Here is a 57,671-nt window from a genome sequence, read left to right as displayed (position 1 = left end):
AGGATGTCGATGAAGACCACCAGGCCTGCGGTCAGGAGCGCGCCGCGGGCGATGGGCAGTTGCACGCTCCACGCCGCCCCGGCTGGGCTTCGCCCCAGGCTGCGGGCGGCCTGCACCATTGAAGGTCCCACCCGCGACAGGCCCGCATCGATCGGCTCCAGGGCGGCCGCCATGAGGCGGGCCGCATAGGCATAGACCAGCATGATCAGTCCCGCGCCAAACCCCTGCGCGGCGCCCGGCGCCAGACGCCAAACCAGGGCGGCCGGCACGAGAAGGCCGATGGCCATCACGGCGCCCGGCGTGGCGTAGCCCAGGCTGGCCAGCCGCGCGAGGCCGGGCGTGCACGCCGAGCCGAGGGCCAGGGCGCCGGCCAGGATGACGGTCACGCCGGCCCCCAGCAGGGCCAGGGTCAGGGAGTTGGCGCCGGCCTGGAGAAGTCGCGGCCAGTCCGGCGTCACGTCGAGGAAGGCGATCGCCAGCCAGCCCACCGGGACCAGCAGGCCAAAGGCGATCAGCCCCAGACAAAAAAGGCTGGCCAATGCGGCCCGCGCGCCTGTGAGCCCGGCCACAGTCAGCGGACGCCAGCGGGCGTTGGCGCTCTCATAGCCGCGCCCGCCCCGCCCCCACCGCTCGATCCACAGCAACAGGGCCGCAGCCCCCAGCAGCGGCAGGGCGAACTGGGCGGCCGAGGTCAGCGAGCCGAACACGAACCAGGCCCGCACCACCCCGGTGGTCAGGGTCTGCACGCTGAGAAACTGCACGGCGCCGAAATCGGCCAGGGTCTCCATCACCGCCAGGGCCACGCCGGCCGCCAGCGCTGGCCGCGCCATCGGCAGGGCGACGCGCAGGAAGGCCTGGCGCGATGTGCAGCCCAGGGCGCGGGCGGCCTCCAGGGCCTGGGCGGACTGGTTCACAAAGGCCGCGCGCATGGCCAGATAGACATAGGGATAGAAGGCGCAGGTCAGCACGAAGGCCGCGCCGGGAAGGGTTCGCATCTCGAACGGCAGGTCGAAGCCGAGGACGGCCCGCATCCAGATGCGAAGATCACCGGCCACATCGAACAGGTCGGCATAGGCGTAGGCCACCGCAAAGGCCGGCGCCGCCAACGGCAGGGCCAGGGCCCAGCTAAAGAAGTCCCGGCCAGGAAACCGGTGCATCACCACGAGCCATGCCGCCAGGGTCCCGACCAAGCCCGTCGATACGGCGACCAGGCTCGCCAGCGCAGCCGAGGTCAGGGCGTATCGGGCGATGTCGCCGGCCGGAATGGTGGCGGTTTCCCCTGTCAGGGCGGCGGCGGCGACTCCGATCAGCGGAAGGATGGCGACGATCGCCGCCAATCCCGCCAGGACTCCCAGCAGGCCCGGCCCACCCGCTGGGCGTCGGCGGCGCTCGGGCCGACCGCGGCGTCCGCCCGCGACCGTTATCGCCAACCCGCCGCAGTCATCAGGGCCTGGGCCTCAGCCTGCCGCGGACCATAGGCGGCCACCGACATGGGATGGGCCGTGAACTCGGCATAGGTCGCCGTCGGCGCCGGCACGGTGACGCCGGGATTGGCCGGATACTCGCCATTCTCCTGCGAGACCAGGGTCTGGGCTTCCGGCGAAGCCAGGAACTCCAGGAACTGGATCGCCGCTTCGCGATTGGGGGCATTGGCGGTGACGCCGCCGCCGGAGATATTCACATGAGCGCCCTGGCCGTCGAGGGAGGGGAAGGCGAGCTTGACCGTCTCGGTCACGGCGCGGTCGCCCGCGTCGTCGCCGGCCGCCATGCGCACATAGTAGTAGCTGTTGGTCAGGGCGATCTGGCAGACGCCAGCGGCGACGGCGCGGATCTGGTCGCGGTCGCCCCCTTCCGGCTGGCGGGCCAGGTTGGCCACCACGCCGCGGGCCCATTCGGCCGTCTTTTCCGGCCCCCAGGCCTCGATCAGCGCGCCCACGAGCGACAGGTTATAGACATTGTCGGACGAGCGAACGCAGAGCTGGCCACGGAAGCGGGGGCTGGCGATATCCTCATAGGTGGCGATCTCATTGGGCTGGACCCGGGCCTGGTCAAAGGCCACCACCCGCGCCCGACGCTGGAAGCCATACCACCGCCCTTCGGGGTCGCGCAGGTTCGCCGGAACCGCAGCGGTCAAGGCGTCGGACGCCACCGGCGAGAGCAGGCCCGCCTCCTGGGCGCGCCACAGGGCGCCAGCGTCGGCGGCGACGAAGACGTCGGCTGGGCTGGCGGCGCCCTCGCTCTGCATCCGGGCGATCAGTTGCGGCGCCGAGCCCTCGATCCGGTTGACCGAGATGCCGCTGGCCTCGGTGAACATCTCGTAGAGCTTCTGGTCCACGTCATAGTGGCGGGCGGAATAGACGTTCACCACGCCGCCCGTCTCGGCGTCGGCCGGCGCGCCGGAGTCCTGGCCACAGGCGGCGAGGGCGAGGGCGGCGGCAAGGCCGGCGAAGGCGGTGAGGCGTGGGGTCAAGGCCTGTTCTCCTGTGATCTGCCCCTAGGCTTAACGAGGATGAGAACCTTTCGCAATGACCGCCGGCCTTCCTTGTCCTGTAGTACGACCCCTCCGCCAGGCCGTGTCCGGAGTGACTGATGCCCCCAGATCTTGAGCGTCAGTCGGCGGTTCGACGGATTCCGTTTTCGGAGGCTTTGCGCGTGTGGGCGCGCATCGCGGCCCTGTCGTTCGGCGGCCCGGCCGGCCAGATCGCGGTGATGCACCGCATCCTGGTCGAGGAGAAGCGCTGGCTTGGGGAGCAGCGTTTCCTGCACGCCCTGAACTATTGCATGCTGCTTCCCGGCCCTGAGGCGCAGCAGCTGGCCATCTATATCGGCTGGCTGATGCACCGGACCCTGGGCGGCCTGATGGCGGGGCTGCTGTTCATCCTGCCCGGCTTCGTCGCCATCATGGGTCTCAGCATCCTCTACATGATGCTGGGCGACACCGGCCCGGTGGCCGCCTTGTTCTTTGGCCTCAAGGCCGCCGTCCTGGTGGTGGTGGTTCAGGCCGTGGTCCGCCTCGGTGGGCGCATCCTGCGACGTGGGGCGCTTTTGGCCATAGCGGGCGCCGCCTTCGTGGGGATCTTCGCCCTCAGCCTCCCCTTCCCGCTCATCATCCTTCTCGCCGGCCTCACCGGCTTCATCGGCGGGCAGATGGGACTCCGCGCCTTCGCGCCCAAGGACCTCCACGGCGCGCCGGCCGGCGGGGTCGCAGACATCGACACCGTGCTCGGCGAGGGATCGCCGCCGCATACGCGGCCCGACCTCGCCTGGGCGCTGCGCGTGGTCGGGGTCATTCTCGTCCTTTGGCTTGGGCCGGTCCTGGCGCTCGGCCTCAGCCTGGGCTGGGACCATGTGTTCACCCAGATCGCGGTCTTCTTCAGCAAGATGGCCGTGGTGACCTTCGGCGGCGCCTATGCGGTCCTGGCCTATGTGGCGCAGGAGGCGGTGCAGACCTTCGGCTGGCTGGCGCCTGGCGAGATGCTCGATGGCCTGGGCATGGCCGAGACGACGCCTGGGCCCCTGATCATGGTCACCCAGTTCGTTGGCTTCATGGGCGCGGCCCGCGGTGCCTCTGGCCTTGATCCGCTTTGGGCCGGGGTCCTGGGGGGCGTCTTGACCACCTGGGTGACCTTCACCCCCTGCTTTCTCTGGATTTTTCTCGGCGCGCCCTTTGTGGAGCGGCTCCGCGGGGCTCGGGCCCTCAATGCGGCGCTGCAGGCGATCACCGCCGCCGTGGTCGGCGTGATCCTCAACCTGGCCCTCTGGTTCGGGATGCACGTGGTGTTCAGTGAGGTTCGTGCGGTAAGCCTCGCGGGCCTGACCCTGGACCTGCCTGTTCTCAGTTCCGTGGACCTTCCGAGCCTCTTGCTGACAATCGCCGCTGCCGTCGCCGCCTTCGGATTCAAGCTGGGCGTCATCCCCCTGATGCTGGGCTGCGCCGTGGCGGGTCTGGCCCTGCATGGGGCGGGTCTTTTGACCTAATGCGCCTCGGCCAGCAGGGACGCCACGCCAGACAGGGCCTCGGCCAGCACCTCCTGCCGGCCAGGGGCGCCCAGAGAGATGCGGACGCCGTTCGCCGCCATCGGTCCCACAGCGAAGGCCTCGGCGCTGACCAGGGCGAGACCGCGCGCCCTCGCCGCCGCCCGCAGGCGCGCCGCACTCCAGTCGGCCGGCAGGGGCAGCCAGACATGGATGGCTTCAGGCGAGCCCTGCGCCGGGGGCAGGCGCGCCGCAGCCAGGGCGCGGCGGGCGGCCGCCTCGGCCCGGACGCCGGCCAGCAGGGCCTCAGCCGTCCCGTCGCGGATCCAGCTGGCGACGACGGCCGACATCAGCGGCGCAGGCATGCCGGCGAGGCTGCGCACAGCCTCCACCGCGGGCGCCCCCTGATCGCCTTCGGGCGTCACCAGGAAGGCGAGGCGCAGGCCAGGCGCCAGGCACTTGGAGAGGGTGGCGATGTGGAAGGTCCGCTCCGGCGCCAGGGCCGCAAGGGCGGCGGGAGGCTCAGCCATCAGCCGGCTATAGGGGTCATCCTCAATGATCCAGAATTCGTGCGCCCTCGCGAGCCGGGCGATCGCCTGTCGTCTGGCGAGCGGCATGGTGATCCCCGTGGGGTTCTGCATGGTCGGGATGACATAGAGGGCGGCAGGGCGCTCTTCCCGGCAGATGGCCGCCAGGGAGTCTGGCGCAAGCCCCTCGGCGTCCGTCGGGCAGGCGATCAGCCGAACCCCCAGCTGGTCGGCGATGGCGAGCATGCCGGGATAGGTCAGGGGCTCCACCACCAGGGTCCCACCGCGGCCCACCAGGCGCCAGACCAGGGCCGACAGGGCGGCCTGGGCGCCGGGACAGACCTGGACCCGCTCGGGCGCCAAATCCCCCAGGACGGGCGCAAGCCAGGCGGCCCCGGCCGCGCGCTGACCCAGCGCGCCCAGGCCAGGGTGGTAGGCCATCAGCGTCGCCGCATCGGTTCTCTGCAGCACCTCCGCGGTTGTCTCTTTGAGGCTGGCGGCGATGGACAGGCCCCGGGGCTGGGGCGGCAGGTTCATGCTGAGATCGACGAGGCCGACCTCATCCTCGACCGTGAGACGTCGGACGAAGGTGCCGCGGCCGACAGCGCCTTCCACCAGGCCCCGGCTCCGCGCCAAGCCGTAGGCCCGCGTCACTGTCGTGAGATCGACGCCCATCAGGGCGGCCACGGTCCGTTGAGGCGGCAGCTGGTCCCCCGGCTGCAACTCTCCGGTCCGGATGGCCGTTTCCACTGCCTGGGCCAGGGCCAGATAGATTGGCTCGCCGCCCCTGGGAGCATGACGGAGCCAGGGGATGTGGCGGATTGTCATGGCGGGTTGATGTCCTGAGCCGACATCCATACATTACTATGTAATTGTATGGATGCAAGCGCGCTTTGTATGGAGTCCACCCATGGCGGAGTCTTTCAATCACCCCTCCAGCCTCAGCGCCGGCCTGCGCTGCCGCTGTCCCAACTGCGGCCAGGGGAAGCTGTTCAAAGGCTATCTGACCCTCGCCGACGGCTGCGACCACTGCGGCCTCGACTATGGGTTCGCCGACCCCGCCGACGGCCCAGCCTTTTTCGTCATGAGCGGCGTGGGTGTGATCGTCACCACGCTCTGGGCCATCTGGGCGGTGATGGCCCAGCCGCCGATCTGGGCGCAGATCGCGGTGGCCTTTCCCGCCATGATCGGCGGGTGTCTGGGCTCGTTGCGGCCGGTCAAGGCCTGGCTGGTGGCCGAGCAGTTCGTCCACAAGGCCGGCGATGCGGAGTTCGTCAGCGTCGGCAAGCATGGAGAGGGCGGGTTCACCCTGGACCGCCGCAAAGCCTCAGGGGGCTAAAATCCCCACCCCAAATTAACCTGCTGTTTGGCAAAGCGCACCACGGCTCTCTCCATGGGCAGAGATGACGTGACCTTGGAAGAGCGATTCAAATCGGCGGTGCGCCGCGCCTATGAAGCAGCCGGCGTGCGCCTGCAGGAGCACCACGCCGCCTCGCTGGCCAGCGTCTATGCGGCCTGGGCCCAAGGGGCGGACGAGGGCGTCGTGGTCCGAGTGGAGAGGGCCCTGGCGGCCTCTCTGGGCGTCAGGGCCTGACCTCCCCTATCGATCGCCCCGGTCACCCTGCCCTGGCTTGACCTTGGCCTCTGCCTTCTGGCGCTGGTCGGCGGCGAGGGACTTGCCCACATCCACCACCTCCTTGAACTGGCCGTCTTCATCGCGACGGACATAGCGCTTGTCGCCGGGGGTGGGCTCGATCAGTTCCCGTTTGCTGGTCATGGCAGATCTCCTTTCTGAGGGGCGAATCCGCAAGACGCCGTCCTGGTTCCTCCGGAGGCGTATCGCGCCGTGGGCCTCAAGCCGCTAAATGGGGACGCAATGCTACGGATCTCCGAACTTAAACTTCCCCTGGACCACGCTCCGGACGCTCTTCCGGCGGCCATCGCCCAGCGCCTGGGGGTCAGCGCAGGCGACCTTCTAGGCTGGTCGGTGTGGAAACGGGCCCATGACGCCCGGCGCAAGTCGGCGATCCTCAAGGTCTACATCGTCGATGTCGAAGTTCGGGACGAAGCGGTGGTCCGCCAGCGCCTGGCCGGCGATCCGCACCTGCGGCCGACGCCGGACACCGCCTATCGGTTGGTGGCGACATCACCGCCGCCCGGACGGCGTCGGCCGGTGGTCATCGGGGCAGGCCCCTGCGGCCTGTTCGCCGGCCTGATCCTCGCGGAGATGGGGTTTCGCCCGATCATCCTCGATCGCGGCAAGGTGGTGCGGGAGCGGACCAAGGACACCTGGGCCCTGTGGCGCCGGAGCGAGCTGAACCCGGAGTCCAACGTCCAGTATGGCGAAGGCGGGGCTGGCACCTTTTCCGACGGCAAGCTCTACAGCCAGATCAAGGACCCGCGTTTCCTGGGCCGAAAGGTGCTGACCGAGTTCGTCGCCGCCGGCGCTCCGCCCGAGATCCTGACCGAGGCCCATCCCCACATCGGCACCTTCCGCCTGGTGACCATGGTCGAGGCCATGCGGGCCAAGATCGAGGCCTTGGGCGGGGAATACCGGTTCCAGCAGCGGGTCACCGATCTGGAGCTGGACCGCGGCCCGGACGGCGGCCACCGGCTGCGCGGCGTCCACCTGCACACCGGCGAATTCCTGGAGGCCGACCAGGTGGTCCTGGCCATCGGCCACTCCTCCCGTGACACCTTCCAGGCGCTCTACGACCGGGGCGTCCATATCGAGGCCAAGCCCTTCTCCATCGGCTTCCGCATCGAGCACCCGCAGTCCTGGATCGACCAGGCCATGTTCGGCCCCTGCGCGGGCCATCCGGACCTGGGCGCGGCGGCCTATTCCCTGTCCCACCCCTGCGCCAATGGGCGGACGGCCTATTCCTTCTGCATGTGTCCAGGCGGCACGGTGGTGGCGGCGGCCTCCGAGCCGGGGCGGCTGGTGACCAACGGCATGAGCCAGTATTCGCGCAATGAGCGCAACGCCAACGCCGGCTTTGTGGTCGGCGTCTCGCCGGCCGACTATCCCAACGACCATCCCCTGGCCGGGATCGAACTGCAGCGGGAGCTGGAAGGCCGCGCCTTCACAGCCGGCGGCGGCGACTATTTCGCGCCGGGCCAGCGGGTCGGCGACTTCCTGGCGGGCCAGGCCTCGACCACGCTAGGGGTGGTTGAGCCCAGCTACAGGCCCGGGGTCCGGCCCACCGACCTTGCGGCCCTGATGCCGGACTATGTGGTCGAGGCCATGCGCGAGGCCCTGCCCGTCTTTGGCCGCAAGATCCCGCGCTACGACGATCCCGAGGCGCTGCTGACCGGCGTCGAGACCCGCACCTCCTCGCCCATCCGCATCACCCGCGACGCCACCTTCCAGAGCCTCAACGTGCGCGGCCTGTTCCCCGCTGGCGAAGGCGCCGGCTATGCCGGGGGCATCTTCTCGGCCGCTGTCGACGGCATCAAGGTCGCTGAAGCGGTCGCCCAGGCCATGGCCCAGACGGGCGCCGCCGCGGCCTGAGCCTGAGGGTCAGGCCGGGCTCAAGTGACGTTTCCAGAAAGGCAGCCAGGAATCCCGCTCATGGGCGGGAATCTCGACGTGGCGGCCGGGATTGACGTGCAGGGTCTTCTCCGTCGAGCCGAAGGCGTCGAACAGGGCGATCCCCTGGTCGCGCTTCATCAGTTCGTCCTCCCACTGGTAGACGAACATCAGGGGGATGCGGATCTGCTCGGCCGCGGTCTTGTGGTCTTCGAGCCCAGGAAAGACGCCGAACAGGCCGAAGATGGCGCAGGAAATCCGCGGCTCCTCGGCCACGAACGGCACGCCGAACCGCGTACCCATGGAGACCCCCCAATAGCCGACCTTGTGGTCTGAACCCACGAAGTCGAGCCCCTGGGCCGCATCCAGGGTCGCCTTCCACTCGGCGGTCACCTTGGCGACGGTGTCGGGATCGCGGGAGATTTTCGGCCGCTCGCCGCCTTCGGGGCGCTTGCCTTCCTGCGCGGCGCGGCCGGCCGCCAACGCCGCCGCACGGGCTTTTTCCGCCTGCTCGCGGGTGACGCGATCGCCATGGCCCGGCGCGTCGATGGCCACGGTCGCATAGCCCAGGGTCTGGGCGTGGGTGACGGCGGCGCCGGCGATATTGGCCGCCTTCTTGTGCTGAGAGCCCCCGTGGCCCAGCAGGATCAGGGGGCGGCCGCCCTTGGCGCCTTCCGGCGCCCAGACGCAGCCGGGCACGGTGTCGCCGCCCACCTGCAGGCGGAACTCCCGCCGCGTGACGCCGTCAGCCGTCTTCTCGCCGATGAAGTCCATCTTGTTCCCTAGGTTGGCATGGTTCTGGTGAGGTCAGGCCGCGCTGGCCGGATCGGGCAGACCCAGGATGCGCTTGGATATGATGTTGTTCTGGATCTCGTAGGAGCCGGCATAGATGGTCGAGGCCTTGCCCGAGAGCCATTCGCGGGTGTTGGCCAGGGCGTCGGGATCAAAGCCCTCGCCCTCCCAGCCCAGCCCGCCCTGGCCATAAATCTCCAGCAGCAGTTCGGCGCGGGTCTGGTTCACCACCGACGAGACATTCTTCAGGATCGAGGTCGCCGCGCTCGGCCCGGCGCCCTTCGCCTCTGCCGCGGCGCGATCCATGGTCAGCCGCAGCAGCCGGCGCTCCATCAAGTGGTCGGTCAGCCGGCGGCGAAGATCTGTGTCGGCCAGGCGTCCGGAGGCGTCGACACCGAGATTTTCGACCGCAACCTCGTTCAGGGGCCGGCCCTCGCCGGGCCGCGCCGGGGCGTCCTCGCTGCGCTGGCGCTCGTACTGCAGCAGGCGCTTGCCCACCGTCCAGCCGCCGTTCAGGGGACCCAGCAGGCTTTCCTTGGGGACCTTCACATCGGTGAAGAAGGTCTCGCAAAAGGGAGACGAGCCCGAGATCAGACGGATCGGCCGCACCTCGATGCCGGGTGAGGCCATGTCGATCATCAGAAAGCTGATGCCCTCGTGCTTGCGGGTCGTGTCGGTGCGCACCAGGCAGAAGCACCAGTCGGCGTACTGCGCCCCTGAGGTCCAGATCTTCTGGCCGTTGACCACGAAGTGGTCGCCCGCGTCCTCCGCCCGCGTCTGCAGGGACGCCAAGTCCGAACCGGCGCCCGGCTCCGAATAGCCCTGGCACCAGCGGGTCTCGCCCCGGGCGATCGGCGGAATGTGCCGCTCTTTCTGCGCCTCGGTTCCGTATTCCAGCAGGGTGGGGCCAAACATCCGCACCCCCATGGACCAGCCGATGGGGTTCCAGCCGCCGGCGGCGCGGATTTCCTCGCGGACCACGCGGGCCTCGGCAGGAGTCAGTCCGCCGCCGCCATATTCCACCGGCCAGGTGGGCGCGCCCCAGCCCTGGGCGCACAGGCGGGTCTTCCAGGTTTCCAGCGCCGCGGCGTCGTCAGCCTCCCGCTGGCCCATGACCGGCGCGCGGCCGGCCAATTCCCTGGGGAAGTTGTCGGCCACCCAGGCGCGGGCGACAGCGCGCAGATCGTCGAGCTCAGTCATGACATCTTGGGTAGGTTTGATTGGTGCGATCGTCAACAATGAGGACGAACATGGCGTGGACCGGCGCCGCTGCCGCCCAGGTTGCGAACCTCTTGATCTTATGTATTGGTGTCTTCGTCAAAAGGAATATGTCCAGAGGAAACCCCATGGCCCCCTATGCCAGCGGCCGCGTCTTTCATGACGCCGACAGCCATGTGATGGAGCCCGGCGACTGGCTGGTTCCCCACGCCGAGGGCGCCCTGCTCGACCACCTGAAGGCCCGAAAGTCCGCCGAGCGGGTCGAGACTCAGGTCGCCGCCGCCCGCGCTCGGGCCGATGATCCCGAGGCCGCACGGCGGGCCGCTGAGAAGCTGGTGGACGGGCCCAAGGGCTGGATCGCCTATGGCGCCTTCGACGCCCAGGAGCGCCAGCGCGCTCTGGATGAGCTGGGCTTTTCCCGCCAGCTAGTGTTCGCCACCTCGTCCCTGGCCCACTTCCGCGGCGCGGCGGACCCCGAGGTGCTGTTCGCCGGCGCCCGGGCTCACAACAAGGCCATGGCCGCCTTCTGCGCCGATCCGCGCCTGATCGGCGTCGGCTTCGTGCCGCTGGACGATCCGCAGAGGGCCGTGGAGATTGCGCAGGAGGCCATCGAGCTGGGTTGCGGCGCCTTCTGGGTCCCCTCCACCCCGGCAGGCGACCGCTCGCCGGGCCATCCTGACCTTGACCCCTTCTGGTCGCTGCTGGCGAAGCAGCGCATCCCCTTCATGCTGCATATCGGCCAGGGCTCGCGGGTGCTGCCCAAGGCCTACAACAACAACGGCAAGCCCCGGTCGCCGGACCTGCACGGCGGGGGCGAGAACCTGCGCTTCCAGGACTTCATCGTCCTGCCCTTCTCGGCCCAGATGTTCCTGGCGGCCATGGTCTATGATGGGCTGTTCGATCGCGTACCGGACCTGCGGGGCGGGGTGATCGAGTTCGGGGCGGCCTGGGTTCCGGGCTTCCTGCGCCAGATCGACCTGGGCTATCGCAGCTTTTCCAAGACCGATCCGCAGCTCAAGGCCCTGGCCATGAAGCCGTCGGAATACCTGCGCAAGCACATCAAGTTCACCCCCTTCCCCGGCGAGGATGTGGGCCACCTGATCGCCGACGCCGGCGCCGACCTCTTCCTGTTTTCCAGCGACTACCCGCACCCCGAGGGGACCACCGACCCCATCGGCCGGTTCGAGCGGACCTTCGAAGGCCTCAGCGAGGACGACCGCGAGCGGTTCTACAGCCGCAATTTCGAAGAGATGATGGGCGCGTTCTAAAGAGCGCCTGCGACAGGAGACACGCCATGGCCGACACCCTCCAGGGCAGGATCATCGAGGGCGCGTTCCGCAGCCCCCACAACGGCTTCCAGCAGGCCCCGGGCTCGATCCACAATGACGAGGTGGCCGCCAAGCTCGGCTTCAAGGGCGGCACGGTGCCAGGCTCGGTCCATATGGACCAGTTCGCCCCCCTGCTGGTGGAGACCTATGGCGTCGACTGGTTCGCCCGCGGAAACATGTCCCTGCACTTCACCCAGGCGACGGTGGACCGCGAAGAGGTCAAGGCGGTGATGGAGGCGGCCAGCCCGCGCTCACGCCTGACCATGTTCAACCGCGAGGGCGTCCAGGTCTGTATCGGCACAGCCAGCAACGCGACCCGCGACCCGGAGTCGGAGATGACCCGGCGCATGGCCGCCCAGGCGCCGGCGGGCGCCCTGCGCATTCTCGCCGGCTACGAGGTCGGCGACGTCAATACCGACATCCCCATGCGCATCGAAGGCGAGGCGCTGGAGAAGTCACTCAGCCGCATCACCGAGCGTCTTCCCCTTTACGACGAGGGGATCCTCCCCCCCTCGCATCTCGTGCGGCTGGCCCATATCAGCCGCCCCACGGTGCTGGCCAAGGTGAACCAGTCCGTGGGCCTCTTTGGCGCGCTGGAGATCCGCATCACCGACGGGCCGCTCAAGGCCGATCGCGACTATGTCGGGCGGACCACCATGCTGAAACTCACCGAAAGTCCGAAGACCGAAAACGCCTGGTATGATGTCGATATCGCCGATGCGGCGACGGGCGAGGACGTGGCCACGGTCACCTTCATGATCCGGTTCATGAAGGCCTCCTCACCCCTCTGGGCCAAGCCGGCCTGAGGGGGTAAGCCTTGGCCCATGGCCGCCCCGCGACTCCAAGCCGAGACATCCGCCCCGCCACGTCTGACGCGGGAGGCGCTGTATGATCAGGTCTGGACGACGCCGCTGTCGACCCTGGCGGTCCAGTGGGGCATCAGCCGCAATGGGCTCGCCAAGATCTGCGACCGTCTGATGGTGCCCTATCCTGGGCGTGGCTACTGGAACGCCCAGAGAGCCGAGCGCCCTGCCCTGCCGCCGGCGCCGGCTGGCGTGGACGATGGCGTGGACCTTTCGGCCCGGGGCGGCCGCACGCGCCGGGACCGGACCCGCCTGTCGCCCGAGGCCCGGCAGGACCAGTTGATGGCCGCGGCGGCCGCCATCATCACGGCTGAGGGCCTGCATGCGGCGACCATGAAGCGCGTCGCCCGCGAGACCGGCCTGAGCGAGGCCCAGGCCCACAATCTGTTTCCCCGGCGGGCGGATCTGCTGACCGCCCTGGCCCGGCGGGAGCTGGCGGCCATGAATGACGAGCGCCAGGCCGAGATCGAGCGCGGACAGGACAATCTGACCCGGGTCACCCTCTCGACGCTGGCCTATCTGCGTCAGGTGGAGGCGCGCGGCGCCCTGATCCAGCGGCTGCTTAACAGTCCCGAGGTGCGTGCAGGCCTTCGGGCCGAGCGGGAAGCCCAGAGCGGCTATTCCCGGCGGCGCATGACCGAGCGCCTGCAGACCCGCTATGGCGTCGAGGCCGATCTGGCCCGCGGCGCGACCGTCGTCCTGACGGCCGTCTGCCTGCGGGCTGGCCGGCTGCTGGCGGAGAAGAAGATCCCCCTGTCCATGGCCGAGCGACTGAGCCTGGCCATCGTCACCGGCGGCAATCGCGAGATCGTCCGTGAGGGCCGAAGCTAGAGGTCTGGCGTCAGCGCCCGCAGGGACGAGCCGATCAGTCGCGTGGTGAGTTCGCGCCCCCGCTCTCGGGTCAGGTCGCCGGCATGAACCAGACGCCCGGCCTCCTCCGGGATGGTGGTCATCAGGCTGAGCGCCGCCACCGCCTCCTTGGGCGACAGGTGCAGGGTCAGCCGGGCCAGCCGCGTCAGTCGCCGGGCGATGCGGTCACGGATGGCGGCCCACGCGGGATCGATCCGGCCCGCCATGAAGGGATCACGCAGGACGATGTGCGCCACCGGCCCCGCCTGGGCCACCTCATCGAAATAGAGCGCCGCACAGGCCTGGGCGGCGTCGAACAGGTCTGTCCGCGCCGCCGCCGTCTCCAGGCCTGCAGTCAGCAAGGCGGCGAACCGGCGGGCCAGAAGCGCATTGGCCAGGTCGTGCTGGTTGGGAAAGTAGGCATAGATCAGCGCCTTGCTGACATGGGCGGCCCGCGCCAGGTCCTCCAGGGGCAAGGGCAAGCCCCCATGGGCCGTCAGAAGGACCTCGGCGGCGTCGAGGATCTGACCCCGCCGCACCTCAGGGGAAAGCCGGGCGCGCCCACCCCTCTGCGCCGTTTCGGACCTCATGAGGGATTTGTGGGCCGCCTCCGCAAGCCACGCAAGTTCCGCTGTGCGGAAGCCCGACGCCGCGTAGTGACATTCGCACCATTAGCGATCCATATTGCCTGAGCCGGCCATGGACGAAGACGCCATCGAGAGCGTCGAAGCCGGTTTAGGGAGGCCCTATGGCTGGACGGCTCGACGACAATTCCGCAAACGACCTGAAGGCCGCCGCCGAGCTCGGCATGGCTCCGGCCTTCTGGGCCGCCCGTCAGCCCGACAAGGTGGCCATCTTCGAGATGTCGGGGCCGACCCGCACCTTCGGGGCCCTCAACGCCAATGCGAACCGCATCGCCCGGCTGCTGCGAGCCGAGGGCCTGAAGCCGGGGGACTCGGTCGCCCTGCTCAGCCCCAACCGCGCCGAATTCGTCGATGTGCTGTTCGCCACCCAGCGCTGTGGCCTGCGCATGACGCCGGTGAACTGGCACCTGACGCCCGAAGAGATCGCCTATGTCATCGACAACTGCGAGGCCCGCGCCCTGTTCGCCGAGGCCTCGGTGGCCGGCGCGGCCCAGGCCGCCGAGCAATGCCCGCACCTGACCTTGAAGGTGGCGATCGGCGGGCCGCTGCCGGGATTCCTGGACTATGACGAGGCCCTTGGCCCCTATTCGGGCGCCGATATCGACGATCCGGTGCGCGGCCACACCATGCTCTATTCGTCGGGCACCACCGGCCGGCCCAAGGGCGTCTACAAGCCGAACGCGCCCATCCCCACCTACGACCCGGCCTATCAGGACGACGACGTCCACTTCTGCACCGGCCCGGCCTATCATGCCTCGCCCATGGCCGGAGACGTGCGCAAGGCCTTGGTGAATGGCGTCCCGACAGTGCTGCTGGATCGCTGGGACAATGAGACGGTGCTGGCCACCATCGAGGCCCGCCGGGTCACCCGCAGCCACTTCGTGCCGATCATGTTCCAGCGGCTGCTGGGTCTGCCCGAGGATGTCCGCGCCCGCTACGATCTCAGCTCCCTGCGCCGCATCTCCCACGGCGCGGCCCCCTGCCCGCCGGAGGTCAAGCACGCCATGATCGAATGGCTGGGGCCGGTTCTGTTCGAATACTATGCCGGGTCAGAGGGCGGGGTCGGCTTCTGGATCACCTCGCAGGACTGGCTGAAGAAGCCCGGCACGGTGGGCCGCCGGCCCGATCCGGAGGCGGCGAAGATCCTGGATGAGGCGGGGAACGCGCTGCCCGCCGGCCAGGCCGGCACGATCTACATGCGATTGGCCGACCAGGGCGGCTTCGAGTACTTCAAGGACAGCGCCAAGACCGACTCCGGCCGCCGCGACGGCTATTTCACCATGGGCGACGTCGGCTATTTCGACGCGGACGGCTATCTCTTCCTGACCGGCCGCAGCGCCGAGACGATCATCGTCGGCGGGGTGAACATCTATCCGCAGGAGATCGACAACGAGCTGATCAAGCATCCCGCCGTGGCCGATTCCTGCACGGTCGGCGTGCCCCACGAGGAGTATGGCGAGGAGGTTCGGGCGGTGATCGAACTGGCCGCCGGCTATGCCCCGTCCGAGGCGCTGAAGGACGAGATCCTGGCCTATGCCCGCACCGCGGTGGCCAAGTACAAGATCCCCCGCGGCGTCGACTTCGTCCCCCGACTGCCCCGCAGCGAGGCCGGCAAGATCCAGCGCAACAAGGTCCGAGCCCCCTATTGGGAAGGCCGCGCCCGGGCGATCTGATGGAAGCGGGGCCGCTCAACGGGACGCTCGCCCGCGAGTTACTTCCACCGCTCCCGACGAAATGTGATAGGCGTTAAAGTAGAGGTTGCAGCCCGAGTCATCCACGACTCCGTGTTGCAGTCTACCCGGCTGCGGCCTCGAACCCGAGCCCCTGAGATCCATGAAAGGACGGCTATGGCGGTCCACCCCGATGCGACCCAGGGGCTGGCTCTTGCGGTCGTCGCTTCCGCAACCTCGCCCCTTGTCCTGCTGGATGGGGATCTTCGTGTCCTGGGCGCCAGCACGAGCTTCTACCGCGCGTTTCATATCAAACCGGCGAGCGAGCGCGGGCAGCCCGTCTTCGACCTGGGCGATGGTGAGTGGAATATCCCACAGCTTCGCTCCCTGCTCCGGGCCACGGCTGCAGGAGACGCCGAGATCGAAGCCTATGAGATGGATCTCAAAAGCCATCATGGCGAACCGCGCCGCCTGGTCCTCAACGCCCAGAAATTGGCCTATGGCGACAAGGACCACGAGTACATCCTGCTGTCGGTGGCCGACGTCACCGACGCGCGACTGGCGGCCAAGCTGAAGGACGACCTGCTGCGGGAAAAGGCCATCCTGTTGCAGGAGGTGCAGCATCGGGTCGCCAACAGCCTGCAGATCATCGCCAGCGTCATCCTGCAGAGCGCCCGCAAGGTCAGCTCCGACGAGACCCGGCTTCACCTGACCGACGCGCACAACCGGGTGATGTCCGTCGCCGCCCTGCAGCACGAGCTTTCCGCCGCCCGGCTGGGTCAGGTGGAGCTGCGCAGCTATTTCCGGAAGCTCTGCGACAGCATCGGCGTGTCGATGATCCACGACCATGATCAACTGGTCCTGGAGGTCCAGGTGGATGACAGCACGAGCGAGGCCGACGTGTCCGTCAGCCTTGGCCTGATCGTCACCGAGCTGGTGATCAACTGCCTCAAGCACGCCTTTCCCGGCGGCCGGCTGGGCAAGATCGAGGTGGGCTACAATTCCCGCGGCCCCAACTGGACCCTGTCTGTGGCCGACAACGGGGTCGGCATGCCGAAGGACAAGGCCAGCGCCACCCCGGGCCTCGGCACCAGCATTGTCGACGCCCTGGCCCACCAGCTCGACGCCCGTGTCCAGGTGGCCAACGCCCATCCGGGCACGATCGTCTCGGTGATCCACAACCCGATCGCCGCGGTCGAAGCCGATGACGAGGCGATCCCTCAGAAGGCCGTCTAGAACGGCAGGCTCGCAGCGAGCCTCGCTCAGATTGCGCAATCTGGCGACGCGCCGAGCGCGGCGTAGGACGCTGGCGATTGTGCAGCACGGCGGCCCTTCAGGGGTTCGCCGCTGTGCAACCGCTCTTGCGACCAGCGCCTTGCAGGAGGGCGGGAGGAAAGAAACGGCAGGCGCAGAGCTTAGCCATCGGAACGAACATTGTGGGGGTCGGTTGTGGTCGCACGCCATTTCCATGAGGGACGATGACCCCCGCACCATCTTCGCGCACTGCTGCGGCGCGCATCTACTATGTTCACCCCCTCGCGTTCGACGGTGACGGCCTGGCCACAAAGGTGGCCGAAAAGGCGGCAGACCTCGGATTTGATCATCTTCTGATCGCGCCCATCTTCCAGCAGGGTGGCGATGTATTTCGCCCCCGCGATCACGACGCCTCATGCCTGCAGGGCGCCTCCACCGTCACTGCGGTCGGGGCTCTGGCGGCAGCCTGTCGGTCCCACGGGCTGCGGCTGTTGATGGACCTCGATCTCGTCCGGTTCGACGCCGAGCACCCGCTGGTGGCGGCCCAGCCGGACGCCTTCACCCTGCGGCGGGAGGCCCCCGCCGACCAACCCATCGATCCGCGACGCGACTCGCCGCCAAAGGGCGTGGCCCTGGCGCGGCTGCGGGAGCCGGCCGCCTGTGACGCCGTGGTGGACTGGATCGCCAGCCGGGCTGAATCCTGGATCGAGGCTGGCCTCGACGGGTTTCGGCTGCTGGAGCTCAAGCAGGCGCCGCCGGAGATCTGGACCCGCCTGATCGCGCGGCTTCGGACCTTCAAGCCCGACCTCATCTTCATCGCCGATACGCCGGGGATGGACCGTGAATCAGCCCTCGCCCTGGGGCCTTGCGGCTTCGACGCCCTGATTTCGTCGGTCGCCTGGTGGGACGGCCGCGCCCCGTGGCTCGCCGAGGAGCACGAGGATCTGCGCCCCATCGCGCCGCTGATCGCCCAGCCGGAAGCGCCCTTCGGGCCGCGCCTGGCTACGCGCCTGCCGGCTGAGGCCGATACCCGGTCAGGCAATGTTCGGGCGCTGCGCCTGGCGGCCGCCACCGGCTCTGGCCTGCTTCTGCCCATGGGATTCGAGTCGGCCGAGCGCGCACCGCTGGGAAGCGGGACGTCTGTCCCGGCAGAGGATACGGACCTCACCGCCGAAATCCGCTCAGCCAACCGGCTGGTCGCCGAACTGGCGCCGTTCGAGGGCGAGATGCGGATGCTGACGGGACCTGGCGCATCGGCCACGGCGCTGCTGCGGGCCAGCGGTTCCGACATGCGCACGGCCGAAGCCGCCATTCTGGCGCTGATCAACAGGTCGCTTGCCGAGACGGTCGAACTGGACCGCGCCGCGATCCTGCCCGCGGCCGGGGCGTTCGGTCCCTTCGAGGCGATGGACGGCCGCGAAGACCCGTTCGACCCCCTCGCCCCAGGAGAAGTTCGTCTCCTGGGCGCCCGGCGCAGTCCCGTCATTCGCGTCCAGAGCCGCACTGGCCGTCAGGGCGCTAAGGCTGCGGCCAAGGCGCCGCGCCTGGTGATCGAAGAGGTGTCCCCGCGGGTCAGCGGCGGCCCCTTCGCCGCCAAGCGCATTGTCGGCGAGACCGTCGAGGTCGGCGCCGCCATCTATGCAGATGGGCACGAGGAGCTCGCCGCCGAGCTCCGCTGGCGGGCCACAGATGGCGAGGACTGGTCCTCGACCCGCATGACGGAGCTGGGCAACGACCTGTGGAGCGGGCGCTTTCCGCTGGAGCGCATGGGTCGATACCAGTTCGTCATCGAGGCCTGGATCGACCGCTACGGCTCCTACCGTCACGGCCTGGAGAAGAAGGTCGAGGCGGGCGTGGTCCAGACGGTCGATCTGGACGAAGGCCGCCAGCTGATCGCCGAAGCCGCCAAGGCTGACCGCTCGGGGCAACTGGCCAGGATCGCCGCCGAACTGTCGAGCCTCGACCCCGTCGCGGCCGGCGAGCTTCTGCTCGACCCTCAAACATCGCGCCTGATGGATGAGGCCCAGGACCGGGCCTTCGCCTGCAGGAGCGAGGCGCACTGCGTCGACGCCGAGCGACGTGAAGCCCTGTTCGCCAGCTGGTACGAGCTCTTTCCCCGCTCGCAGACCGACGACCCGGCCCGCCACGGCACGTTCGACGACGTCATCGCCCGCCTGCCGGCCATCCGGGGCATGGGCTTTGACGTGCTCTACTTCCCACCGATCCATCCCATCGGACAGCGCCATCGCAAGGGCAAGAACAACAGCCTGACCGCGGGCCCCGATGATCCGGGCAGCCCCTACGCCATCGGCGCGGCCGAGGGCGGACACGACGCCATCCACCCCGAACTCGGGACCTTCGACGACTTCCGCCGACTGATCGCCGCCGCCCATGATCATGGGCTGGAGATCGCGCTGGACTTCGCCATCCAGTGCTCCCCCGACCACCCCTGGATCAAGGAACACCCCGGCTGGTTCGACTGGCGTTCGGACGGCACCATCAAGTACGCCGAGAACCCGCCCAAGAAGTACCAGGACATCGTCAATGTGGACTTCTACAGGTCCGAGGCGATCCCCGACCTGTGGCTCGCCCTGCGCGATGTGGTGCTGCTGTGGGTGCGCGAGGGCGTCCGCACCTTCCGCGTCGACAACCCCCACACCAAGCCGTTCGCCTTCTGGGAATGGATGATCCGTGAGGTGCGCACCGCCCACCCCGATGTGATCTTCCTGTCGGAGGCCTTCACCCGGCCGCGGGTCATGTACCGGCTGGCCAAGATCGGCTTCTCGCAGTCCTACACCTACTTCACCTGGCGCCACACCAAGGCGGAGTTCACCGACTATCTGACCGAGCTGACGACGACGGAGCCGAAGGAGTTCTTCCGGCCGAACTTCTTCGTCAACACGCCCGACATCAATCCCTACTTCCTGCAGACCTCGGGCCGGGCCGGCTTCCTGATCCGCGCGGCCCTGGCGGCGACCCTGTCGGGCCTGTGGGGGGTCTATTCCGGGTTTGAACTGCTGGAGGGCGAGCCCGTCCCCGGCAAGGAGGAATACAAGGACTCCGAGAAGTACGAGATCCGGCCCCGGGACTGGACCGCGCCGGGCATCATTCCGCAGATCAGTCAGCTGAACCGCCTGCGCAAGAGCCACCCGGCCCTGCAGACCCACCTGAACGTCACCTTCCTGCCGGCGACCAACGACAACATCCTGGTCTACGCCAAGACCAGCCCGGATGGCGGCGACCTGATCCTGGTGGCGGTCAACCTCGATCCCCATGGCGCCCACGAGGCCGATGTGGAGGCGCCGTTCTGGATGCTCGGTCTGGCCGATGACGCCACCGCGCAGGTGGAAAACCTGCTCACCGGCCAGAGCTTCTCCTGGCAGGGCAAGTGGCGACGCATCGCCCTTGATCCCGGCCAGCCCTATCTCATTTTTCGTATGGAGGCCCCGCGATGAGCGTCGCCTATCTCGCTGACGACCACGCGGCCGACCCCGCTCAGACCGCCAACCCCCAGTGGTACAAGGACGCGGTCATCTATCAGCTGCACGTGAAATCGTTCTTCGACGCCAACGATGACGGCGTAGGCGATTTCGCAGGGTTGTCGGCCAAGCTGGACTATATCGCCAGCCTCGGCGTCACCGCCATCTGGCTGCTGCCCTTCTACCCGTCACCGCGGCGGGACGACGGCTATGACATCGCCGACTACCGCGGGGTCCATCCGGAATACGGCGACTTCGACGATGTGAAGCGGTTCATCGACGAGGCCCACGGGCGGGGGATGCGGGTCATCACCGAGCTGGTGATCAACCACACCTCGGACCAGCACCCCTGGTTCCAGGCCGCCCGCAAGGCCCCACCGGGGTCGCCGGAGCGGGACTTCTATGTCTGGTCCGACAACGACGCCGATTACAGCGGCACGCGGATCATCTTCCTGGACACCGAGACCTCCAACTGGACCTGGGATCCGGTGGCCGGCGCCTATTACTGGCACCGCTTCTATTCCCATCAGCCGGACCTGAACTTCGACAATCCCAAGGTGCTCGAAGAGATCCTGTCGGTCATGCGCTACTGGCTGGAGGCCGGGGTCGATGGCCTGCGGCTCGACGCCATCCCCTATCTGATCGAGCGGGAGGGCACCAATAACGAGAACCTGCCCGAGACCCACGACGTCCTGAAGGCCATCCGCGCCCATCTGGACGAGCATTTCGAAGACCGCATGCTGCTGGCCGAGGCCAACCAGTGGCCGGAGGACACCCAGCAGTATTTCGGCGACGGCGACGAATGCCACATGGCGTTCCACTTCCCCCTGATGCCGCGCATGTACATGGCGATCGCCCAGGAGGACCGGTTCCCGATCACCGACATCATGCGCCAGACCCCGGACATTCCGGAGGCCTGCCAGTGGGCGATCTTCCTGCGCAACCATGACGAGCTGACCCTCGAAATGGTCACCAACAAGGAGCGCGACTACCTCTGGAGCGTCTACGCCTCGGAGAGCCGCGCGCGGATCAATCTCGGCATCCGCCGGCGCCTGGCGCCGCTGATGGAGCGGGACCGCCGCCGGGTCGAGCTGATGAACTGCATGCTGCTGACCATGCCCGGCACGCCGGTGATCTATTACGGCGACGAGCTGGGAATGGGCGACAACATCTATCTGGGCGACCGTGACGGCGTCCGCACCCCTATGCAGTGGTCGCCGGATCGCAATGGCGGCTTTTCCCGCGCCGACCCGGCCAGCCTGGTCCTGCCGGCGATCATGGATCCGCTCTATGGCTTCCAGGCGATCAATGTGGAGGCCCAGAGCCGCGACAGCCACTCGCTGCTGAACTGGCTGCGTCGGATGCTGGCGGTGCGTCAGCGCCACAGCGCCTTCGGGCGTGGCACGCTGCGCTTCCTGCGGCCGCATAACCGCAAGGTCATGGCCTATCTGCGCGAGCATGACGGCGACACCATCCTATGCGTCGCCAACCTGTCCCGCACGGCCCAGGCCGTCGAGCTCGACCTGTCGGAATTCGCTGGCTGGACGCCCATGGAGATGTCGGGCAGCACGCCCTTCCCGCCCATCGGCCATCTCACCTATCTGCTGACCCTTCCCCCCTACGGCTTCCACTGGTTCCAGCTCTGCGAAAAGACCGATGGGCCCAGCTGGAGCACGGCGCCGAGCGGCGTCCAGGCCGAGCAGCACACCTTTGTCCTCCGGGGCGACGTGGCCACCCTGGTCGAGCCGCTCCATCGGGCGGTGCTGGAGGCCGAGGTGCTGCCGAACTGGATGAGCGGCCGACGCTGGTTCCAGGGCAAGGACGCCGAGCTGATCGCCACCCGCATGAAGGGCTATTCCCCCCTGCCCGGGGCGCCGAACCAGATCCTCGCCGAGCTCGAGGTCGAGACCTCCGCCGGAACCGCCGCCTATCTCGTCCCCCTGGGGGTGGCGTGGGAAGACGATGTCGGCGACCCCTACGCCCACAGCTTCGCCATGGCGCGCGTCCGCCGTGGCGCGCGGGTCGGCGACCTGACCGACGGATTCCTCACGACGGAGTTCGTCCGCTCGGTGATGGCCGGTTTGCGGACCAACGCCAGGCTCGCTTCGCCGTTTGGCGACATCGAGTTCACCTCGGCGACCTTCGAGGCGAGCGACGACGCCGAGATCGAATGGTCATCGGCCGAGCAGAGCAACAGCTCGGTCATCATCGGCCGCGAGATCGTCTTGAAATTGCTGCGCAAGGTGACGCCCGGCATCCATCCGGAAGCCGAGATGACCCGCGTGCTCAGCGAGCGGGGCTATCCCCACGTGCCGGCCTTTGTGGGCGAGGTCCGTCGGATCGGGCCCGACGGCGAACCCCACACCCTGATGGTGGCCCAGGCCTTCATCTACAGCCAGGGCGACGGCTGGGACTGGACCCAGGACTATCTCCATCGGGTGATAGACGACCTGGTCCTGGCCAGCGATCAGAACACGGCCCCGGACTTCGCCTCCTATGCGGAGTTCGCCCGGGTCCTGGGCCGCAGCCTGGCCGAGATGCATGGCGTCCTGGCCCAGCCCTGCGACGACCCGGACTTCGCGCCTGAGATCATGGACGCCGACGCCGTCGAAGGGGTGCGCGCCAGCGTCATGGGGCAGGTCGACGGCGCCCTGGCCGTCCTGGAAAAGGGCGGTGACTGGAGCGACAGCCTCGGCCCGCTTGCCGAAATCCTTCTTCAGCGCCGCGGCGAACTGGGCGAAGCGGTAAGCCGCCTTTCCCGCGCCGCGGAAGGCCAGATGCGCACCCGCATCCATGGGGATCTTCATCTGGGTCAGGTGCTGGTCACCGGCGGCGGCGTCACCTTCATCGACTTCGAGGGTGAGCCCGCCAAGCCGCTGGACGCCCGCCGCGCCAAGGCCAGCCCCTTGCGCGACGTGGCCGGCATGCTGCGGTCCTTCGACTATGCCGCAGCGCTCGGCGCCGTCGCGGCGGCCAATGTGGCCCAGGGCGTTCAGGATCGCTCGGTCGATGTGGTGAGCCAGTTCGAGTCCGTCGCCCGCCAGGCCTTCCTGGACGGCTACGGCGAGGTGGCCGGTCCGCATTCGGGCGAGTTGCTCGACCTCTTCCTGCTGGAAAAGGCGGCCTACGAGGTCAGCTACGAGGCGGCCAATCGTCCGGCCTGGCTGGGCACGCCGCTCCGTGGTCTGGCGGCGACGGTCGATCGCCTGCTGGGTGGCGCCCAATGAGCCGCGAAGACCTGACCCTGACCCACGCCCTGACCTCCGCGCTGATGGAGGGCCGCCTGACCGATCCCTTCGTCTTCCTCGGTCCGCATGAGGCCGATGGACAGACCGTCGTCCGCACCTTCCAGCCCGGCGCGGTCGCGGTGTCGGCCCTGCAGGACGGCGCGCCCCCCTCACCCCTGCAAGAGGTCGCGCCGGGCCTGTTCGCCGGACGTCTGGCGGGCCAGGGGGGCTATCGCCTGAGCATCGACTGGGGCTCGGCGACCCAGGAAACCGAAGACCCCTATGCCTTCGGGCTTCTCCTCGGGGATCTGGACCTGCACCTCTTCATGGAGGGCGCCCACTGGGAACTCGGCCAGAAGATGGGCGCTCAGCCGCAGACCTTCGAAGGGGTCGAAGGCGTCGGCTTTTCCGTCTGGGCGCCCAACGCCCGGCGCGTCTCGGTGGTCGGCGACTTCAACAGCTGGGACGGCCGTCGTCACCCCATGCGCCTGCGTCATCCCGCCGGGGTGTGGGAGCTGTTCGTGCCCCGCCTGGGACCGGGCGAGCGCTACAAGTACGAGCTGGTCGGGGCCCATGGCGAGCTTCTGCCGCTGAAGGCCGACCCGCTGGCGCGGATGACCGAGCTTCCGCCGGGCCAGGCCTCCATCGTCGCGCCCCCTGCGGCGTTCAACTGGACGGACTCCGACTGGATGGCCGACCGGAGCCGCCGCCAGAAACCCGACGCGCCGATGTCCGTCTATGAGGTGCATGCCGCCTCCTGGCTGCGACCCGACGGCGAGGAAAGTCCCAACCTCGACTGGGACGGCCTGGCCGATCGCCTGGCCCCCTATGTGGCCGATATGGGCTTCACCCATGTGGAACTGCTGCCGATCATGGAGCATCCGTTCGGCGGCTCCTGGGGCTACCAGCCCCTGTCACAGTTCGCCCCCAGCGCGCGGTTCGGCTCGCCCGAGGGTCTGGCGCGGTTCGTCGACGCCTGCCATCGCCTTGGGGTGGGCGTGATCCTCGACTGGGTGCCGGCCCACTTCCCCACCGACACCCACGGCCTGGCCAGCTTCGATGGCACGCAGCTCTACGAGCACGCCGATCCGCGGGAGGGTTTCCATCAGGACTGGAACACCCTGATCTTCAATCTCGGGCGGCAGGAGGTGCAGGGCTTCCTGATCGCCAGCGCCCTCTACTGGCTGGAAACCTTCCACATCGACGGCCTGCGCGTCGATGCGGTGGCCTCCATGCTCTACCGCGATTACAGCCGCCAGCCCGGCGAATGGGTGCCCAATGTCCATGGCGGCCGCGAGAACTTGGAATCCATCGCCTTCCTGCGCCGCCTGAACGAGACGGTGGCCAGCCGCTGCCCCGGCGCCGTGACCATCGCCGAGGAATCCACGGCCTGGCCGGGGGTCTCCAGCCCGGTGGCCGAGGGCGGCCTCGGATTCAACTACAAGTGGAACATGGGGTGGATGCACGACACCCTGAGCTACATGCAACGCGATCCGGTCTATCGGAACTGGCACCAGAACGAGCTGACCTTCGGCCTGCTCTACGCCTTCACCGAACGGTTCGTGCTGCCCATCTCCCACGACGAGGTGGTGCACGGCAAAGGCTCACTGCTGGGTAAGATGCCCGGCGACCGGTGGCGGCAGTTTGCGAACCTGCGCGCCTATCTCGCCTTCATGTGGGCCCACCCGGGCAAGAAGCTGCTGTTCATGGGCTGTGAGCTCGCCCAGCCCACCGAATGGAACCATGACAGCGCCATCCCGTGGGAGCTGCTGCAGCAACCCGACCACGCCGGGATGCAGATGCTGGTGCGGGATCTCAACGCCATCTATGGCCGCGAAGCCGCCCTGCACCAGAGCGACGCCGATCCCGAGGGCTTCGCCTGGATCTGCACCGACGCCGAGGCCGGCGTCTTCGCCTTCCGCCGGCAGGCCGGGCGCGACGCCGCGCCGGTAATCTTCGCCGTCAACATGACCCCGGAGCCCCGGCGGGACTATCGCCTGGGCGCGCCGGCCGCCGGTGTCTGGGCCGAAGTCCTGAACACCGACGCCGGGCGCTATGGCGGCGGCAATATCGGCAACGGGGGTGAGGTTCGCACCGAGCCCGCCCGAGCCCATGGGCTCGCCCACAGCCTGAACCTGACCCTCCCCCCGCTCGGCGCCGTCATGCTGCGCCATCAAGGAACTGTAGCTTGATCCTTCTCCCGGACCGTCTCGAGGGCGGCCTGCCCTATCCCCTTGGCGCGACCTTTGATGGTCTGGGGGTGAACTTCGCCGTCTATTCGGCCCATGCGGAGAAGATCGAACTCTGCGTCTTCGAGGAGACCGGCCGACGCGAGATCGCCCGCCTGCCCCTGCCCGAATGGACGGACGAGGTCTGGCACGGCTATCTGCCGGACGCCAAACCGGGGCTGCTCTACGGGTATCGGGCCCACGGCCCTTACGCGCCCCAGGAGGGGCATCGGTTCAACCCGAACAAGCTGCTGATCGACCCCTATGCCCGCAGCCTGTCGGGGGATCTCCGCTGGACCGACGCCCTGTTCGGCTACCGGGTCAATTCCGCCAGGGCCGACCTCACCTTTGACCGCCGCGACAGCGCGCCCGCCATGCCCAAGTCCGTGGTCACCGCTGACGCCTTCGACTGGAGCGGCGACCGGCGGCCCAATACCCCCTGGGCCGACACCGTCATCTATGAGGCTCACGTCCGCGGCCTGACCATGCTGATGGAGGAGGTCCGCCCGCCGGCCCGCGGCACCTTCGCCGCCCTCACCCACCCAAAGGTGCTCGATCACCTGAAGCGTCTGGGCGTGACGGCGGTGGAGCTGCTGCCCATCCACGCCTTCGTGCAGGACCGCTTCCTGCAGGAGAAGGGGTTGGCCAACTACTGGGGCTACAGCACCCTGAACTATTTCACGCCCGAGCGGAGCTATCTGTCGGGAATCGACCAGAACGAGCTGCGGATGGCGGTGCGCCGGCTGCATGCGGCCGGTCTCGAAGTGATCATGGACGTGGTGTTCAACCACACCGCCGAGGGCAGCGAGCGCGGCCCCACCCTGTCGTTCCGGGGCCTGGACAACGCCAGCTATTACAGCCTCGTCGAGGGCGATCCGCGGTTCTGCGTCAACGACACCGGCACCGGCAATACGGTGAACATGTCCAAGGCCCGGGTGGTCCAGATGGTGGCCGACTCCCTGCGCTACTGGACGCAGTCCTACGGCATTGACGGCTTCCGCTTCGACCTGGGGGTCACCCTGGGCCGGGAAAAGCACGGCTTCGATCCCGGCGCCGGCTTCTTCGACGTGCTGCGGCAGGATCCCACGCTGCAGGGGATCAAGCTGATCTCCGAACCCTGGGACATCGGCCCCGGCGGTTATCAGCTTGGCCAGCACCCGCCCGGCTTCGCCGAGTGGAACGACAGGTTCCGCGATGACGTCCGTGGCTATTGGCGGGGCGATGAAGGCGGGCGCCCGGACCTGGCCGCCAGGCTTTCCGGATCCGGCGACATCTTCGACCGGCGGGCCCGGCGGCCCTGGGCCTCGATCAACTTCCTGGCCTCCCATGACGGCTTCACCCTGGGCGATCTGGTGAGCTACGAGGAGCGGCACAACGAGGCCAATGGCGAGGACGGTCGCGACGGCCACAGCGAGAACCTGTCGCGCAACTGGGGCGCCGAGGGCCCCACCACCGACGTCGATATCCAGCGCACCCGGGGTCGGGTGATGCGCGCCATGTTGATGACCCTGTTCGCCTCGTCTGGCACGCCGATGCTGCTGGGGGGCGACGAATTTGGCCGCACCCAGCGGGGCAACAACAACGCCTATTGCCAGGACAACGAGATCTCCTGGTTCGACTGGCGCCAGCTGGAGTCGCCCGAGGGCCAGGCCCAGATCGATTTCGTGTCCCGGCTGATCGCCCTGCGCAAGACCTATGGGACGCTGCGACCCAACCAGTTCCTGCACGGCCAGAACGGGTATGCGCCGGGCGTGCTCGACGTGGACTGGTTCGACGAGCACGGGCGGGGCCTATCCTCGGAGGATTGGCAGAACCCCCACGCCTCCGCCCTGGCCATGCGCCGCGCCGCGCCCATGGAGGACGGCCGGGTCGAACTCATCACCCTGCTGACCAACGCCAGCGACGGGGCCATGACCTTCCATCTTCCCGAACCGATGGGGGCGCCGGTCATCCTGCTCGACAGCGCCCATCCAGGCCTGGGCGAGCGGCCGTTGGCGGGCACGCAGGTCGAGGTGGGGGCGCACAGCGCCGTGCTGCTGCATTCGGTGGTGGACGGCGCCGACGGCTCTGGCCGTTGCGTCCACGAACTGCCCTTCGGCGCTACGGTCCTGGCCGAGGATCTGACGCGGTTCCGTCTGTGGGCCCCGGCCTGCGAGGCCGTGACCCTGGAGGTCGAGGGCCTGCCGGCCCAGCCCATGACCGCCGTCGACCAGGGCTGGTTCGAGGTCGAGGCGCCCTGTGGCCCTGGATCACTCTACAAGTACCGGGTGGGCGAGGATGTCTGCGTGCCAGATCCGGCGTCGCGCCGTCAGAACGGCGACGTCCACGACGCCAGCCTGGTGATCGACCCGGCCGCCTATCAGTGGCGCACCGCCGACTGGAAGGGCCGGCCCTGGGAAGAGGCGGTGATCTATGAACTTCACCCCGGCCTCATGGGCGGCTTCAGCGGGATCGCCGGCCAGCTGGCCGACCTCAAGGCCCAGGGTTTCACGGCCATCGAACTGATGCCGATCGCCGATTTCCCCGGCCAGCGAAACTGGGGCTATGACGGCGTCCTGCCCTTCGCCCCCGATGCGGCCTATGGCTCGCCCGAAGAGTTGAAGGCGATGATCGACCAGGCCCATGAGCTCGGCCTGATGGTGTTCCTGGATGTGGTCTATAATCACTTCGGACCCGACGGGAACGCGCTGGGCGCCTACGCCCCGCAGTTCTTCCGCGACGACATCCAGACTCCCTGGGGGGCGGCGATCGATTTCCGGCGGCCCGAGGTCCGGCGCTTCTTCATCGAGAACGCCGTCTACTGGATCAACGAGTACCGGTTCGATGGCCTGCGCTTCGATGCGGTGCACGCCATCAGCGAGCGCGACTGGATCGACGAGATGGGCGAGGCGGTCCGCGCCGCCGCCGGCCGCGATCGTCAAATCCATCTCATCCTGGAGAATGACGACAACGTCCCCGACCACATGAGCGGGCCGTTCGACGCCCAGTGGAACGACGACGCCCACCACGTCCTGCATGTGCTGCTGACCGGCGAGACCGAGGGCTATTACCGGGCCTATGCGGAGGCGCCCGCCGAGGCTCTGGCGCGCAGCCTGGCCGAGGGCTTCGTCTATCAGGGCCAGCCCTTCCCCTTGCGGGATGGCGCCCCGCGGGGCGGTCCCAGCGGCGGCCTGCCCCCCACCGCCTTCGTGAACTTCATCCAGAACCACGACCAGATCGGCAATCGTGCGCTTGGCGAGCGGCTGACGGCCCTGGCTGAGCCCAAGGCCCTGCGCGCGGCTACCGGCCTGATCCTGCTGGCGCCCCAGACCCCCATGGTCTTCATGGGCGAAGAGGCGGGCAGCCGTTCGCCCTTCCTCTACTTCACCGATCACAACGAGGAATTGGCGCAGGCGGTTCGCGAGGGCCGGCGGTCGGAGTTCGCCCACTTCGCGGCCTTCGCCGATCCTGATGCGCGGGCGGCCATTCCCGATCCCAACGCCCCCTCGACCTTCGAGACCTCGCGTCCGGACCCCGGCCCCGACGCCGCCGACTGGCGCCGGCTCTACCGCGACCTGCTGCAGATCCGCGCCCGCGATCTGGCTCCGCGCCTGCGCGGCGCCCGCAGCAGCGGCGCCCGCGCCCTGGGCCCCGCCGCCGTCAAGGCGAGCTGGACCCTGGGGGACGGCGCCCGCTGGACGCTGGCGCTCAACCTCGGCGCCGAGACGGTGGAAATCCGCGACGCCCCCAACAGGACGGCGACGGCCACGGTCGGCGAGGGCATGGACGAGGCCCGGCGCCTTTGCCCCTACAGCCTGGTCGCCTGGCTGGAGCCCAAGCGGTGATCGACGCCGAGCTTGAGGCCTTCGCCGCTGAGGCCGGCGTTCTGGTGGAATGGGAGGATGTGCACGGCCAGCTGCGCCGCACGCCGCCCGTGACCCTGCGCGCGGTGCTGGCCGCCCTTAGCCTGCCCGCCGCCACCCCGGCCGAACTTCAGGCCAGCCGTCAGCGCCTGTCGGCCGCGCCGCCGCCGGACTTCGTCACCGCGGAGGTGGGCCAGCCCTTCCAACCCCTCGGCCGCCCGTGTGGCGCGCACGCCCGGCTGCGGCTGGAGGGCGGCGAGGTCCTGGACATCGCTCTGGACCCTCAGACCGGCTTCACGCGCCAGGGCGTGGACCTGCCGGGCTATCACCGGCTGGAGGTCGCCGACCAGGAGGTCACCGTGGCCGTGGCCCCGGCCCAGGCCTTCGGCCTGGACGATCTGGCGCCCCATCGGCGGCTCTGGGGTCAGGCGGTGCAGCTCTATTCCCTGCGCGGGCGAGATCCGCGGCCGTTCGGCGATTTCGGCGACCTCGCCGGCTTTGCTGAGGCGGCCGGGCGTCGCGGCGCTGCGGCCCTGGCCATCAGCCCGGTCCACGCCCTGTTCGCCGCCGACGCCGAGCGGTTCAGTCCCTATGCCCCGTCCAGCCGCCTGTTCCTGAATGGCCTCTATGCCGATCCGGCCGCCGTGCTGGGCGATGAGCTCGGCGACCTGGCTCCTCAGCCGGTCGGCGGAGATCTGGTGGCCTGGTCGACCGCCATCCCACAGCGACTGGCCGCCCTGCGTCGGGTCCATGCGCGGTTCAAGGCCTCGGCCCCGGCCGATCTTAAGGCCGACCTCCAGAGCTTCGAAGACGAGGGCGGCGAGGACCTGCGCGGTCACGCCCGGTTCGAGGCGATCCATGGGACCTTCTTCGCCCGCGAGGGCGCCCGGGGCTGGCCGGACTGGCCGCAGACCTTCCATGACCCCGCCAGTCCTACGGTGGCGGCCTTCGCCACTGAGCACGGCGACGACGTCGCCTTCCACATCTTCGTCCAGTGGCTCGCCGACCGCAGCCTGGCCCGCGCCCAGGCGGCCGCCCGCGCCGCCGGCATGCCGGTGGGCCTGATCACCGATGTGGCCGTGGGCATGGATCCGGGGGGCAGCCACGCCTGGTCGCGGCCCCAGGACCTGCTGGCCGGCCTCAATATCGGCGCGCCGCCGGACGCCTTCCAGGCCAATGGCCAGGACTGGGGGGTCACCACCTTCTCGCCCCGCGCCCTGGCGGCCAGCGGCTATGAGGGGTTCCTGGCCACCCTGCGCTCAGCCATGCGCCATGCCGGCGGGGTGAGGATCGACCACATCCTGGGTCTGCGCCGGCTGTGGGTCGTGCCCCATGGGGCGGGACCCACCGAGGGCGCCTATCTCACCTATCCCATGCAGGACCTGATGCGGCTGATCGCCATCGAGTCCCACCGCCATGGCGTCCTGGTGGTCGGCGAAGACCTCGGCACCGTCCCAGCCGGCCTGCGGGAAACCCTGAACGCGGGCGGGGTACGCGGCATGCAGGTGCTGCTGTTCGAGCAGGACGAGGCGGGCGCGTTCAAGGCGCCCGAGCAGTGGTCGCCCCGGGCCTGCGCCATGACCACCACCCACGACCTGCCGCCCATCGCCGGCTGGTGGCGCGGCGCGGACATCGACTGGCGCCTCCGGCTGCAGCCTGACGCCGACGAGGATCAGGCGCTGGCCTTGCGATCCGAGCGCGAAACGCAGCGGACCGCCCTGTGGGCCGCCTTCTGCGAGGCGGGCTGCGCTGAAGGGGACCGGCCCTCGACCGAGCAGACCGGCCCGGTCGTGGACGCCGCGATCGGCTTCCTGGCCAAGACCCCCTCCGAGCTCGCCATCCTGCCTATCGAGGACCTGCTGGGCCTGGATAGGCAGCCCAACCTGCCCGGCACCACCACCGAACACCCCAATTGGCGCAGACGCCTGCCGGGTCCAGCCGAGGCGCTGTTCGACGCGTCCGGCCCGGCCGGCCGGATCGCCAGCCTGAACAAAGCGCGGCCGCGATGACCCCCACGGCGACCTACCGGCTGCAGTTCCATGCCGGCTTCACCTTCGCCGACGGCGCGGGACTGGCGGGCTATCTCCGCGACCTGGGGGTCAGCCACCTCTACGCCTCGCCCATCGCCGTGGCCCGCGCCGGCTCGACACACGGCTATGACGTGGTCGATCCCACGGCCATCAACCCGGCGCTGGGCGGCGAGGACGGCTTCCGCCAGATGGCGGCGGCGTTCCGGGCCGCGGGCCTGGGGATCATCCTCGACATCGTGCCCAACCATCTGGCGGTCGGCGGAGCGGACAACGCCTGGTGGCTGGATGTCCTGGAGAAAGGCGAGGCCAGCGCCTTTGCGCGCCTGTTCGACATCGACTGGCGGCCCCGCGATCCCGTCCTGCAGGGCAAGGTCCTGGCCCCCTTCCTGGGCGCCCCCTATGGCCAGGCCCTGGCGGGCGGCGACATTCGGCTGGAGGCCGGCCCTGACGGATCGCTGTGGGCCATGGCCTATGGCCATCACCGATTTCCCATCCGGGCGGCCGATCGGGCCGAGGTCTTCGCGCTCGGCCTCGAGGCCTACGACCCAGCCAACGAGACGGGGCTCGGGCGCCTTCACGATCTGCTGGAGCACCAGGCCTATCGCCTCGCCTGGTGGCAAACGGCCGGCGACGAGATCAACTGGCGGCGCTTCTTCGACATCACCGAACTGGCCGGCGTCCGGGTGGAAGACACAGAGGTGTTCGACCGCATCCACGCCCTGCCGCTTCGCCTCTATGCCGAGGGGCTGATCGATGGCCTGCGCATCGACCATGTTGACGGCCTGGCCGACCCGGCCGGATACCTTGTCCGCCTGCGAGGCGAACTGGCGAAGCTGGAGGCCGCCAGGCCCGCAGGCTCGCCCGCTGGTCCGGCCTATCTGGTGGTGGAGAAGATCCTCGCCGAGGGGGAAGCCCTGAGCCGCGACTGGCCCTGTGACGGGACCACCGGCTATGAATTCATGGACGGCGTCTCGGCCCTGCTCCACGCGCCGGATGGCGCCGCGCCCCTCGCCGCCCTCTGGCAGGAGGTCAGCCGGCGCGAGGGCGACTACGGGGCTGAAGAGCACGCCGCCCGGCTTGAAATTCTCACCCACGGCTTCGCCGGCCAGGTCGACGCCGTCGCCGGCGCCTTCCACGAACTGGCGCGCGACGATCTCAAGACCCGCGACCTGACGCGGGGCGCCCTGCGCCGCGCGATCATCCAGCTGCTCACGGGGTTTGCCGCCTACAGGCTCTATGGCGAGGGCGAGGCCCTTTCCCAGGGTGAGGCCGGCATCCTGGCGCAGGCCATGGCCAGGGCGCAGGCGGCCATTGCGCCCGCCGACCGTCCGGCCCTCGACCAGATCGAGGCTTGGCTGACCGGCGGTGGACCAGGCGCCCCGGACGCCCGGCGCCGGGCCCTGCAGCGGTTCCACCAGCTCAGCGCGCCGGTGGCGGCCAAATCGGCGGAAGACACCGCCTTCTACCGCTATCTGCGGCTGATCTCCCGCAACGAGGTGGGCTCCTATCCGGGCCGCCTGGCCAGCGACACGGGTGAGTTCCACGCCGCCAATCTTGCGCGGGCCGAGGCCTGGCCCGGCAGCCTGCTCACCACCGCCACCCACGACCATAAGCGGGGCGAAGACGTGCGCGCCCGCCTGGCTGTGCTCAGCGAGCGCCCGGAGGCCTGGGCGGCCCAGGTGCGCCCCTGGCTCGCCGGCGCGCCGACCGAGATCGATCCGGCCGACGCCTATCAGATGCACCAGACCCTGGCGGGCGCCCTGCCGCTTGACCTGGACATGGGCGATGCGGCGGGGGTGAAGGCCTTTGGCGAGCGAGTGGCCGGCTGGTTCACCAAGGCCCTGCGGGAGGGCAAGCTGCGGTCCTCCTGGGCGGTCCCGGACGAAGCCTACGAATCCGCCTGCCTGGCCTATCTCGACCATTGCCTGGTCGATCCCGCCTATCGCGCAGCCCTTTCGGATCTGGTGGAAAAGGTTGCGCCCGCCGGCGCCATCAAGAGCCTCGCCCAGGCCCTCCTGCGCTGTACCAGCCCCGGCCTCCCCGACACCTATCAGGGGACCGAGCTCTGGGACTTCAGCCTGGTGGATCCCGATAATCGCCGGCCGGTGGACTTCGCCCTGCGCCAGGCGATGCTGGACCAGACCTCGCCGGAAAACGCCCTGGCCGACTGGCGCACCGGGGCGGTGAAGCAGTTGGTCATCGGCCGCGCGCTCAACCTTCGCAGGGCCAGGGCAGATGTGTTCGCGCAAGGGACCTATGAGCCGCTGCTGGTGGAGGGCCGTCAGAAAGACGCGGTCATCGCCTTCGCCCGGCGGACGGCCACGGACACGGTGATCGCCGCAGCTGTGATCGCCTCGCCCGCCGACCTCCCCCGGGGGCTCCCCCTGCCCGATCCGGCCTGGTGGGAGGACACGGTCGTGCAGCTTGAGGCGGGCCAGGGATCAGCGCTGTACGACCATCTCGGCGACCAGGCCCATGGCGCGGGCGCCGTCCCCGCCGCCAGGCTGTTCGAGCGCCTGCCGGTCGCCCTGCTTGGGGCGCACGGCTAGAGGACTTCGCCGTCCTCATCGGCGCCGGCCATGGCTTCGCCCGGGCGAGGGGTCAGGATCATGGTCCGCCCCTCCACGCGCCAGCTGGCCAGCCGCGTCAGGAAGTTCATGCCCAGGACGTCCACCGGCCCCAGGGCGCCCGAGATGGCCACCTGCAGGTCGGCCGCGGCGATGCCCCCGAGCTGGAAGTCGTCCACCGAGGCCGGCCGCGCCTGGACGACGCCATTGGCGGTCCGCGCCAGGATCGGGGTGAGGCCGGGCTCCGGGCGGACGCCGGCGCGGGCCGCGGTTTCAGTGGATATGGCGGTCAGGGTCGCGCCGCTGTCGACCAGCATGCGGACCTCCTGCCCGTTCAGCGTCGCCTTGGCCCAGAAGTGGCCGTCGGCCGACATGGGGATGCGGACCTCCTCACCCACCACCTCCTGTCGGTCCAGCCCGGTCCGCTCTACGATCTGGGCCAGCCAGGGCTGATAGGGCGCGTGCTGCAGGAGGATGAAGAGACAAAGCGCCAGGGCGCCGAACGACACGGCCGCCCGCAGCACCGGGCCCACATAGGGAATCCGGAACAGCAGCGACATGACGAGGGCAGCCCCCAGCGCATAGAGCGCCAGTTGCTGCCAGTAGGGGAGCGTGCTGAGCATATCCCTCCTCAACCCCACAACCGGGCTTTCGATCCCACCGAGCGCTACAATAGGGTTCGAAGACCCGATGTCCTAAGCTTCGGCCTGCCCTTATTCCGGCGGCGCGATCAGCTCGAACCTTCGGACCAGAGCGCGGACATCCTGACGATCCTTCTCGCGCGGCCGATAGCCCCGATGGCTCTCCAACTGGTACGCCGGCGACAGGCAAAAAACCGCCAAGTCGCCCACGCGACCTCGCCCCGCCAATGCCGAGGCCGGATAGAACTGGCCATTCTCGGCAGGGCCATAGATCCCGTCGCCGCGCCGGTCGATGTTGATGACGTGAACATCGATCAGCTCCTGGCGGGGGTTCGCCAGCACATAGTTCCAGGCCCGGGTGTCGTCCCGCGGATAGGGCGCAAAGCCCTGATCGGCCAGGAAGGCGCTCATCGCCGGAAGGTCCTTCTCCTCCACCACGATATCGAGGTCAGAATGCTCCCGCGTCTGCTCGCCCAGCAGAGCATCGACGCCCCAGCCGCCATCCAGCCAGATCTGAACGCCCACCGTCAGCAGGCCGGAATAGAGGGCGATCACGGTTTCGATGCGCAAGGCCAAGCCCTCATTCGCTTAGTCGGGACTACTCAGGAGCCGCTTAAGCGCTTCGGCATCCCTCGCCACGTCAGCTCGCGGGAATACCGATTTCTCAGATGCAGGAATGGGTTCGCCCGCGGCCACATCGTCTTCGAAGCGGACGGCGATAATAGCGTGGAGGTGGGGCGTACGGTTTCCGAGGATCGAGTAGTTCATCTTGAACGCTTGGAAGTGAGTTTGCATGGCTCGGCCCACCGTGAGCACCTCTCGCCAGAATTCGACGGAGTCATCTTCACTCAGATCAGTAGGCTCCGTGACGTGCCCACCGCGCCAGATGACGGTGGCCCAACCCGGCTGAGTTCCAGACCGCGCCAGATAGGCGTCACAACGCGCACCAGCGTAGATGCGCGGCCCGCGCGCCGGGTTTTCGGGGCGGCCCTCAGCGCACAGGCTGCATTCGCTTCCGTCCAGTCGCGCGATCCAGTTGTCTGGCCAAGACATGCACGTCTCCTCTCAGTATCCCCCTCAGACAACCTCAGCTGTCTGGCCGGTCGTCCTGGATAAGCCTGAGGAGCGATCCGTTCGGGTCGATGAGCGCGCCGACGAGCGGACTTGCGCCAGCTTCGGCGCGGGGGACGAGCCTGGGAATGCCGACGCGGGCCTCGGGGACCCCGGCCGCCAGGCAAGCTTCATAGAACCGGGCGGGGTCTGAAAGCCGCAGGCAGCTGCCAATCCAGCTTGCGCTCGGGTCGAGGTCTGGATGGGGAAGAATTCCAGCTGGAGAGACCCCCGGACCAGGATCATCCAGGCCGGATCGCGCCAGGTCTGCGAGAAGCCGAGGGCCGCGTAGAACTGGGCCGTCTCGTCAAAGTCACGGGCCGGGAGATTGGGCGTCGCGCGATCAGCCATAGGTCCTGGCTAACCGGCCGATGTGACAACCATGCATGAGCTGACGCCTCACCAGATCCAGCGGACGCCGACCGACGCCTGGCGGCCGACCGATCCGAGTTGGAGCAGGCGGTCCTTGGAGCCTTCATAGGCGAGTTCGCGGGTGTCGGTGAGGTTGGTGGCGGAGAGGACCAGCTCGGCCTGGGCGGGCAGCGCATAGACCGCCTGGGCGTCGAGATAGCCCGCCGCGCCAACAGTGAAGTCCGAGACCCCGCCGCCCTGCATGTCGGCCTCGGAGCGGAAGGGGGATCGCCAGGACCAGGACAGGTTCACGCTCAGGGGGCCGCGCTCCAGATAGGGACTGACGGACCAGGACCAGTCGGAGACTCCCGTCAGCCGGCCGCCACCGTCCAGCCGCGATTGGGTCCAGGTGGCGCTGGCCCAGAGGCCCAGGCCATAGGCCAGGCGCTGATGCAGACCGAGCTCCACCCCATCGATGGTGGCCCGCCCCACATTGTGCGGCCGGCTCATCAGGACCTCGGCCTCCACCAGGGGCCCGGCCTGCGTCTCGAAGACCAGCACCTCCGGGGCCGCCGCCGTCTCGATGAAGTCGTCGATGGTCTTGTGGAAATAGGCGACGGAGACGCTGGTGCGCCGGCCGGTGACCTCATAGGAGAGGTCGAAATTGGTCGAGACATAAGGCGTCAGGGCGGGGTTGCCGCCGACCCCGCTGAAGATGTGGCCGTCCTCGGGGTCGGTGACCGCAGCCTCGCCGTCCTCGTAGATCGCCGACACCAGGACGCTCGCCGGGACGGTGGAGGCGCGCAGATCGGCCAGGGACGGCCGCGTGATCGAGCGCGACGCCGCCACCCGCAGGATCGAGACCTCATCCAGATCGAGCGCCAGATTCAGACTCGGCAGGACCGCCCGGTGTTCGCCGTCGAAGGTGACGGGGCGAACCTGAGCAAGGTCCCCGACCCGCTCCAGGCGCGCGCCTTCCACATGGGTGCGGGTCTCGATGACGCGGACCCCGAGATTGCCGAACAGGCGACGCGCCATCACCCGACCTTCGATATCCAGGCGCAGATAGGCCGCCGCCACCTGTTCGCCGACCTCGTAAGAGTTCTGCTGGTCCGCCCCGGTCGCGACCACGTCGCCGGGCTGGAAGACGATGTCGGCGGCCGGATCTGAAATGCGGAAGGCCGGGCGAAGGCGCCCGAAGTCGGCTGTGGCCCAGGGGGTCGCGCGCAACGCGACCAGGTCGCTGAATACGTCGGACGGGGTGGCGCCTGTGTAAAATCCGACCACGACGCCATCGTCCGCCAGGGGAATGGCGCGCCGATCGCGGCGATCATAGTCGCGGCTCCGGTCGCTGACCTGGACGCCGAGGCTGAGCGCCGTGAAGCCGAGGCGTCCCCCGCCGTGATCGAAACGGCGCTCGGCGTCGAAGACCGCCGTCATATCGGCGTCGCGGGACTCTACGGCGCGAATACCCAGCTGGTTCAGGGTCAGGTTGGCGGGATTGAGCAGGTCGAAGGTGGTCGTCAGGCCGGCGGCCCGCCGGGACTGGGCCGCATCGCCCAGCTCGAAGGCGTAGGCGACCCCCTGCGGCGACTCCGTCGAGAACCGCTCGAGCGGCGTATCCAGCACAGAATGGGCGTGGGAGGCGCTGAGGCGCGGGGTCAGCCGCCAGTCGCCCAGGGCGATGTCGGCCCCGACCGAGACCAGCACGTTCAGGTGCGACTGGTCGGAGAACTCGGTATTGTTGTCGATCTGGCCTTCGGGGATGCTGGCGGCGGTGACCACGCCGTTCTTCGCACGCGCCACGGCGCCCGGCTCGGCCAGCGCCGCGCCCAGGCCAAACACCAGGCGGTCCTCGCGAATGGCGTTGTCGAAGGTGGAGACCAGCCCGTCGAAATCGAGCCGCACGTCCGGCGACAGGCGCCAGTCGGCGCCGACAAACAGGCTGCGCCGCCGACGTTCTTCCTGCTCCACCGTGGTGCGCACATCGTTGGGGGTGGCGAGCAACTCGCCATCGATCACCGTCTGGCCATAGCGCATGATCTGGAAGCGGTCATAGCGGACGCTCCGCGTCTCCTGGGACACCCCGGCGATCAGGCCCATCTCGCCATCCGCCGACACGATCCGTCCGGCCATGGAGAGGTCGGCCCCGACCCGGTCGGAACGCGCGCTGGCCTCGCCGCCCAGCCGCAGGGACAGGAAGGGCTCGCCATCCAGGCCGCCCGCGGTCTCGATATCGATATTGGAGCCGATGCCGCCGTCGATCAGGTCCGGGGTCGAGGACTTGGTCAGGCGGGCCCCGGCCAGCAGATCGACCGACAGGGCGCGGAAGCGGAACTGGCGGCCGCTCTGGGTCGAGTTGCGGATGTTCTCGTTGAAGGCCACCGGCGCGCCGTTCAACGTCACCGACTGGAACAGCGGTCCCAGACCCCTGACGCTGACGAACTGCCCCTCCCCCACCTCGCGTTCGATGGCCACCCCGGGCACGCGCTGCAGCGCCTCGGCCAGGTTGGCGGCGGGCAGGTCTCCGATGCGGTCCGAAGCGACCACGTCGGATATGACGTCGGCGGCGCGCTTGCGGCTCAGTCCCGTATCGATCTGGTCGGAGAGCCGGCCGACGACCTCGACGGCCCGCACCTCGGTCGGCCCGATCGCCTCGGACGGCCGCGGCGGCGGCGCTGGCGCGGCGACCCAGACGCGCACGCCCCTTGACCCCACGAAGCGGTAGCGCAGATCGGTTCCGTCCAGCATCTGGGCCAGGGCCACCCGCCAGCCCATCGACCCCCGCACCGCCTTGGTGCGAACGCTGTGGCCGGGGCCGGGGATGAAGGCCAGTTCGCAGTCGGCCGCCAGACAGAGCTGGAGGAGCGCAGATGAGGCGTCCTGGGCGGGGATGTCGAAGGCCATCGACCGACCTGCCTGGGCCTTGGCCGGCTGGGCCATGGCCAGCATCAGGACGGCGGCGACCAGACCCCATCGCCAGCTTGCGCTGGTCGGCGCGGCGAACAGGTTCAAGGAGCTGAGCCGTGGATGGACCATGCCCAGCCGCCCTAACCCACGGGCGTGACAGCTCTGCGATGGCCGCCTATTCGGCGCGGATCAGGATGCGGCCATCGGCGGCAGGCTCGGCCCTTATGGGCAGCAGCGCGGCCATGCGGTCGACCAGGGCGCCGTCCCCCTCCAGGGGGAGCACCGTGGTGATGAACATGCGATCCAGGGCCGGATCGGCGGCGACCAGGGGCGCGTCGGAATAGCGGGCCGCAGCCACGATCACCTCGGACAGAGGCGCATTGCGGAAAACCAGGCGGCGCTGGCGCCAGCCGGTCGCCGCCTCCACGTCGCCGTGGGCCTTCGCAATCTGGGGCGCACCCGATCGGAAGACGGCCCGTTCGCCGGCCGTGACGCCCAGCGCGCCCTCCAGCGCATCGGCCCGGGCCGCATCGCGGCGCCCGATCGCCACCCGACCCTGAAGGACCGAGATCTGCGCGCTGTCGCCGGTGATCGCCGTGACGAAGCGGGTGCCCGTGACGATCACCTGCCGGTCGGCCACCGCCACCTGGAAGGGATGGACCGCGTCGTGCTTCACCTCGAAATAGGCCGAGCCCCGCTCCAGGGTCAGGCGGCGCACGTCCTTGGCGAAGGCCACGCGGATGGCGGAGTCGGCGTCCAGGGTCACCTGCGAGCCGTCGTCCAGGGTCAGGTCGACGATCTGGCCCGGCGCGCTTTCGAAAAGCTGGCTCTCCGGGGCGGCGCGCAGCATTGGGAGCAAGGCGAGCGCAGCCGCCACAGCGGCCACGGCGGCGAATCCGCCCCCGAAGACGAGGCTTTTCGACGCGCGAGAGCGCCGGATCGGGCCGCGACGGAGGCGGGCAAGATCGCCTTCGAAGGCCTGCCGCAGGTCCGCCAGCTCGGCGTTCGCCGCCTTGAGCGCTTCGTACTGGCGTAGATGATCGGGGTCGGCCTCGAGCCAGGCGCCAAAGGCCGCCTGGTCACGCGCGCTCACCCCCGGCCGGTCCATGCGGGCCAGCCAGGCCTCAGCCGTGGTGGGCCGGGCGGCGAACAGGGCGGCGAGGCGATCCAGCATCAGCGCGGCGATTTCCTTAGGGAAGCCTGGCCAGGGTGGCGGCCAGCCTCATCCAACACAACGATCCAGGGCGCCGACACCTCAATCTCCCCGCGACATCTTCAACTGCCGCAGCGCCTCGGCGATGTGTTTCTCGACCATGCTGACCGATATGCCCAGGCGGCTGGCGATCTGTCGGTAGGTCAGGCTTTCGAACCGGTGCAGCAGGAAGGCGTCGCGCGTCTTGGGCGGCAGGGCGCGGATCGCCGCGGCGGCCGTGGCCAGGTTCTGGCGATCGATCAGCTGCTGATCGGCCCGCGGCGCGGCGCTGACCAGGGCGTAGGGCCCGGAGTCCAGGTCATAGACGTCGTCCGGCGCGCTTCGGCGCGCCTCCCGACCGGAGGCCTTCCAGCGGTCGAGCTGGATGTTCCTGGCGATGACGAACAGGAGCGGCCGGGCGTCGGCCCCAGCCAGGTCGTGGCCGGCGCGGTGAAAGCGGGCGAAGGCCTCCTGCGCCACGTCCTCGGCCTCCTCCCCGCCCCGGTCCTTGCGACGGAGATAGGCGACCAGATCGGCGCGCAGGCCGTTGATGTCGGTCTCAGCCCCCATGCGCCGCCTGCCGTCCGCCTGCGCAGGCGCAAAGACGCCCCCTCCGTCGGAGGGGGCGCTGCGCATAGTGGAACGCAAGGGGATGGTGCGCTCCACCGACGGTCTCGTCAGCGGTCGCGATCAACGCGTCACTCACCACTCCATGCGGACGCCCAGGCTGAAGCGGCGCCCGGAAAGCTCGTACATGGTCGGGAAGGAGGGATGCATGGTGTAGCCCTTGGTCTCCTCATCGGTGATGTTGATCCCCTCCAGGCTGAGCTGGACGCGATCGTTCACATCGTAGCTGACCGAGATGTCGGTCTGGCCGTAGGCGTCGCGCCAGATCGGATACATCTCGTAGCCGATGCCTTCGACGTACTTGTCCTTGTAGTTGTAGGACGCCCGGGCCTGGAAGCGGTCGTTCTCGTAATAGAGGGTCACGTTGTAGGTCTTGTCGGCCAGGCCCACCGGCGGCGTCGGGATGCCCAGGTCGGACTCGCCGGTCAGCGAGCTGTCCAGCAGGGTGTAGTTGGCGTTGACGCCGAAGCCTTCCAGCGGCGCATAGAAGAGGCTCAGCGGCGCCACGACCACCAACTCGACACCGCTGACCTCATAGGAGCCCTCGGCGTTGACCGGCTGATAGACGTCGAAGTCGTAGACCCCGTCGATCGTGCCGTTGGCGTTGTACTTGGTGACGTTCGGGACGGTTCCGGTCAGCTCGCTGCGGACCACGCCCTCGATCTCCTTCCAGAAGTAGGAGACCGACAGCAGGCCGCCTTCGGCCAGGTACTTTTCGAGGCCCACCTCCCACTGCTTGGCGTAGGTCGGCTGGAGGTTGGGGTTCCCGTCGGTGAAGCGGAAGGAATTCCAGCTGGCGGTGCGCTTATAGGCCAGATCGGTGAGCGCCGGCCGGATCAGGGTTTTCGAGGCTGCGCCACGCAGGATGATGCTGTCGGTCAGCTCGGCGTTGATGTTGAGGCTGGGCAGGACCTTGTCGTAGCCGCCCTCGCTCGACACCGGATCGGGCGTATAGCCCGTGGCGCCGTTCGGGTTCTGGATCTGGTGGAAGCCCGAGGACTGCACCGTGGTGTCCACATAGCGGGCGCCGCCGTTCACGAAGACCGGCACGCGGGCGATCTCGAAGTCGAAATCGGCCATGGCGTAGAGGCTGAGGGTCTCTTCGGTGACCTCATAGTACTGGCCATCGTCGAAGGGGGTGACGAAGCCGGCATAGCGGAAGGTCTCCCGGGCATAGGCGTTGGACACCTGGCTCCAGGTCAGGTCGCGGACGCTGTAGTCGCCGCCGGGCACGAGATCGCCGATGGGCGTCAGAACGCTATCGGCCAGGGTGCGGGTGTTGACCCAGACCGAAGAGCCGGGACCCGGCCCCTGGATGTTCAGGGCGCCATACTGGCGCTCCTTGGACTTGTCGGTATAGCGGGCGCCGACCTGGACACTGCTGAGCGCCGGGAAGGCTGCGAAGTCGAAGTGGCGCGTGAAGTCGGCCTGGGCGGCGTACTTGTCGTCGGTGATCGCCTCAAGGTTGGTTTCATAGGCCTCGAACAGGTAGCGCGTCGGCGAATTGTACATGTCGATCGAGGCCGGGTTGGCGCTCTCGATCGTCTCGCCGCCATTGGCCGTCCAGCGGGTGCGCGAGGGCGCATAGGCCACATGCTTCAGATTGGCGAAGTCGATGGTCTTTTCCGCGCCGGAATAGCCGGCCAGCGCATTGAATTCCCAGTTGTCGCCGTTCCAGTTCAGCTCAGCCCCGAACTGCGAATAGTCGGTCTTGGAAATCCGTTCCTTGCTCAGGAACTCATGCTGGGTGGCGGTGTAGGAGACGTCGCGCAGGACCACCATGCCGTAGTCCGACAGGGTGGTGTCGTCATATTCGTGAATGGTCTCGAAGGTGCTGCGGCTGGAGGCGGAATAGGCCGCGGCGTCGTACTCGTCTTCGGTGGCGTCATAGGCGCCGATCATGCCGTCGAAGGCCAGGCTGAAGGTCGAGGACGGCTGGTACTGCAGCGACAGGGTCGCGCCCCACTGGTCCTGCTCGTTCAGATAGACCCGGTCGCCGACCTTGTCCTGGAAGATGATGCGGCTCGTCTGGTCGCGATCGGTGCGATTGGTGACGATGACGCCTGCGTCCCGGGCCAGCACGCTCTGGGCCTGGGTCCCCCGCGCGCCCGAGGCTTCCAGGAAGCGGAAGGCCGGTCGGAAGTTGATGCCGGAATTGGAATCCGTGCGGTTGGTCCGCTTGGCCGTGGAGACCGAGACCAGCGCGCCGAAGTCGCCCCAGGTGTTGCTGGCCAGGAAGGACAGCTTGGGATCGATCTCTTCCGAAATCGAATTGTAGGCGCCCTCGGCGGAGGCGACCAGGCGGGGGCCGTCATAGTCGAACGGGCGGGCGGTCCTGATGTTGATCGAGCCGGCGATGCCGCCTTCCTCATCGGCCGCCGTCGGCGACTTCTGGACGGTGACCTGCTGGATGATCTCCGAGGCGAAGATGTCGAACTCGACGTCGCGCCCGCCGCTGCCCGAGGCGGTGGCCAGATCGTTGATCGTGACGAAGGTGAACTCGCTGGGCAGGCCACGGACCATGACGCGGGTGCCCAGGCCCTTGTTCCGCTCGATGGTGACGCCGGGCATGCGCTGCAGCGCTTCGGCCAGGTTCTGTTCGGGGAAGTTGGCGACATCGGTGGCGACGATGGAGTCGGAGAAGCCGACATTCTCGCGCTTCAGCTCGACCGCCTGTTGCAGGCTGCGCTGGTAGCTGCCGGTGACGATGAGTTCGCCGACCTCGGTAGCCTCATCCTGGGCCTGGGCCCTCGCGCCCGTGGCGCTGAGCAGGCCGATGGCGGCGCAACTGGTCATCAGCCAGGCGGCGCGGCGCGCGCGGCCCTGGCCGAGCTTGTGAATCATTCCGTTCACTGAATTTCTCCGCGTGTCGATGTTGCGACGGCGGGGAACCGGACATGCGTGTCCGGCCCTTGCCCCCCGCCCCCTCAACGACAGGGCCGAGCAACCCCTCAGTGTGTGACAGCGGTTTTCATTCAAACTTCACGGAGCCGTCACGTTCGCGGCCGATTTCGACGCCTAAGGGACCCTCTGCTGTAAAGGTCGACGTATTCCACAGTCTGATTGTCGACACTTCTCGAGATTTATAATATTTGCGCCTCCACCATAGGAACGTCCGCCGATCGAACGCCTTTCGTCATCAGTTCGCCCGTTTGACACATGATGAAGGATGATCCATGTTCATGCACAACAAGAGACTTCAGTACACCGTTCGTGTATCTGAACCGAACCCGGTGCTAGCGAGCCTGTTGCTCGAACAGTTTGGCGGACCGGATGGCGAACTCGCTGCCGCGATGAGGTACTTTACTCAAGGACTCGCCGAGGAAGACCCGGGCCGAAAGGACCTTCTGCTTGATATCGCCACGGAAGAGTTGAGCCACCTGGAAGTTATCGGCAGCATCGTCGCCATGCTCAACAAGGGCGCCAAAGGTCAGCTGGCCGAGGCCGCCCTGTCTGAGGCCGATCTCTACATGTCGCTGACCCGGGGCGGCGACAGTCATACCCAGGCCCTTCTCTATGGCGGCGGTCCGGCCCTGACCAACTCCTCAGGCGTGCCGTGGACGGCGGCCTATGTGGACAGCCGCGGCGAACCCACAGCCGATCTGCGATCCAACATCGCCGCCGAGAGCCGGGCCAAGGTCATCTATGAGCGGCTGATCAACATCACGGACGATCCGGGCATCAAGGACGCCCTGGGCTTCCTGATGACCCGCGAGGTCGCCCACCAGAAGTCGTTCGAAAAGGCGCTCTACGCCATCGAGCCCAACTTCCCGACGGGTAAGCTGCCGGCCGACCCCAAGTTCGCCGACGTCTATTACAACATGTCCCAGGGGGACGGCGACGCCACGGGTCCGTGGAACACCGGCGACAACTGGCAGGTGGTCAGCGAGCGGGAAGACCAGGCCGCGGTCGATGGCGGCGATGGTCTGGCCTCGGTCAAACTGCCGGCCAAGGACACCAAGGTGTTGGCCAACCTGGCCAAGCGGACCGAGTCCGCGCCCGAGGGCGACCCCATCACCGGCGCTGACCTGGGCGCTGGCCCCGGCGCCGGCTCCACCACGCCGGTCGCCAAGTGACCAGGGGGCGAAGGTCATGAACCGCGTGCTGCTGAAGACGATCACCTACGGTCTGATGCACCTCACCGTCGCCGTGGCCGTGGCCTTCGCCCTCACCCGGGACTGGCGGGTGGCGCTCGCCGTGGGAATCGTCGAGCCCATCGTCCAGACCTTCGCCTTCGCCATCCACGAGCGCTTGTGGTCGCGGGGCGACGCCGGGGCGGTGGTGCCGATCTGTGGGCACGCCCATGGCTCGTGCGCCACGGCGGAGCGCGCCAGTTCGTCCCGCCCCCAGGTGGACCCGGCGCCGCGCCTCGCCTAGCGCTTAGTCGTCGCCGCCCGCCTTGCGGTAGGCTGCGAGGGCCTTGGCGACGCCGGCCGCAGCCGCCTTGTGGGTCCTGACGAACTCGGCCTCGGCCTGGGACATTTCCGTCTTCAACCTCGCCAGTCGCCGCGCGAGCGCGGCTTCCTCGTCCTGGCGTTCGGCTTCGACCCCGCGGAGCCTGGCTTCAGCCGCCGCAAGCTCGCGGCGGTCGGGCTTTGGCCTGGGTTTGGGCGTAGCAGCCTTCGGCGCAGGCCCCGCCTTGGCCGTCGTCTCTGCCTTGCCGCGCGCCTTGGTCTTGCCCGAGGGCGGGGTCTTGCGACGCGCCGGCGCGTCGGGGACATCGGGCAGATGGGCCGCTTCCAGCTGGAACGCATCGGTGGATCCCACGGCCCGCTTCAGGGGAGTCTCCGGATGGGCGCGGGCCGCCTCGATGGCCTGGGGGTCCTCGGCGACCTTCGCATGGCCTGAGGCGAAGAGGTTCTGGCGCAGGCCCCAGGCGCGCAGGGCCGCGGGCCGGCTCGAGGCCGCCACCACCGTATCGTAGAAGCCGATCTGGGCCTGGAAGACCTTGAGCTTGCGTGGCGCGGCCATGGACGTCTCGGCGCCAGGATCAGGCTTTGCGGAGGCGATTGTGCATCGCCGTGGCGGCGATCGCCGCCTCGCCCGTGGCGACCGCGATCTGGTTCAGCCCCAGGACCACATCGCCGGCCACATAGAGCCCGTCCACCGTCGTCATCTGATGGGCGTCGGCCAGCAGCTTGCCGCTGTCGTCCTGCCGGGCGCCCAGGGCGGTGGCGAGGTCGGCTTGAACTGCACAGCCCAGGGCGAGGTAGAGATAATCGAAGCGCTGCTCGGCCCGGCCCTGTGGCGCGAAGACAACCTCGCGATCCTCAAACCGGATATCATCCAGGGCGGCGGGCAGGACATCGGCCAAGCCCGCCCCTTCGTCACCCAGCATCAGGACAGTGACATCCTGGCTGTAGGTGCGCAGAAACTCCGCCTCGCGCAGGGCCAGGGGGCCGTCGCCGACCACGGCCAGACTGGCGTCGATGGCTTCATAGGCGTCGCAGATCGGGCACACCCGCGCCAGGCTCGTGGCCAGGGCGGCGTCGACGCCCGGGATCGCCGGCAAATGATCGACGAGCCCGGTGGCCAGGAGCACGGTGGGGGCCTCCAGACAGTCGCCGCCGATATAGAGCCTGAAGCCGTCGGCAGTTTGCTCAAGCCTGTCGGCCCTGGCGGTCGAAATGACGGCGCCATACTCCTCGGCCTGGTCGCGAAGGCGCTGCAACAGGGCGGTCCCTGAGATGCCCGCGGGGAAGCCCGGGGTGTTGTGGCTTTCGGGAATCCACGCCGCGCGCGAAGTCCCCCCATCCAGCACCAGCACCCGGCGCCGAAACCTCGCGAGATATGTGGCCGCGGTCAGGCCGGCAGGGCCTGCGCCGATGACGATCGCCTCATAGGCCTGGGGAGACTCGGTCAAGGGCGCCTTTCCTGTGCGGTGCGGAACCGCTCGACGCTCTGCAGAGCCTCGAGGAACCGCGTAGGTTTGCTGTCACCAAGCCCAACGCGCGACATGCCCTGTCGGGGGCGCGAGTCCCTGGACGTCCCCATCAGGCCGCCCCGGCCAGCGCCTCGAGGCCCTCAGCGCCGGTCCAGGCCGCCGAAGCCGCCAGGGCGTCGCCGACCAGGATGAGGGCCGGGGCCGCGCCGTCGCGCCCCGCCGCGGCGGCGGCCTGCCGGGCCAGGGTGGTGAGTTTCAGGCTCGCACTGGGCGCGGAGGCGTTTTCCACGATGGCCACGGGGGTCTCGGGCGAGCGCCCGGCGGCGATCAGACGTCGCGCGATCTCAGGCGCTGCGCGAGCCCCCATATAGATGGCCAGCGTCGCCTCGGGATCAGCGGCCGCCGCCCAGTCGATAGTGAGTTCGCCGTCCTGGGTGGTGGCGGTGGCCATCACCACCCGGCGGGCCACGCCCCGATGGGTCAACGGCAGGCCAAACTGAGCCGCCGCCGCACAGGCCGCGGTGACGCCGGGCACGATCTCCGCCGCCAGGCCGTGCTGACGCAGCGCCTGGGCCTCCTCCCCCACCCGGCCGAAAATCGAGGGGTCGCCGCCCTTGAGCCGCACGACCCGCAAGCCCCGCCGGGCCAGGCGGATCATCAGGCGGTTGATGGTCTCCTGCCGCATGGACGGGCGCCCCGCCCGCTTGCCGGTCTGGATCTTGAGGCAGGCCCGCGGCGCCATGGCCAGGATGTCTTCGCCGACCAGGGCGTCATAGAGCAGGGCCTCGGCGCCCTCGATGGCGCGCGCCGCCCGCAGGGTCAGCAGGTCGGCGGCGCCGGGTCCCGCGCCCACAAGCTGGACGGGGAAAAGGGTCTTGGGCTCAGGCGGCATGGCGGGTCTCCGAGGCCGGCAGCATTCGGGTGATTTCGGGACGGCAGGAGCCGCACTGGGTTCCAGCCCCGGTGGCGGCGCCGACGGCGTCCAGGGTGGCAGCCCCCTGGGCGATCGCCGCCTCGATCCGCGGACGGCGCACGCCGCGACAGGCGCAGACCAGGGGTCCGGTCTCGACAGCCGCGCCGGGGGCGAAGCCGATCAGCAGGGCGGCGCGATCGGCCTCGCTCAGTCGGTCCTTGGCGAACAGCGCCGCCAGCCAGTCCCGGGGCGGCAGACGGCCGGTCTCCAGGGTCATGAACAGCACGCTGGACAGCCGGTCGTCCTGGACAAAGGCTTCCCGCAGGCGGCCCCCCTGGGCGTCCTCCAGCAGCAGCGCCTGCCCCTTCGCGCCCCGGTTCAGCGCCCGGCGCAGGGTTTCGCGCTGGTCTTCGTCCCCGCGGCCGGCGAACTCATGAAGTTGGCAGCCGTCCTGGGTGGCCCGCCGCCAGACCAGGTCGAGCCCCGCGGGCGGGGCGACGGCGGCCCGGGACAGAAAGAAGCCCCTCCAGGTTTCCCGATAGGCCTGGATGCGGGCTGGCGTGTGCTTGAATTCCGGCTGGCCGGAGACGGGATCGACCGGGCCTGAGACCAGCGGGTTGGCCATGCCTTGGGGGGCGTAGGCGCTGGTCCAATGCATGGGCATGAAGATGCATCCGGGCCGTTGGGCGTCTGTGATCCTGGCCACCGCGACGGCTTCGCCATGGGCTGTGCGCACCCGGGTCAGCATGCCTTCCGCGATCCCCTGTTCCAGGGCGTCGGTGGGATGGACGTCCAGATAGGGCTCCGGCGCATGGCGACTGAGCGCTGCGGAGAGGCCGGTGCGGGTCAGGGTGTGCCAGTGATCGCGGACCCGACCGGTATTCAGGGCCAGGGGAAAGGCGCCGTCGGTCGCCTCGGCCGGTCCCAGGGCCGGCGTCGGGACCATCCGGGCGCGGCCATCGGCTGTGGGGAACCGGCCATCGGTGAACAGCCGCGCCGTCCCCCCGGCCGGCGTCACGGGCCACTGGACCGGGGCCAGGGCGTCGTAGGCTTCTGGCGTCAGGCCGACGAGTGGGCCGAGATCCAGGACCCGGTCGGTGTTTTCATAGGCGGTCATCCGCGCCCATTCCCGGAACACCTGGGCGCCTGTGCGCCAGCTGAAGGCCTCGTCGTGTCCCATGGCTGTGGCCACATCGGCGATGATCTTCCAGTCGGGGCGCGCCTGGCCCGGCGGCGCCATCACCGCCCGCTGGCGGGAGATGCGGCGCTCCGAATTGGTCACCGTGCCGTCCTTCTCGCCCCAGGCCAGGGCGGGCAGTTTCACATGGGCGAAGGCGGCCGTGTCAGTCTGCGCCATACAGTCGGAGACCACCACGAAGGGGCACCTGGCCAGGGCCGCGCGGACGGTTTCAGCCCGCGGCATGCTGACGGCCGGATTGGTGGCCATGACCCACAGGGCCTTGATCCTCCCATCGCCGACGGCCTCGAACATCTCGACGGCCTTGAGGCCGGGCTTGCGGGCCAGGTTGGGGGCGCTCCAAAACCGCTCGACCCGGGCGCAGTCGGCCTCGGTGAAGTCCATGTGGGCGGCCAGCATATTGGCCAGGCCGCCGGTCTCCCGGCCGCCCATGGCGTTGGGCTGGCCGGTGACGGAGAAGGGGCAGGCGCCAGGCTTGCCGATCCGCCCCGTCGCCAGGTGCGCATTGACGATGGCCAGCCCCTTGGCCACGCCCTGGGCCGACTGGTTGGCCCCCATGGAAAACAGGCTCACCGTCCGCGGCGTGACGGCGAAGAGATCGTAGAAGGCGACCAGGTCCGCCAGGTCCAGGCCACAGTCGGCGGCCACCGCAGCCGGCGACTGGTCATCGCGGGCGAGGCTTTCGACCACCGCGCCATAGCCGCTCACATGGGCGGCCACATAGGCGCGGTCGACGGCCCCGCGCTCCATCAAATTGGCGAGCAGCCCGTTCCAGAGCCGCACATCGGTCTGAGGCGCCAGGGCCAGATGCAGGTCGGCCATCTCGGCGGTGTCGGTGCGGCGGGGGTCGATCACCACATGACGCTGGCCGCGATCTCGGGCCGCCTCCATCCGCCGGAACAGCACCGGATGGGTCCAGGCGGCGTTGTGGCCCGAGAAGACCACGAGGTCGGCGAGGTCCAGATCCTCATAGCAGCCGGGCACGAGGTCGGCGCCGAAGGCGGCCTTGTGCGCGGCCACAGCCGAGGCCATGCAAAGCCTTGAATTGGTGTCGATATTGGCCGAACCGATAAACCCCTTCATGAGCTTGTTGGCGACGTAATAGTCCTCGGTCAGGAGCTGGCCCGACACATAGAAGGCCACCGAGTCCGGGCCGTGCCGGGCGATGATCTCGGAGAACCGCCGCGCCACCAGCCGGGTCGCCTCGGCCCAGGAGGCCTCCCGCCCGCCGATCTCCGGCGACAGCAGCCGTCCCTCCAGCCCGACCGTGTCGGCCAAGGCCGCGCCCTTGGAGCACAGGCGGCCGAGATTGGCCGGATGATCGGCGTCGCCTTGGGCGGCCAGGACGCGGCCCTCGGCGCGGGCCGTGATCCCGCAGCCGACGCCGCAATAGGGACAGGTGGTGCGGGTCTCGACCACGGGCGCTCAGCTCCCGGCCAGGCCGATGAACAGCCGACCGTCACGCACCTGGAGCGGTACGACCGGCGCGCAGCCCTTGCCCGCATCGGCGCCCAGGGACTCGCCGGTGGCCAGGTCGATCACCCGCCCGTGCAGCGGACAGGTCACCGAGGCGCCATGGACGATGCCCTGGCTGAGCGGCCCGCCCTTGTGCGGACAGGCGTCCATCAGGGCGAAGACCTGGCCGTCGCCGGTGCGGAAGATGGCGATCTCCCCCTGCGGCCCCTTCAGGCGCCGGGCGCCGCGGCGAGGGATATCGGTGGCGGCGCCGACATCGATCCAGGTGATCTGGGGATCCTTGACCAGGGCGTTCATGCGCGTTCGAACTCCAGCCGGCGGCTGAGGGGGTTGAACTCATCGGCGTGACGACCGGCGACCCGCTCGGCCCAGGGGTCGGTGCGGGAAAAGCGCTGCGAATAGGCGAAGCGGTCGTAGAGGGCCTTGCGCGCGTGCGGGTCCTCGACCTGGGCGCGGATCGTCTCCAGGCCGACCCGGGCCATCCATTTGTAGATGCGCTCCAGGTACCAGCCCTCCTCGCGATAGAGCTGGGTGATGGCGCAGATGGTCCAGACGGCCTCATCCTCGCTGGCGACCTTGGTCAGCAGTTGGGTTCCCTGGATGTGGAGCCCGGCCGCGCCGCCGATGTGGATCTCGAAGCCGGAGTCGACACAGACCACGCCGATGTCCTTGCAGGTGGCTTCGGCGCAGTTGCGCGGGCAACCCGACACCGCCAGCTTGACCTTGGCCGGGGCCCAGGACCCCCACATGAACTTTTCCAGGCGCACGCCAAGGCCCGTGGAATCCTGGGTCCCGAAGCGGCACCAGTCCGTGCCGACGCAGGTCTTCACCGTCCGAAGACCCTTGGCGTAGGCGTGGCCAGAGACCATGCCGGCCGCGTTCAGATCCGCCCAGACCGCCGGCAGGTCGTCCTTCTTGACACCCAGCAGGTCGATGCGCTGACCGCCGGTGACCTTGACCGCCGGGATGGCGAACTTGTCGGCCACATCGGCGATGACCCGCAGTTCCTGGGGTGAGGTCATGCCGCCCCACATCCGCGGCACCACCGAATAGGTGCCATCCTTCTGGATGTTGGCGTGGACCCGCTCATTGACGAAGCGCGACTGCTTGTCGTCCTGATAGTCGCCCGGCCAGGCGCAGATCAGGTAGTAGTTGAGCGCCGGACGGCAGCTGGCGCAGCCCTCGGGCGTCGTCCATTCCAGGGCCTGCATGACCGCCGGGATCGACTTCAGACCCTCGGAGACGATGCGCCTGCGCACCACTTCATGGCCGTGATGGGTGCAGCCGCAGACGGGCTTGGGTCCGGTCTGGGCCTGGAAGGCGTCGCCCAGGGTCACCGCCAGCAGCTTCTCCACCAACGGCGTGCACGACCCGCAGGAGGCCGAGGCCTTGGTGTGGGCGCGGACGTCCTCGAGCGTGGTCAGGCCGAGATCAGCAATGGCGGTGGTGATGGCGCCCTTGCACACGCCGTTGCAGCCGCAGATCTCCTGGGAGTCCGCCATGGCCGCAACGGCGCTCTTAGGGTCCACGCCGCGGAGCGCCTCCGTCACCGCCTGACCGAAGATGAGGGTTTCGCGCAGCTCACTGACATCGGCCTGCGACTTCATCAGGTCGAAGTACCAGCCCCCGTCTGCGACGTCGCCGAACAGGACCGCCCCGGCCACCCGCCCCTGCTCCAGGACCACGCGCTTGTAGACCCCGCGTCCGGCGTCGCGGAACACCACGTCCTCGCAGCCCTCGCCGCCCGAAAAACGCCCGGCGGAGAAGACGTCGACCCCGGACACCTTGAGCCGCGTCTGCAGGACCGAGCCGCCATAGGCGCAATCATCCACCCCGGTCAGCACGTCGGCGAGCGTGCGGCACATCTCCCAGATGGGCGCCACCAGGCCATAGGCGATCCCGCGATGCTCGGCGCATTCGCCGATGGCGAAGACGGCCGGGTCGGAGGTGCGCATCTGGTCGTCCACCACCACGCCGCGCCCGACCTTGAGGCCGCAATTGGCCGCCAGCGCCGTGTTGGGGCGGATGCCCACCGCCATGACCAGCAGGCTGCAGGGGATGATCCGCCCGTCCTTGAGCTGCAGGCCGCTGACCTTGCCGTTCTCGCCCAGGATCGCCTCGGACTGGGCGCCCAGCACGGTCTCCACGCCCCGGTCGGTGAGGGCGCTGCGCAGCAGGAAACCCGCCGACTCATCGAGCTGGCGCTCCATCAGCACGTCCATCAGGTGGATGACCGTGGCCCGCATCCCGCGCCGGGCCAGGCCATAGGCGGCCTCCAGGCCCAGCAGCCCGCCGCCGATCACCACGGCCTCACCGCCGGCATCGGCGGCGGCCACCATGGCCTCAACGTCGTCCAGATCCCGGAAGGTGACGACGCCGGCCAAGTCCGCGCCGGGCAGCGGCAGCCGCACGGGATCAGAGCCCGTGGCGAGGATCAGCCGGTCATAGGCCGCCTGCGTCCCGTCGCTCGCCCGAACCAGCCTGGCCTGCCGGTCGATCTCGGTGACGGCGCAGCCTGCGTGCAGGGTGATGGCGTGGTCCCCGTACCAGGCCTCGTCATTGAGGACGATGTCGGCGAAGGCCTTTTCGCCAGCCAGGACGGGCGAGAGCATGATGCGGTCATAGTTCACCCGGGGCTCGGTCCCGAAGATGGTGATCTCGTAGAGGTCGGGGTCGCGCTTGAGCACTTCCTCCACCGCGCGGCAGCCGGCCATGCCGTTGCCGATGACGACAAGACGTTGCTTGGTCATGGGGATCTCCTGCCGACCTAAAGACGGATGGGGACGGATGAGGGGCCGGCCAGGTCGCGCCAGGTCCGGCGCCATTGGCCCTTGACCAGGTTGAGGGCCAGGCAGGCCATCAGCGCCATGATGGCGAAGCCGAACAGCCCGGCCTGATAGGAGCCCGTGGTCTGCTTGGCCCAGCCGAGGCTGGCGGCCAGATAGAAGCCGCCCACCCCGCCGGTCATGCCGACCAGACCGGTGACCACGCCGATCTCGTTGCGGAACCGCTGCGGGGCCAGTTGGAAGACCGCGCCATTGCCAGCGCCCAGGGCCATCATGGCGAACATGATCACGCCCAGGGCCAGATAGGGGTTGGCCATGTGGAAGCTGGCGACGGCCAGGCCGACGGCGGCCATGAGATAGACCACCGTCAGGGTCCGCACCCCGCCGTAGCGGTCGGCGAGGCCCCCGCCCACGGGGCGGGCGAAGGAGCCGGCGAAGACGCAGGCGGCGGTAAAGAAGCCGGCGATCACCGGGCTCAGGCCGTATTCGCTGTTGAAATAGATGGTGAGCGAGGAGGACAGGCCGACGAAGCCGCCGAAGGTGACGCTGTAGAGCAGCATCAACCACCAGGCGTCGGGCGTCTTCAGCACCGCCATGTATTCGGTCAGGGACTTGGGCGGCGGCTGCTCAGGAGCGTCCTTGGCGAAGACCACATAGACGACGAAGGCGATGGCCAGGGGAATGGTGGCCAGGCCCAGCACATTCATCCAGCCGAAGTGCTGGGCCAGCAGGGGCGCAAACAGGGCGGCCAGGGCGGTGCCGGAATTGCCCGCGCCGGCGATGCCTAGGGCCAGGCCCTGATGCTCCGGGGGATACCAGCGGGAGGCCAGCGGCAGGGCCACGGCGAACGAGGCGCCGGCCACCCCCAGCAGGACGCCGACCATCAGCACCTGGCTGTAATTGTGCAGGCCCACGAACCAGGCGACGCCAAGCCCCGCCATGACGATGAGCTGACCGATCATGCCGGTCTTCTTCGGGCCGATGTGGTCCACCAGGACCCCGGCCACTACCCGCAGCAGCGCCCCGGCCAGAACCGGAACCGCGACCATGAAGCCCTTTTGCGCCGCATCGAGGTCGAAGCTCTCGGCGATGGCGACGCCCAGGGGACCCAGCAGCACCCAGACCATGAAGCTGAGGTCGAAATACAGAAAGGCCGAGAACAGAGTCGGGGCGTGCCCCGCCTTAAGGAAGGATCGGCTGATCATGGGAAGACCCGTTCAAGAGGACATGAGTGGCGGCGTCGCCGTGCGGAGGCGGCTCGTCATCGAGCCTGTTCCGAAGAAGCCGCGAACGCCGTTGTCCTGGGCCTGAGACCATGAGGCGCGAGCCGGCCGGTCCCGTCACGCCTGGGATGCAGGCGTCAGCTCAGATGGCCTGCATCGCGCGAAAATATGGCGCCTGCGAACAGGGCCTGTCGAAGTCTTGGGCGATCAGCCGCGCTGAGCGGCCAGATAGAGGTCTGGACGCCAGACGCGCTCGGCGACCTTGTCAACGTCCACCGCGCCGACCTGCCCCCATCGGACCATCTGCTCCAGCAGCCAGCCCGCCTGCTCGCGGCGGGGCGGATTGAGGGCGGCCCCGGCGAAGGCGATCTCGGCCAGGCCCGACGCGATCGCGTCTGGCGCCGCGTCGAGGAATTGCGGCCGGGCCAGGAGTTCCGCCAGCTCAGCCTGATTGTGCGGGTCGGCGGCCCAGGCGCCCGCCGCCGCCAGGGCGCGGATCAGGGACAGCAGGATGGCCGGGTTGGCGGCGGCCCAGAACTCAGTCACCCCCAGCACCTTGTCCGGCGCCTCGGGCCAGACATCGGTCACCCGCGCGACGGTGTGGCCGACGCCGGCGGCCTCGGCCACCGCATTCCATGGGGCGCCGGCGCAGAAGCCCTCGATCACACCCTCGCCCAACAGGGCGGCGGTGCGCGGCGGTGGGACCACCGTCAGGCGGACATCGACGTCCGGGTTCAGGCCCAGGCCCGCCAGCCAATGGCGCAGCAGGTAGTTGTGGATCGAAAACGGATAGACCGCCGCCAGGGTCAGTGGACTGGCCCCCTCCTCCTGGCGCCGGCGAACGAGATGAGTCAGGCGGGCCCCAGCGTCCCCGTCCCCGGTCAGACGGGTGGACAGGGTCACCGCCGCGCCGCCGCGGTTCAGAGCGATGGGGGCGATCATCGCCTTGGGCTCGCTGCCGATTCCCAGGCTGGCGGCCAGGACCATGGGCGCCAGCATGTGGGCGCCGTCCAGAGCGCCGGCGGCCACCTTGTCGCGGATGGTGGCCCAGGAGCCCTCGCGACTGAGGCTGACCGACAGGCCCTCGGCGGCGAAATAGCCCTTCTCCTGCGCCACGATCAGGGGGGCTGAGTCCACCAGGGGAATGAACCCCAACTGCAACGGACCAGATGTGCTCACGTGGGATCTCCGCCCTTCAGCACGCCGGCGAAGGCCAGCAGGTCGGCCGCCACGGCCCCCAGCGGTCGGCCTGTGTCCATGGAGAGTTTGCGCAGCAGCCGGTAGGCGGCCTCCTCGTCCAGGCTCCGCTCCTTCATCAGCAGGGCCTTGGCCCGCTCGACGGTCTTGCGGGAGGCGAGATCGGCCTTGGCCTTGGCCAGGTCCGCGCGCAGCTGATGCATCAGGTGAAAGCGGCTCATGGCTACCTCCAGCACCGGGCGCACCCGGGCGGCGGAAAGGCCGTCGACCACATAGGCGGCCACGCCGGCGCGCACCGCCTCCTCCGCCAGCCCGGGCTCGGACCGATCGACGAACATCACCACCGGGCGGGGGTTGGTCGCGCTGGCCTCGCGCAGGCTTTCCAGGGTGTCCCGGTCCGGACTTTCGGAGGCGACCACGACAACGTCCGGCCGGAAGGCCGTGGCGTCGGCCTCATCGAACACGGCTGTGACCCGGACTTCGAGGGGATCTATCCCGATGAGGCCTTCGGCCACCAGGGCGGCGCGGGCCGGGTCCGGATCGATGATGAGGACGCGCATGTCGCCTGACTAGGCGACCTCGCAGGCCGACGAAAGAAGCTTCGCCAGTCCCTGCGCCCGCTGCCCCCGCAGAAAGCTCATGAATTAGGCATCTCCCAGAGGCGAACCGGGGGAATTCACGCCGCCTGAGACAGCTTCGGGACTGGGCGAGCCTGCCACCGTCGAGGAAAATTTTCGCATATGTCGGATCGCGCGACACAAGCGCGTCCTATGCTCGCCCGGCGCCGCATCGGCCGGCATGCAAAGCCCAGGAGCTAGACCATGACCTATATCGACGGCTTCGTGATCGCGGTCCCCACCGCCAATCGCCAGAGGTTCATCGACCACGCCAACACCGGCAACAGCGTCTTCATGGAGCTGGGCGCCCTGCGCATCCTGGAATGCTGGGGCGACGAGGTGCCCGAGGGCAAGCAGACCGACTTCCGCCGGGCGGTCCAGGCCACCGCGGACGAGACCGTGGTGTTTTCCTGGATCGAATGGCCCGACAAGGCCACCCGCGACACCGCCATGGCGCGCATGGAAGAACTGATGAAGACCGATCCGCGGATGAGCCCGGAGCACAATCCCATGCCCTTCGACGGGGCGCGGATGATCTATGGCGGCTTCACCCCGGTGGTGACCCTCGAGGCGCCGCAGGCGGACAGCCAGGGCGACTTCATCTGGTACGAGCTGCTCACCACAGACGCCGACGCGGCCCAGGCCTTTTACGGCAAGATCCTGCCCTGGGCCTTCAACGATTCCGGGCAGGCCGACATGGACTACCGCATCGTTCGCGCGCCGGAGCACGACGTCGCTGGTCTGATGGCCATCACCCCGGAGATGGCCGAGCACGGCGCTCGCCCCGTCTGGCTCTCCTATCTGGCGGTGGACGATGTGGACCAGTCCGTCGCGGCGATTGAGCAGAAGGGCGGCGCCGTGCAGATGCCCGCCATGGATGTCCCGATGGTCGGCCGCATGGCCATGGTCGCCGACCCGCAGGGCGCGCCGCTCTACATCATGAAGCCGTCCGGCGGCGGCAAGAGCATGGCCTTCGCCTACGACCGGCCCCGGCTCGGCCACGCCGCCTGGAACGAACTCCACACATCCGACCAGGCGGGCGCGTGGGCCTTCTATGGCGACCTGTTCAGCTGGAGCCACGATGGCGACATGGATATGGGGCCCATGGGCCAGTACCAGTTCATCCGCCGCGGCGGGATGGTCGGGGCCATGATGAAGGCCGATCCCGCCATGGGTCCGCCCCACTGGAACACCTATTTCCGGGTCGCCGACATCGCCGCCGCCAAGCGCGCGGTGGAAGCCGCCGGCGGCCAGGTGGTGCAAGGCCCCGATGAAATCCCTGGCGGCGACTTCTCCATGAACTGCATCGATCCCCAGGGCGCGGCCTTCGGCCTGGTGGGCGGCCGGCCAAGCTAGGCTCGAGCGGGAGCGCGGCGCGGTCTTCCGCCTGCGCTGCGCCCCGTCGATCAGGCGTCGTAGCCCGGCGATTCGCGGTCGAGCCGGCGCAGGCAGCCTGGCCAGGCGAGCTTGCCGCCGATGCCGCGGGCGACCTGCGATCGGACCTCGGCCTGCGAGGCCTCGGGG

General features: G+C 68.9%; 40 protein-coding genes and 2 pseudogenes (1 of these 42 running past the window's edge). 18 read left to right on the top strand and 24 right to left on the bottom strand.

Annotated elements, in window-relative coordinates; genetic code table 11:
- Together Q7S93_RS13685 and Q7S93_RS13680 are read right to left on the bottom strand one after the other, a co-directional pair.
- Nucleotides 1–1,337: the 5' portion of an ABC transporter permease gene (locus Q7S93_RS13685; RefSeq protein WP_304714459.1), read on the bottom strand. 196 nt of this gene lie to the left of the window's left edge; 1,337 of the gene's 1,533 nt are visible here — the first part of the coding sequence; its start codon is at nt 1,335–1,337; its stop codon lies off the left edge, out of view.
- An 83-nt stretch (nt 1,338–1,420) separates the two neighbouring features.
- A complete protein-coding gene (locus Q7S93_RS13680) occupies nt 1,421–2,470 on the bottom strand; it encodes an extracellular solute-binding protein (RefSeq protein ID WP_304714458.1) in 1,050 nt (349 codons plus the stop codon).
- 119 nt (nt 2,471–2,589) lie between these two features.
- Between Q7S93_RS13680 and chrA the strand changes: the two genes are divergently transcribed.
- Nucleotides 2,590–3,978, top strand: a complete 1,389-nt coding sequence (gene chrA, locus Q7S93_RS13675) for a chromate efflux transporter (RefSeq protein ID WP_304714457.1) — start codon at nt 2,590–2,592, stop codon at nt 3,976–3,978.
- On the opposite strand, the gene Q7S93_RS13670 is transcribed toward chrA, so the two are convergent.
- On the bottom strand, nt 3,975–5,330 hold the full coding sequence (locus tag Q7S93_RS13670; protein ID WP_304714456.1) for an aminotransferase-like domain-containing protein: 1,356 nt from the start codon (nt 5,328–5,330) through the stop codon (nt 3,975–3,977). The two genes, chrA and Q7S93_RS13670, sit on opposite strands and share 4 nt — an antisense overlap.
- 82 nt (nt 5,331–5,412) lie before the next feature.
- Between Q7S93_RS13670 and Q7S93_RS13665 the strand changes: the two genes are divergently transcribed.
- Both Q7S93_RS13665 and Q7S93_RS13660 read left to right on the top strand, forming a co-directional pair.
- Nucleotides 5,413–5,841, top strand: coding sequence for a DUF983 domain-containing protein (locus Q7S93_RS13665; RefSeq protein ID WP_304714455.1), 429 nt, complete (start codon nt 5,413–5,415; stop codon nt 5,839–5,841).
- Nucleotides 5,842–5,895: 54 nt separating this feature from the next.
- Entirely contained in the window at nt 5,896–6,096 is a 201-nt protein-coding gene (locus tag Q7S93_RS13660; protein ID WP_304714454.1) for a hypothetical protein, read from the top strand.
- A gap of 6 nt (nt 6,097–6,102) precedes the next feature.
- Here Q7S93_RS13660 and Q7S93_RS13655 read toward each other — a convergent pair whose 3' ends face one another.
- A complete protein-coding gene (locus Q7S93_RS13655) occupies nt 6,103–6,279 on the bottom strand; it encodes a hypothetical protein (protein ID WP_304714453.1) in 177 nt (58 codons plus the stop codon).
- Between the two features lie 99 nt (nt 6,280–6,378).
- Here Q7S93_RS13655 and Q7S93_RS13650 point away from each other — a divergent pair, with 99 nt between their 5' ends.
- A complete protein-coding gene (locus Q7S93_RS13650) occupies nt 6,379–8,013 on the top strand; it encodes an NAD(P)/FAD-dependent oxidoreductase (RefSeq protein ID WP_304714452.1) in 1,635 nt (544 codons plus the stop codon).
- A 9-nt stretch (nt 8,014–8,022) separates the two neighbouring features.
- Here the strand turns inward: Q7S93_RS13650 and Q7S93_RS13645 are convergent, their stop codons facing one another.
- Complete coding sequence (locus tag Q7S93_RS13645) at nt 8,023–8,805, bottom strand: dienelactone hydrolase family protein (RefSeq protein WP_304714451.1); 783 nt, start codon at nt 8,803–8,805, stop codon at nt 8,023–8,025.
- Nucleotides 8,806–8,838: 33 nt separating this feature from the next.
- Nucleotides 8,839–10,023: an acyl-CoA dehydrogenase family protein gene (locus tag Q7S93_RS13640; protein WP_304714450.1), complete on the bottom strand. Its 1,185-nt coding sequence runs from the start codon at nt 10,021–10,023 to the stop codon at nt 8,839–8,841.
- Nucleotides 10,024–10,169: 146 nt separating this feature from the next.
- On the opposite strand from Q7S93_RS13640, the gene Q7S93_RS13635 reads away from it, so the two are divergent.
- The 3 genes from Q7S93_RS13635 to Q7S93_RS13625 are packed head-to-tail and all read left to right on the top strand — an operon-like array spanning nt 10,170 to nt 13,063.
- Nucleotides 10,170–11,309 carry an amidohydrolase family protein gene (locus Q7S93_RS13635; RefSeq protein ID WP_304714449.1) on the top strand — a complete coding sequence of 380 codons (1,140 nt, stop codon included), beginning with the start codon at nt 10,170–10,172 and terminating at the stop codon, nt 11,307–11,309.
- Nucleotides 11,310–11,335: 26 nt separating this feature from the next.
- Nucleotides 11,336–12,175, top strand: coding sequence for a hypothetical protein (locus Q7S93_RS13630; protein ID WP_304714447.1), 840 nt, complete (start codon nt 11,336–11,338; stop codon nt 12,173–12,175).
- Nucleotides 12,176–12,193: 18 nt separating this feature from the next.
- Nucleotides 12,194–13,063: a TetR/AcrR family transcriptional regulator gene (locus tag Q7S93_RS13625; RefSeq protein WP_304714446.1), complete on the top strand. Its 870-nt coding sequence runs from the start codon at nt 12,194–12,196 to the stop codon at nt 13,061–13,063.
- On the opposite strand, the gene Q7S93_RS13620 is transcribed toward Q7S93_RS13625, so the two are convergent.
- Entirely contained in the window at nt 13,060–13,671 is a 612-nt protein-coding gene (locus Q7S93_RS13620) for a TetR/AcrR family transcriptional regulator (RefSeq protein WP_304714445.1), read from the bottom strand. The genes Q7S93_RS13625 and Q7S93_RS13620 overlap by 4 nt on opposite strands.
- Before the next feature lie 158 nt (nt 13,672–13,829).
- On the opposite strand from Q7S93_RS13620, the gene Q7S93_RS13615 reads away from it, so the two are divergent.
- From Q7S93_RS13615 to treY, 8 genes are all read left to right on the top strand, one after another.
- Nucleotides 13,830–15,398, top strand: coding sequence for an AMP-binding protein (locus tag Q7S93_RS13615; RefSeq protein ID WP_304714444.1), 1,569 nt, complete (start codon nt 13,830–13,832; stop codon nt 15,396–15,398).
- Nucleotides 15,399–15,572: 174 nt separating this feature from the next.
- Nucleotides 15,573–16,631: a sensor histidine kinase gene (locus tag Q7S93_RS13610; RefSeq protein ID WP_304714443.1), complete on the top strand. Its 1,059-nt coding sequence runs from the start codon at nt 15,573–15,575 to the stop codon at nt 16,629–16,631.
- Nucleotides 16,632–16,873: 242 nt separating this feature from the next.
- Entirely contained in the window at nt 16,874–20,104 is a 3,231-nt protein-coding gene (locus Q7S93_RS13605; RefSeq protein ID WP_304714442.1) for a maltotransferase domain-containing protein, read from the top strand.
- The gene (treS, locus tag Q7S93_RS13600) at nt 20,101–23,355 is read left to right on the top strand and encodes a maltose alpha-D-glucosyltransferase (RefSeq protein WP_304714440.1); all 3,255 of its coding nucleotides are present in this window, start codon (nt 20,101–20,103) and stop codon (nt 23,353–23,355) included. Before Q7S93_RS13605 ends, treS begins: the two co-directional genes overlap by 4 nt.
- Entirely contained in the window at nt 23,352–25,547 is a 2,196-nt protein-coding gene (gene glgB, locus Q7S93_RS13595; protein WP_304714439.1) for a 1,4-alpha-glucan branching protein GlgB, read from the top strand. The genes treS and glgB overlap by 4 nt, the downstream gene beginning before the upstream one ends.
- Nucleotides 25,544–29,407 (top strand): glycogen debranching protein GlgX, encoded by a 3,864-nt coding sequence (gene glgX, locus Q7S93_RS13590; RefSeq protein ID WP_304714438.1) that lies wholly within the window; start codon nt 25,544–25,546, stop codon nt 29,405–29,407. Before glgB ends, glgX begins: the two co-directional genes overlap by 4 nt.
- Nucleotides 29,404–31,434, top strand: a complete 2,031-nt coding sequence (malQ, locus tag Q7S93_RS13585) for a 4-alpha-glucanotransferase (protein ID WP_304714437.1) — start codon at nt 29,404–29,406, stop codon at nt 31,432–31,434. Before glgX ends, malQ begins: the two co-directional genes overlap by 4 nt.
- Nucleotides 31,431–34,004 (top strand): malto-oligosyltrehalose synthase, encoded by a 2,574-nt coding sequence (gene treY, locus Q7S93_RS13580; protein ID WP_304714436.1) that lies wholly within the window; start codon nt 31,431–31,433, stop codon nt 34,002–34,004. The genes malQ and treY overlap by 4 nt, the downstream gene beginning before the upstream one ends.
- Here the strand turns inward: treY and Q7S93_RS13575 are convergent.
- The 8 genes and pseudogenes from Q7S93_RS13575 to Q7S93_RS13540 form a co-directional block, all read right to left on the bottom strand.
- Nucleotides 34,001–34,645, bottom strand: coding sequence for a retropepsin-like aspartic protease family protein (locus Q7S93_RS13575; protein WP_304714435.1), 645 nt, complete (start codon nt 34,643–34,645; stop codon nt 34,001–34,003). The two genes, treY and Q7S93_RS13575, sit on opposite strands and share 4 nt — an antisense overlap.
- 90 nt (nt 34,646–34,735) lie before the next feature.
- Nucleotides 34,736–35,188 carry a nucleotidyltransferase domain-containing protein gene (locus Q7S93_RS13570; RefSeq protein ID WP_441339430.1) on the bottom strand — a complete coding sequence of 151 codons (453 nt, stop codon included), beginning with the start codon at nt 35,186–35,188 and terminating at the stop codon, nt 34,736–34,738.
- Nucleotides 35,189–35,251: 63 nt separating this feature from the next.
- On the bottom strand, nt 35,252–35,716 hold the full coding sequence (locus tag Q7S93_RS13565; protein WP_304714433.1) for an HIT family protein: 465 nt from the start codon (nt 35,714–35,716) through the stop codon (nt 35,252–35,254).
- Between the two features lie 34 nt (nt 35,717–35,750).
- Nucleotides 35,751–36,124, bottom strand: a pseudogene (locus tag Q7S93_RS13560) (bleomycin resistance protein).
- A 48-nt stretch (nt 36,125–36,172) separates the two neighbouring features.
- Complete coding sequence (locus Q7S93_RS13555) at nt 36,173–39,163, bottom strand: TonB-dependent receptor (RefSeq protein WP_304714432.1); 2,991 nt, start codon at nt 39,161–39,163, stop codon at nt 36,173–36,175.
- A 46-nt stretch (nt 39,164–39,209) separates the two neighbouring features.
- Nucleotides 39,210–40,208: a FecR family protein gene (locus Q7S93_RS13550; RefSeq protein WP_304714431.1), complete on the bottom strand. Its 999-nt coding sequence runs from the start codon at nt 40,206–40,208 to the stop codon at nt 39,210–39,212.
- Nucleotides 40,209–40,289: 81 nt separating this feature from the next.
- The gene (locus tag Q7S93_RS13545) at nt 40,290–40,796 is read right to left on the bottom strand and encodes an RNA polymerase sigma factor (protein WP_304714430.1); all 507 of its coding nucleotides are present in this window, start codon (nt 40,794–40,796) and stop codon (nt 40,290–40,292) included.
- A 132-nt stretch (nt 40,797–40,928) separates the two neighbouring features.
- Entirely contained in the window at nt 40,929–43,697 is a 2,769-nt protein-coding gene (locus tag Q7S93_RS13540; protein ID WP_304714532.1) for a TonB-dependent receptor, read from the bottom strand.
- Between the two features lie 332 nt (nt 43,698–44,029).
- Between Q7S93_RS13540 and Q7S93_RS13535 the strand changes: the two genes are divergently transcribed.
- The gene (locus Q7S93_RS13535; protein ID WP_370652164.1) at nt 44,030–44,929 is read left to right on the top strand and encodes a manganese catalase family protein; all 900 of its coding nucleotides are present in this window, start codon (nt 44,030–44,032) and stop codon (nt 44,927–44,929) included.
- A 16-nt stretch (nt 44,930–44,945) separates the two neighbouring features.
- Nucleotides 44,946–45,131 (top strand): annotated as a pseudogene (locus Q7S93_RS13530) (DUF2061 domain-containing protein); the annotation flags it as partial.
- Nucleotides 45,132–45,233: 102 nt separating this feature from the next.
- Here Q7S93_RS13530 and Q7S93_RS13525 read toward each other — a convergent pair.
- From Q7S93_RS13525 to Q7S93_RS13485, 9 genes are all read right to left on the bottom strand, one after another.
- Complete coding sequence (locus Q7S93_RS13525) at nt 45,234–45,824, bottom strand: hypothetical protein (protein ID WP_304714428.1); 591 nt, start codon at nt 45,822–45,824, stop codon at nt 45,234–45,236.
- Between the two features lie 19 nt (nt 45,825–45,843).
- Entirely contained in the window at nt 45,844–46,716 is an 873-nt protein-coding gene (locus Q7S93_RS13520; protein WP_304714427.1) for an NAD(P)/FAD-dependent oxidoreductase, read from the bottom strand.
- A 130-nt stretch (nt 46,717–46,846) separates the two neighbouring features.
- The gene (cobA, locus tag Q7S93_RS13515) at nt 46,847–47,629 is read right to left on the bottom strand and encodes a uroporphyrinogen-III C-methyltransferase (protein ID WP_304714426.1); all 783 of its coding nucleotides are present in this window, start codon (nt 47,627–47,629) and stop codon (nt 46,847–46,849) included.
- On the bottom strand, nt 47,619–50,267 hold the full coding sequence (locus tag Q7S93_RS13510; protein ID WP_304714425.1) for a nitrate reductase: 2,649 nt from the start codon (nt 50,265–50,267) through the stop codon (nt 47,619–47,621). Before Q7S93_RS13510 ends, cobA begins: the two co-directional genes overlap by 11 nt.
- A 6-nt stretch (nt 50,268–50,273) precedes the next feature.
- Nucleotides 50,274–50,621 carry a nitrite reductase small subunit NirD gene (gene nirD / locus Q7S93_RS13505; protein ID WP_304714424.1) on the bottom strand — a complete coding sequence of 116 codons (348 nt, stop codon included), beginning with the start codon at nt 50,619–50,621 and terminating at the stop codon, nt 50,274–50,276.
- Nucleotides 50,618–53,074, bottom strand: a complete 2,457-nt coding sequence (gene nirB, locus Q7S93_RS13500) for a nitrite reductase large subunit NirB (protein ID WP_304714423.1) — start codon at nt 53,072–53,074, stop codon at nt 50,618–50,620. The genes nirD and nirB overlap by 4 nt, the downstream gene beginning before the upstream one ends.
- Nucleotides 53,075–53,091: 17 nt before the next feature.
- Nucleotides 53,092–54,315 (bottom strand): nitrate/nitrite transporter, encoded by a 1,224-nt coding sequence (locus Q7S93_RS13495; protein ID WP_304714422.1) that lies wholly within the window; start codon nt 54,313–54,315, stop codon nt 53,092–53,094.
- Nucleotides 54,316–54,540: 225 nt separating this feature from the next.
- Nucleotides 54,541–55,512 carry a CmpA/NrtA family ABC transporter substrate-binding protein gene (locus tag Q7S93_RS13490; protein ID WP_304714421.1) on the bottom strand — a complete coding sequence of 324 codons (972 nt, stop codon included), beginning with the start codon at nt 55,510–55,512 and terminating at the stop codon, nt 54,541–54,543.
- A complete protein-coding gene (locus tag Q7S93_RS13485; RefSeq protein WP_304714420.1) occupies nt 55,509–56,090 on the bottom strand; it encodes an ANTAR domain-containing response regulator in 582 nt (193 codons plus the stop codon). The genes Q7S93_RS13490 and Q7S93_RS13485 overlap by 4 nt, the downstream gene beginning before the upstream one ends.
- A gap of 261 nt (nt 56,091–56,351) precedes the next feature.
- On the opposite strand from Q7S93_RS13485, the gene Q7S93_RS13480 reads away from it, so the two are divergent.
- Nucleotides 56,352–57,503 (top strand): DUF1428 family protein, encoded by a 1,152-nt coding sequence (locus Q7S93_RS13480; RefSeq protein ID WP_304714419.1) that lies wholly within the window; start codon nt 56,352–56,354, stop codon nt 57,501–57,503.
- Nucleotides 57,504–57,671: the final 168 nt, after the last annotated feature.

The organism is Phenylobacterium sp., assembly GCF_030646615.1.
Classification (GTDB): Bacteria; Pseudomonadota; Alphaproteobacteria; order Caulobacterales; family Caulobacteraceae; genus Phenylobacterium.
This window is presented reverse-complemented; position numbering and strand designations above follow the sequence as displayed.

Bases quoted from the DNA above. Each gene is read 5' to 3' on its own strand.
- chrA (WP_304714457.1), top strand. From the start codon at position 2,590: ATGCCCCCAGATCTTGAGCGTCAGTCGGCGGTTCGACGGATTCCGTTT.
- Q7S93_RS13670 (WP_304714456.1), bottom strand. From the start codon at position 5,330: ATGACAATCCGCCACATCCCCTGGCTCCGTCATGCTCCCAGGGGCGGC.
- Q7S93_RS13665 (WP_304714455.1), top strand. From the start codon at position 5,413: ATGGCGGAGTCTTTCAATCACCCCTCCAGCCTCAGCGCCGGCCTGCGC.
- Q7S93_RS13660 (WP_304714454.1), top strand. From the start codon at position 5,896: ATGGGCAGAGATGACGTGACCTTGGAAGAGCGATTCAAATCGGCGGTG.
- Q7S93_RS13655 (WP_304714453.1), bottom strand. From the start codon at position 6,279: ATGACCAGCAAACGGGAACTGATCGAGCCCACCCCCGGCGACAAGCGC.
- Q7S93_RS13650 (WP_304714452.1), top strand. From the start codon at position 6,379: ATGCTACGGATCTCCGAACTTAAACTTCCCCTGGACCACGCTCCGGAC.
- Q7S93_RS13645 (WP_304714451.1), bottom strand. From the start codon at position 8,805: ATGGACTTCATCGGCGAGAAGACGGCTGACGGCGTCACGCGGCGGGAG.
- Q7S93_RS13640 (WP_304714450.1), bottom strand. From the start codon at position 10,023: ATGACTGAGCTCGACGATCTGCGCGCTGTCGCCCGCGCCTGGGTGGCC.
- Q7S93_RS13635 (WP_304714449.1), top strand. From the start codon at position 10,170: ATGGCCCCCTATGCCAGCGGCCGCGTCTTTCATGACGCCGACAGCCAT.
- Q7S93_RS13630 (WP_304714447.1), top strand. From the start codon at position 11,336: ATGGCCGACACCCTCCAGGGCAGGATCATCGAGGGCGCGTTCCGCAGC.
- Q7S93_RS13625 (WP_304714446.1), top strand. From the start codon at position 12,194: ATGGCCGCCCCGCGACTCCAAGCCGAGACATCCGCCCCGCCACGTCTG.
- Q7S93_RS13620 (WP_304714445.1), bottom strand. From the start codon at position 13,671: ATGAGGTCCGAAACGGCGCAGAGGGGTGGGCGCGCCCGGCTTTCCCCT.
- Q7S93_RS13615 (WP_304714444.1), top strand. From the start codon at position 13,830: ATGGCTGGACGGCTCGACGACAATTCCGCAAACGACCTGAAGGCCGCC.
- Q7S93_RS13610 (WP_304714443.1), top strand. From the start codon at position 15,573: ATGGCGGTCCACCCCGATGCGACCCAGGGGCTGGCTCTTGCGGTCGTC.
- Q7S93_RS13605 (WP_304714442.1), top strand. From the start codon at position 16,874: ATGACCCCCGCACCATCTTCGCGCACTGCTGCGGCGCGCATCTACTAT.
- treS (WP_304714440.1), top strand. From the start codon at position 20,101: ATGAGCGTCGCCTATCTCGCTGACGACCACGCGGCCGACCCCGCTCAG.
- glgB (WP_304714439.1), top strand. From the start codon at position 23,352: ATGAGCCGCGAAGACCTGACCCTGACCCACGCCCTGACCTCCGCGCTG.
- treY (WP_304714436.1), top strand. From the start codon at position 31,431: ATGACCCCCACGGCGACCTACCGGCTGCAGTTCCATGCCGGCTTCACC.
- Q7S93_RS13575 (WP_304714435.1), bottom strand. From the start codon at position 34,645: ATGCTCAGCACGCTCCCCTACTGGCAGCAACTGGCGCTCTATGCGCTG.
- Q7S93_RS13565 (WP_304714433.1), bottom strand. From the start codon at position 35,716: ATGTCTTGGCCAGACAACTGGATCGCGCGACTGGACGGAAGCGAATGC.
- Q7S93_RS13555 (WP_304714432.1), bottom strand. From the start codon at position 39,163: ATGGTCCATCCACGGCTCAGCTCCTTGAACCTGTTCGCCGCGCCGACC.
- Q7S93_RS13550 (WP_304714431.1), bottom strand. From the start codon at position 40,208: ATGCTGGATCGCCTCGCCGCCCTGTTCGCCGCCCGGCCCACCACGGCT.
- Q7S93_RS13545 (WP_304714430.1), bottom strand. From the start codon at position 40,796: ATGGGGGCTGAGACCGACATCAACGGCCTGCGCGCCGATCTGGTCGCC.
- Q7S93_RS13540 (WP_304714532.1), bottom strand. From the start codon at position 43,697: ATGATTCACAAGCTCGGCCAGGGCCGCGCGCGCCGCGCCGCCTGGCTG.
- Q7S93_RS13535 (WP_370652164.1), top strand. From the start codon at position 44,030: ATGTTCATGCACAACAAGAGACTTCAGTACACCGTTCGTGTATCTGAA.
- Q7S93_RS13525 (WP_304714428.1), bottom strand. From the start codon at position 45,824: ATGGCCGCGCCACGCAAGCTCAAGGTCTTCCAGGCCCAGATCGGCTTC.
- cobA (WP_304714426.1), bottom strand. From the start codon at position 47,629: ATGCCGCCTGAGCCCAAGACCCTTTTCCCCGTCCAGCTTGTGGGCGCG.
- nirD (WP_304714424.1), bottom strand. From the start codon at position 50,621: ATGAACGCCCTGGTCAAGGATCCCCAGATCACCTGGATCGATGTCGGC.
- nirB (WP_304714423.1), bottom strand. From the start codon at position 53,074: ATGACCAAGCAACGTCTTGTCGTCATCGGCAACGGCATGGCCGGCTGC.
- Q7S93_RS13495 (WP_304714422.1), bottom strand. From the start codon at position 54,315: ATGATCAGCCGATCCTTCCTTAAGGCGGGGCACGCCCCGACTCTGTTC.
- Q7S93_RS13485 (WP_304714420.1), bottom strand. From the start codon at position 56,090: ATGCGCGTCCTCATCATCGATCCGGACCCGGCCCGCGCCGCCCTGGTG.
- Q7S93_RS13480 (WP_304714419.1), top strand. From the start codon at position 56,352: ATGACCTATATCGACGGCTTCGTGATCGCGGTCCCCACCGCCAATCGC.